Here is a 57,671-nt window from a genome sequence, read left to right as displayed (position 1 = left end):
TCTCCGATTAAATATTTTTTACTTGTGATTTATTCATTTTTACAATTATTACGGCTATTGCAAATACAATAAATTCAGTCAGAGGAAAAGACCACCAAATTCCCATAATATTAAAGTTATTGTTCAACAGCCACATAAGAGGAAACAATAAAACTCCTTGACGAAGTACCTGAATAACCATACTCGGTACAATTTTACCCATTGCCTGAACATAAGTGGCAATCATGGTAGATACTCCGCCAAAGCAATAGCTAAGCGCCATTATTCTTATTGCAGGTATTCCGACAGAACACATTTTTTCCGATGCGGAAAACAACAAAAGTATTTGTCGCGGAAACAATACCAGTAAAAGCGTACCTACAGCCATTATAATCACCGCTATCGCAGTTCCGCTGTGATATGTCCGATTAACCCGTTCGTATTTTTTTGCACCGTAATTATAACGCATAATCGGCAAACAACCTTGAATTAAACCGTTTACCGACATAAATATTAACTGCTGTACCTTAAAATACGCTCCGAAAAAAGCCACTGCCGTATCAGAATATGTGACTAAAAACAGATTGACAAAAGTTATCATTAATGAACTTAAAACATTCATGGCAAACGAAGGCAATCCATATCCAAATATATTTTTAAACATATGAAAATCAAAAACAAAACTCTTGATTTTCAGTTTTACCTTTTGCTTAGTAAATATAAGTACATATAATGAAATCAGCATTGACAAAACATAGCCTAAAACGGTTGCCAAAGCAGCTCCTTTAATTCCCATTTCAGGAAAAGGGCCTATTCCAAAAATAAGCAATGGGTCAAACACAAGATTAAACACCACTCCCGCAATCTGAAACCACATAGGAGAAATCATATTGCCTGTAGCCTGCAGCATTTTTTGAATTGCAATATGTACCATATTCGGCACTTGCATAAATGCACAAATCTGCATATATATACAGCCGTATTCAAAAATTTGACTGTCCTCCGTAAAGGCAGAATAGTACGGTATCATAGTCAAAAGTACAATTATATTAACAATTATACCAACCGATAACGACAAAATCAATCCCATTGTAACAACAGAATTTGCCTTGTCCTGCCTTTTTTGCCCCAAATAACCGGCAATCAAAACATTTATTCCTACTCCAATCCACACTGAAAGTGAGTTCATTAAATTTGTAATCGGAAAAGACAAAGATACTGCCGCAAGAGCTTGCTCATTAATGCAGGCAACAAACATACTGTCTATCATATTATATGAATATTGCAAAAACATAGAAATCATAGGCGGCAAGCACATCTTAATTATTAATCTGTTTATAGGTTGATATTCCATTTTGTTACAGGTTTCCATAAAATTCCCTCCGAAACAAAAAAGTCACACCCCGCAAAGGGTGTGACGAAAAAACTTTGTTGAAAAATTCACACAAATTTTCTACTTACATTATAGCACAGCACAAGTATTTGTCAAATAAAAGTTATACAGAGAACCATTAAAATATTCTCTATTGACTTTACTGATTGAGAATTTCTCTTGCAACAAACACACCGCTTGCGCTTGCGTGTGACAAGGAATGAGTTACACCACTGCCGTCGCCAATAATATAAAGTCCTTTATGAAGCGACTCAAGGTGTTCGTCAACTTCAACTTCCATATTGTAGAATTTAACCTCAACGCCATAGAGCAATGTATCATCATTCGCTGTACCCGGCGCAATATTATCAAGGGCATAAATCATTTCAATAATGCCGTCAAGTATTCTCTTCGGCAATACAAGACTAAGGTCACCCGGTGTAGCCGACAGTGTAGGAACAACCAGACCTTCCTCAATTCTTTTCGGGTTACTTCTGCGGCCACGGATTAAATCGCCAAAACGCTGAACAATTACTCCTCCGCCGAGCATATTACTAAGTCTTGCAATGCTTTCACCGTAACCGTTACTGTCTTTAAAGGGTTCTGAAAAATGCTTGCTTACGAGCAGCGCAAAGTTTGTATTCTCCGTTTGTTTTTCCTTGTCCTCATAACTGTGACCGTTTACTGTAATAATGCCGTTTGTGTTTTCTGTAACTACACTACCCTTAGGATTCATACAGAATGTACGCACATTATCCTCGAACTGCTCTGTACGATATACGATTTTACTTTCATAAAGTTCGTCTGTAAGATTTGCAAAAATTACAGCAGGCAGCTCAACACGAACACCAATGTCAACTCGGTTAGATTTTGTCGGAATTTTAAGGTCATTGCAAACTTTTTCCATCCATTTACTTCCACTTCGACCAACTGAAACAATACATTTTTCACACTCGTAACTTTCTTTTTCGGTGTTAATGATATATCCTTTATCATCACCCAAAATTTCAATATTGCTGACGGGAGTGTCAAAGTAAAAATCGACCTTATCCTTAAGAAAATTATATATGTTATTCAACACAATGTAGTTTTTATCAGTACCGAGATGGCGAACAGATGCGTCCAATAAATTAAGCTTGTTCTGCAAGCAAAGTTTTTTAAAGCCTGAACCTGCTGTTGAATACAATTTAGTACCGCTGCCGCCGTACTGCATATTTATATCATCAACATAGTGCATTAATTCAATAGCCTTTTTCTTGCCGATATATTCATATAAAGTACCGCCGAAATCATTGGTAATGTTATATTTACCGTCAGAAAAAGCACCTGCGCCGCCAAATCCGCTCATTATTGAACAAGTTTTGCAAGAAATACATTTTTTTACCTTGTCGCCGTCAATAGGGCATTTTCTTTTTTCAAGCAAATGACCCTCTTCAAAAACAGCAACCTTGAGGTCTGAATTGTTAGTAATTAATTCATAGGCAGAAAAAATACCGCCCGGGCCTGCACCGACAATAATTACATCATATTTTTTCATCATTTTTCATTTTTCTCCTTTATGTTAAAAAGTAAAGCGTAAAGGCAAATAAAAAAACCACCAAAAACAACTATAATATGCCCCTACTCGGGGATTATAGTTAAACAGTTTAAGGCAGTTTGTAGATACACCCGTCCGTATTACGAGTTTATATAATCTTTGAACCTGCAATATTATAGCAAATTATATTGCAACCGTCAATAGCTATTTTTATTTTTATGTAAATTAGAGGCATATTCATTATCAGTTTGGCATTTAAATTTAGCTAACGCTAAATTATCCGCCCAAAAATAAAAAAGTTTACTCAATTTTTCAAAAATTGCGGGTTTGGGCAGAGCCCATAAATACTTTCCGTTTACGCAATCTGACGATAGCCAAACAGCTTGCTGTTTGGCGGCTTGAACAAATAGGCGAAAGCCTTTGCGAGAGCAATAAGAAAAGAAATTCGTTATTTCATTAACAAAATACAGGTCTTTTCTTAACGGCTGTCGCCCGTTTTAACAAACTTAGTCTTAACACGCAAACAGCGTGGCTGTTTGCGCCCGATAAATTGTTATATCGGAAGATATTATGGGCGCTGCCCAAACCCGCAAGCCTTTAAAAAGGCTTGCCCTAAATTTTTTAATTATTTCGCTTAAATTGGTGCATTAAACCCCAAATTTACAATCTCAACTAACCAAAAAGGGACAGTCATCAGACTGTCCCAAAAATATTAGGTTATTATTCGCAACCGAGAATTTTTTTTGCGTTAAGAACTCTCTCGGGTGTTGGCGGATCAATGCCCTCAAGTTTATAGTCGATGCCAAGTTCTTTCCACTTATACACTCCAAGTGTGTGGTACGGCAACACTTCAACTCTCTTGACATTTTTAAGAGTTTTTATAAAATCGGCAAGACGATACAGATACTCGTCATAGTCGCTCCTCTGCGGAACAAGTACATGGCGAATCCATACGGGTTTACCCATATCCGAAAGCTCTCTTGCCATTTGCAGAATATTAACATTAGTATGCCCGGTAAGAATTTTGTGCTGTTCATCATCAATATGCTTAATATCGAGTAACAACAAATCCGTATATTGCATAAGCTCTTTCCACTTTGAGTAGTAAGGTTCTTCTGTAGTAAACGGGTTTCCGCTTGTATCAAGCGTTGTATTTATACCGAGCTTTTTTGCCTTTTTAAAAAAGTCAATAAGAAAATCAATCTGTAAAAGCGGCTCTCCTCCACTAACTGTAATACCGCCCTCACTTTTCCAGTAAGGGCGATATGCGATAGCTTTTTTAAGCAATTCTTCTGCTGTGTAAGGTGTACCCTTACTCATTTGCCAGGTGTCGGGATTGTGGCAGAATTGACAGCGCATTGCGCAACCGCTCAAAAATACTACATATCTTACACCCGGTCCGTCAACAGAACCAAAGCTCTCGAGTGAGTGGACATAGCCGACTAACTCTTTATTTTCCATTATTAAATTACATTGACTTGTGGCAAGTTCTTGCGATTACATCGAGCTGCTGCTCTCTTGTAAGGTCAATGAACTTAACAGCGTAACCTGATACACGGATTGTGAAGTTAGCGTACTCTTCCTTCTCAGGATGCTCCATAGCATCGATGAGCTTTTCTGTACCGAATACGTTTACATTGAGGTGGTGTGCACCCTGATCGAAGTAACCGTCAAGTACATTTACAAGGTTGTTTACACGCTCGTCATCATTGTGACCGAGTGCATCCGGGCTGATTGTCTGTGTATTTGAAATACCATCGAGTGCATACTCGTATGGAAGTTTAGCAACAGAGTTAAGTGAAGCAAGAAGACCGCTCTGCTCTGCACCGTAAGATGGGTTAGCACCAGGTGAAAGTGGCTCGCCTGCTTTTCTGCCGTCAGGAAGTGAACCTGTAGCCTTACCGTATACAACATTTGATGTAATTGTAAGGATAGAAGTTGTAGGCTCTGAATCTCTGTATGTGTGGCAGTATCTGATCTTGCTCATAAACTTACGGAGAAGGTTTACAGCGATTTCGTCTGCTCTCTCATCGTTGTTGCCGTATCTTGGGAACTCACCGTCGATCTCGAAGTCAGTAGCAATACCGTCTTCATCACGGATAACCTTAACCTTAGCATACTTAATAGCGCTAAGTGAGTCAACTACATGTGAGAAACCAGCGATACCTGTAGCAAATGTACGACGGCAGTTAGTATCAATAAGAGCCATCTCGGCAGCTTCATAGTAATACTTGTCGTGCATATAGTGAATCATATTAAGTGTACCTACATAGAGGTGAGCAAGCCAATCCATCATAGCGTCATACTTCTTGAGAACCTCATCATAGTCAAGGTATTCAGAAGTAATCGGTCTGTATTCAGGACCTACCTGTACCTTTGTCTTCTCATCAACACCGCCGTTGATAGCGTAAAGAAGACACTTAGCAAGGTTAGCACGAGCGCCGAAGAACTGGATTTCCTTACCGGTTTCTGTTGCAGATACGCAGCAGCAGATTGAGTAATCATCGCCCCATACCGGACGCATAACATCATCGTTCTCATACTGAATTGAGCTTGTCTGAACAGAGATCTTAGAAGCGTACTTCTTAAAGCCCTCAGGAAGTCTTGAAGAATAAAGAACTGTGAGGTTTGGCTCAGGTGAAGGGCCCATATTCTCAAGTGTGTGGAGGAAACGGAAGTCGTTCTTTGTAACCTGTGAACGGCCGTCGATACCGATACCTGCAACTTCAAGAGTAGCCCATACAGGGTCACCTGAGAAGAGCTGGTTGTAGCTTTCGATTCTTGCGAACTTAACCATACGGCACTTCATAACAAAGTGGTCAACAAGCTCCTGTGCCTGTGCCTCTGTAAGTGTACCGTTCTCAAGGTCACGCTCAATATAAATGTCGAGGAATGTAGAAACTCTGCCTACGCTCATTGCAGCACCGTTCTGAGTCTTGATAGCTGCGAGGTAACCAAAGTAGAGCCACTGAACAGCTTCTTTAGCGTTCTTAGCAGGCTGTGAAATATCAAAGCCGTAGATTGCAGCCATTTCTTTCATGCCGTTAAGAGCCTTGATCTGATCTGCGATTTCCTCTCTGAGCTGGAAGTCGCCTCTTCTCATACCCTGACGGTTTGTTTCGGCGAAGTCTTCCTTCTTGCACTCGATAAGGTAATCAATACCGTAAAGAGCGACTCTTCTGTAGTCGCCTACGATTCTGCCTCTGCCGTATGTATCCGGAAGACCTGTAAGAATCTTGTTGTGACGAGCTACCTTCATTTCAGGTGTGTAGATATCGAATACACCCTGGTTATGTGTCTTGTGATATTTTGTAAAGATTTCGTGAAGCTTAGGGCTTGGCTCATAACCGTACATCTGGCATGACTGTTCAGCCATCTTAATGCCGCCGTAAGGCATAAATGCACGCTTTAAAGGCTTGTCAGTCTGAAGACCGACTACCTGCTCAAGATCCTTAAGATCTTCGTCAATGTATGCTGCGCCGTAAGCTGTGAGTGAGGTAACAACCTCAGTCTCCATATCAAGTACGCCGCCCTTGCTTCTTTCTTCTTTCTGAAGTTCTTTAAGTTTGCCCCAAAGCTTTTCTGTAGCCTCAGTAGGACCTACGAGGAAAGACTCATCGCCGTCATATGGCTTGTAGTTTTTCTGGATAAAGTCTCTGACATTGATTTCAGATTCCCAAAGTCCGCCAACAAAATTACTCCATTCGGAACGCATAGAATAACCCCCTGTATTTCAAAAATAAAACCGACAAGGCTCAAACCGTGATTGATTTGAACCGTCGGCATTTCAAGCATTTTCAATAGACGAGATTAACTCTCATTGAATTGATTTTATTGCTTTTTTGCCGAAACGGCAATGTAAGCCTTGCGTTGCTGATTTATTGTTTCCGTCACAAAATCAGCATATATAAAATACCACATTTTTTTGCTAAAGTCAAGGATTTTCAAAAATTACTAATGCTTTTTATTTTTGCCTAAAAAAGCCGAATTTTCCCTATATTTTTTGCCTATAGCGCCGCCGATTTTCGGTATATTTTTTAATATGTGAAAAATTTAACAATTACTTGTTTTTTATTATTTGTTTTTACATAAATTTTGTTGATTTTTGTTCTGCTCTTTACAAGCGGAAAAAGCATTTCAGTACTTTAAAACGCAAAATCGGTAAAATAAATTCATTAAAATCACAAAGAAATTATTTTTTGATTTTTCTTAATTTTCTTATATAAGCAAAAGTTTCTTCTTCTCCCTTTTCACTCAGCATTGTAAGTAATTCTTCAAGCAGTTTCTCTGTGTTTTCGTGCATACGGTGTTTGCCCTTTACCCTGCCGAAGTAATCCAAAGAATCTCTGTCTTTGTAATTTGAACCGTTATATATTTTACTTGCGGCGACCCTGTCACAAAACATTTCGATTACATAATTAATCGGCATTTCCACATTTTCTATCTGCTTTGTCTTAGGATTGTAGTCATTCCAATACTCGTAGTGATGACGGTTTCTGCCCTTATGATGCATCCATGCCTTTGAGTAGCCGTAAAGCTCCCTTTCTTTTTCGTTAGGACTTCTGTTGCCCTGGTAGTACTTTGCACCAGGAATAAACTCCGTCGGTGAATATTTTGAAAGGTCGTGCCTTAACCCCTGCCAAAGTATTCCTGCCTTTGCGCAGTGAGCAATAACCTTATGCCTGTGTCTTGTAATCGTTCTGAAGTGTTTTATAAAATGTAACATATCCAATCACCAAACATATTCTAACATATTTCACGGGGATTTTGTTGAATATTTAAATATTTCTTGAACTTTTTTAAAAAAACATATATAATAATGTAATAAAATAAACTAAAAGACACAAACGAAAGGAATAATTTGATGAATTTTAAATCCATTAATCGTAAATCCTTTATTCTTACGCTTGCGGCAGTACTTGGCGTATCGGTAATAGTAACCGCTGTGGCAGGTAGAACTTCCGATAATTCAGTACCTGCCGACAATAAAAACATTAATACAACTCAACCTTCGTTGGCAAACAGCAAACAGCCGACCGTTATTGTAACGGGCGAAACCGCCGATATAAGCATTGAATGTAATGAAATAAAAATTATCACTCCGTCTGAGGCAACCGCCGAAGAACTCGTAAAATCAAAGTGGTCAAGCAGTGACAACAATATCGTTACCGTTGATGACGGTGGAAGAATTGACGGCTTAAGCGAGGGTACGGCTACAATTACCGCACAGATAGGCAACACCCGCCATACCTACAATATTACGGTTGCTGCTCAGTCGCAGAGCATTTATGACGGATATTCAACCTGCTATCTTGCAAATACCGATGTTCTCAATGAAAATCTTAATAATATTTACGAGAAAAATCCTTATTTTATTAAAGTCAATCGCTCGCAAAACTGCGTTACGGTTTACACTTATGACAAAAACGGCGAATATACTGTTCCTGTCCGTGCAATGATTTGTTCAACCGGTATTGACAAAGCTACCGTTCTCGGCGACGATTTCTACATTTACTACAAGCAGGAATGGAATCCGCTTTTCAATGATGTTTACGGTCATTATGTATCGGGATTTTACGGCGATTATCTTTTTCATTCCGTTCCGTATGAAGACGCAAGCGCCGACACACTCGAAACCGAGGAGTTCAACAAACTCGGAGATGAGGGTTCACTCGGCTGTGTAAGAATGGAAACCGCAGATGTAAAGTGGATATATGATAATTGTCCCGAAAACACACCCGTAACCGTTTACGATGACGACAATCCGGGTCCGCTCGGCAAACCGGAGGCAATTAAAATTACCGACCATACCTGTGGCTGGGACCCTACCGACGATGATCCGCAGAATCCGTATGCAGCAAAGACACCTGAAATTCACGGCGCAAGCGATTTGACTATAACCAAAGGCGAAACCGCCGACCTGCTTGAGGGTGTAACCGCTGTTGACACCTGTTCAAACGATATTACAGATAAAATATCCGTAACAGGCAATGTTCTTACCGATAAAGTCGGTACATATAAGCTGACTTACAGCGTTGAAGACACAATGCACCGCACAAAAAGAATTGATGTTACCGTCAAGGTAGTTTAAAATTATGGTTTAGCAGAGTGTTTTGACAAGTAATTATAAAAGTTATAAAAGTTTGGTCAACCTTTTCAAAGGTTGTGGGTGTGGGCAAAGCCCACAAATACTTTCCGCTTACGCAATCTGACGATAGCCGAACAGCTTGCTGTTTGGCGGCTTGAACGAATAGGCAAAAGTCAATGCGAGAGCAATAAAAGAAAACATACTTAATCTTCATAGGCAACGCAATGCGTTGCCTATATTTTTGGCATTTCCGTTTACAACGGCTACCGCCTGTTTTTTCAAATTCTGTTTTACGCACACTGACAGCAGGCTGTCAGTGCATAATAATTTGTTATATCGGAAGATTTTTATGGGCGCTGCCCAAACCCGCAATTTTTGAAAAAATTGAGTAAACTTTTTTGTTTTTGGGAGGATAATTTAGCGTTAGCTAAATTTCAATCCCCGACCGACACTCCGTTAAACCATAATTCACCCCAACTTTTCGAGAAAAAAATTTTGATTATCCCGAAAAACCCTTGAAATACAAGCACATTCGCAGGATTTCAGATTGATTTTACTACCAATTTACTACTTTTAACGGATTGCGCCTTGATATGCCGGAACATCTTGCGAGCATGAAACAACCCAATACAAACGCGACGCACTGGCGGCGCGGCACGTCGGCAATCACACAATTTCATATAGCACCGCACTGGCGGCGTTACCTTATCCCAACCGGGAAACAAGGAACGCCGCTATTTTTTTACCCTCATGTTACGCAGTAGGGGCAAAAAGAGTCTTGCTACACAAGGCTTTGCGGGTACGGTTTTCACAGGGTAAGGGATTGATACCTAAACCCTTAAAATCGCTGTTCTACCGCGTAACAAATATGCAGCAAAGGAGTTGATGAAGCTATGGCAGTTTTCCGCGTGGAGAGAAACACAGGATATACGGTTATGAGCAACCACCATTTACGCAACAAAGAACTTTCCCTAAAGGCAAAAGGGCTGTTATCGCAAATGCTGTCCTTGCCGGAGGATTGGGACTATACCCTTGCGGGACTGTCCTATATCAACCGGGAAAAAATCGACGCTATCCGCGAAGCTGTCCGGGAGCTTGAAAGAGCCGGATATATTCAGCGTTCAAGGGAGCGCGACGAGAAAGGACGCTTGCGGGGAACTGATTACATCATCTATGAGCAGCCGCCTAACTTGGATTTACCTACATTGGAAAATCCAACATTGGGAAATCCAACATTGGAAAATCCAACATTGGAAAATCCTACGCAGGAAAAACCTACGTTGGAAAATCCAATGCAATTAAATAAAGATATACAAAAGACTGACTTACCAAAAAAAGAAAAATCAAATACGGATTTATCAAGTAACCATTCCATTCCTATCCTTTCCCCTAACCCCTCTCCTTTGAGGGAAGAAACGGCAGAGCCGGAACGGAAAGGAACGGAAGCGGCAGACGCATACAGCGTGTATGAGGAAATCATCAAGGACAATATCGAGTATGAGCATTTTATCAAGCATACCAACATTGACAGGGAACGCTTGGACGAGATTGTGTCCCTTATCCTTGAAACTGTCTGCACCAAACGAAAGACAATTCGTATCGCCGGGGACGATTATCCGGCAGAGCTTGTCAAAGCAAAGTTTATGAAGCTGAACAGCAGCCACATTGAATTTGTCTTTGACTGCATGAAAGAGAACACCACGAAAATCCGTAACATCAAGCAATATCTGAAAGCGGTACTTTTCAACGCGCCCAACACCATTGACAGCTATTACACCGCCCTTGTCAACCACGATATGTACGGCGGCTATTAAAAAACAGGAGGATTTTAATATGACACAGAAAACAGGAGCTTTGATTTTTGATGAAACGGCAGACCGTTACGACATTCGCTTTGACCTTAACGACTACTACGGAGGATTGCATTGTGGGGATTGCCTTGAAGTGTTTGTACGCGGCAAATGGAAGCCGACCCGCATGGAGTACGGGGACAACTGGTATCTTGTCGGTGTGAGGGCTTCGGATTTGAACGGGCTGCGGGTGCGTATCTAAAGGCGGCATGAAAAATGTACGCCTTATTTTTATGCCCCGAAGCGGCACACCACCCTAACCAAACTATGAAAGGAGGGATTTCATGCAAGATGAAGTCAATGAAAAAGTCGTGTCTTTAGCAATCAAAACATCTAAGCTGACCGCCGAAGTGCTGCAAAAGGCTATGAAAGCCCTGCTTGCCAAAGGCAAAGGGCAGCTAACCAAAGCCCCGCATGGGAAAATCACCATGCGGCAGCTTATGAAGCAGGGAGAAAAGGTTTCCAACATTGAGATTACCGACCAAAATATCAAAGCCTTTGACCCTATCGCAAGGAAAAGCGGGCTTGATTACAACGTCAAGAAGATTGAGAACGGCAAGCCGCCGACCTATCTTGTGTCTTTTAAGGGCAAGGATATTGACGTTATGACCGAAGCGTTCCGGGAATTTACCGCAAAGAAATTAGGCAGGGATAAAAAGCCCTCTATCCGCAAGCTGCTTTCCACTCTGAAAGACAAGGCGGCAGCTCTGAACGCACAGAGGGACAAAGTGAAGAAAAAGGACAGGGAGGTATCGCTATGAAGCCGGAACTTAAAAAGCTGCTTATCCTAAATGCCCCCTATCTGCTCTTTGTCTATCTCTTTGACAAAATCGGACAAGCGGTACGCCTTGCGCCGGGGGCTGACCTTTCCGGCAAGGTGCTTTCCCTTGCAGACGGCTTTTCCGCTGCCTTTGCAACCCCGCTTCCGAGCCTTGCCCCTATGGATTTGCTTATCGGTATTGTGGGGGCTGTCCTTATCCGGCTTATGGTGTACTTCAAAGGCAAGAACGCGAAGAAATACCGAAAAGGTATCGAATACGGTTCAGCCCGTTGGGGCAACGCCGAAGATATAAAGCCCTATACCGACCCGGTATTTCAAAATAACGTGCTTCTGACACAGACGGAACGGCTTACCATGAACAGCCGCCCGAAGCAGCCGAAGTATGCAAGGAATAAAAATATCCTTGTTATCGGGGGAAGCGGCAGCGGCAAGACGAGATTTTTTGTGAAGCCCAACTTAATGCAAATGCACTCAAGCTACGTTGTAACTGACCCGAAAGGTACGGTTTTAGTCGAGTGTGGGAAGCTCTTACAGCGCGGCGGGTATCGGATAAAGGTGCTGAACACGATAAATTTTAAGAAATCCATGCGTTATAATCCCTTTGCCTATATCCGCAGCGAAAAAGACATTTTGAAACTGGTAAATACCTTGATTGCCAACACCAAAGGGGACGGGGAAAAAGCCGGGGAGGATTTTTGGGTAAAATCGGAACGGCTCTTTTACTGCGCCCTTATCGGCTACATTTGGTACGAAGCCCCGGAGGAAGAAAAGAACTTCACAACGCTGCTTGAAATGATAAATGCCAGTGAAGCACGCGAGGACGACCCGGAATTTCAGTCCCCCGTTGACCTCATGTTTGAACGGTTGGAGGAAAAAGACCCGGAACACTTTGCCGTCCGGCAGTACAAGAAATTCCTGTTATCTGCGGGAAAGACACGAAGCTCTATCCTCATTTCCTGCGGTGCGCGGCTTGCCCCTTTTGACATTAAAGAGCTGCGCGACCTTATGGAAACCGACGAAATGGAGCTTGACACCATAGGCGACCGCAAGACCGCCCTGTTTGTTATCATCAGCGACACCGACGATACTTTTAACTTTGTTGTGAGTATTCTTTACACGCAGCTTTTCAATCTCCTTTGCGACAAGGCAGATGATGAATACGGCGGCAGGCTGCCCGTCCATGTGCGCTGTCTGTTAGACGAATTTGCAAATATCGGGCAGATACCGAAGTTTGAAAAGCTCATAGCCACCATACGAAGCCGGGAAATCTCCGCGTCGATTATCTTACAGTCGCAAAGCCAGTTAAAGGCAATCTATAAGGACAACGCCGATACCATAGTCGGCAACTGCGACACCACCCTTTTCTTGGGCGGCAAGGAGAAAACCACCCTCAAAGAAATGTCGGAAATCTTGGGGAAAGAAACCATTGACAGCTTCAACACTTCCGAGAACCGGGGGCGCGAGGTATCGCATGGGCTGAACTATCAGAAGTTAGGCAAGCAGCTTATGACGGAAGATGAAATAGCGGTTATGGACGGCGGGAAATGTATTTTACAGCTACGAGGGGTGCGCCCGTTCTTTTCCGATAAGTACGACATTACAAAGCACCCCAACTATAAATATCTTTCCGACTATGACAAGAAAAATACTTTTGATATGGAAAAGCATTTAAGGCGCAGACCCGCCCTTGTGAAGCCGGACGAAGTATTTGACTACTACGAAATCAGCGAAAGCGATTTGCAGGAGGACACCGACCATGAATAGACGTATCAAAAAGAAAAAGGACAAGAAAATCACAGAAGCCATAAACGGGCTTGTTTCGATTGCTGAACGGCGGGAACAGCAGCGGCAAGCTGCTATCCGGCAGTTTGTGAAACGGTGTGAAGCCCTGTATGAGCAGCAGCGAAAAGAAAGGAGGAATTGACGCAGTAACAAAGAAAAAGACAACTTGCATGATACGCGCCCCTACAAAAATTCCTATCGCCACACTGACAACTGAATACCGCCGCGCGGCAGACATTTAGGCAGCGCGGGGACTTATGACCGCGGCAGTTTGAAAACTGACCGCCGTTTTTTATGCCCTTTTACGGGGCAAGCCGCATTTGCGGCAGAAAGGAGTTTTATGGAATTTTTCAACAGCGCAATCGGCGTATTACAGACTTTGGTTATCGCTCTTGGAGCAGGACTTGGCATTTGGGGCGTTATCAATCTCTTAGAGGGATATGGAAACGACAATCCGGGTGCAAAATCACAGGGCATTAAACAGCTCATGGCTAATTAGATGTAATAAAAGCGGAGAAAGGAAAAGCACAATCCAGACGGAACCGGCGGTGTAGTCAAGAAATATTGTGGAAACGCAAGATTTCTGCTATAATGGGTATAAAACACTTGACGATGGAAAGAAAGGCGGGAAGCCTATGCACATTAGTTATCAGCCACTATGGAACACACTGAAAGAGCGTGGCATGAGGAAAGAGGATTTGCGGCTTGCCGCCGGTCTTACCACAAATATGATTGCCAACATGGGCAAGGGAAAGAATATCAGCATGGAAACGCTGGTTCGCATTTGTGAAGCCTTGAATTGTGGTATTATGAATGTGATTAAATTAGAACAGGACAATATCTAAAGCGATATAATTTTATATTTGATTCGATTTGCACAAAAAATTAAATTTTAATGGTGTATATTTTCTATTGTACCCAATGTAAATAAGTGCTATCATAAAATAAAACAAGTACATTTGAAACATTTTATGATTTGAGAGTGTGCTTGCAGGTTAGTAGCATATTGCCAATAACTGAATACAAAAAATGTAGGTTCTGGTCATTTTAGAAAGGAGCATTGTTTATGAAAAAATTTAGTAAAAGATTGTTTACCTCGTTGGTAGCGTTTTGTATGCTTTTTGCTGTGAGTGCGGTTCCTGCTTTTGCAGCGGAAACAACAACGGAAATAACGGATACTCAACAGCCGGTAGTCATTGGAGAATATGACGGATACTTAACCGATGTTATGATTTCCGATGGTGTCACCAAAAGAGCAGTCGCTAATGTTCGTATTAACTCTTATGCAACTTATGATGAGGATGATGGGATTCAAGTTCATGTGAAGTTGTATGTACCGTGGTATGAATCTCCAAAACCGGAGTTCACTGGTATGACTGGTACAGTTAATGTGCTTATGAACAAAAAATCCACCAATACGGCATTTGCAGAATTAGCCGACGGTGAAGAAACAATCGAAACTGATGTGGATACTGGAAGAACAGGTAATAGCGGAGATAAGGGAACGGTTTCTGTTTCTGGTGTTGCTACCGCTAATAATGCCTTGGCAGGCGGTGGAGCTTTCGCTATTTCTTACCCTGTGACACTTCCCTAATTAAATGCAAAACAGTTGTGAATTAAGGTTGGTAATAGGTAAAATGAAACGGTTATTGGCAATATGCGTATGTTTTTTTATGTGTGTAGGCTTATGTTCGTGTGATTCTTCCCAAACTCGGTCGGTATCATCATATAACTGGTCTTTAGAATTTATTACTGATTTAGATGGTAATATGTTATTCTCAGGTTCAGTGCATGATGACATACCAGTATTGGATTTGACATTGAGTTTTGAAGAAAAAAGTTTTATCTTAACAGATAACACTCATAAACAAGAATGGACAGGTACATATTCGCTTGAAAAGATTGACAATTCTTCTTCGAAACTCGGATTAACTTTTGAAAATTTAGAGGAGCCTGTTACAGGCGTATATGGAACAAGAGTTTATTCTGATGATTCAGAAAGCGCAACAATTACATTACAAACTGATGAAAATATCCTGTCTTTTGTTGGAGAAGATTCATAAATAAAAACAGCCGCTGTAGGAACAAAATCCTACAACGGCTGTTTTTATTTCCACGGCCTGCGCCGGAAGTTCATACCAGACTGTTTTATCAGCGGGGATTTCTTGAACAGCTTTTTCAAAAGGCTTCGTTCCTCTTGTGAGAGCCGCTTGTATTTGAGCCGGAACGCCTTGCAGAATATCTCCGTGAATTGCTGAACCCTGTCCCCCGGAGATTGCATGGCCTTTTGTACTTCCCGTATAAGTTCATCGGCAGGCGTGGTATCCGGCGCACTTTCGCTGTCATTTTCGTGCGCCTTGCGTATATCATGGAGAATGACGTCCCATGTTTTGTGCGTCACATGGCAGAAAAAATCTTCTTCCTCTATCTGACAGGCTTCCAACACTTTGATTGCCCGGTCTGCCGCAGCTTCGGGGTGTTCTTCCAGTACCATAGCCCGTAAAGCAGCCAGTGAGCTGTTTGTGTCATGGAAGTGCATGGTTGCTATCCCGTCCACATAGATTTCTGCGTCTGCCAGCAATTCCTTAAATTTTTCATGGGAGATAATCTCACACAGCAGCCGGTTATTGAAGCGTTCACTTTTCAGCAGTTCCACGACTTCATCACTCAAATGTAATTCTTCTATCGGGGTGTTTTCATATCTCCGATTATTGGTAAGGCCGAGCAGATAGTCAACCGACACCTGATAGAAGTCTGCCAGCTTCAACAGGCTGCCGTGGTTAATTTCCTTGTATTCGTCGTTGTCGTTTTCATAACTGCCGAGGGCTGATTTTGAAATGCCGGTTTCCTGTGCCAGTTCTTCCAGATTCAAGCCCCGTTCCACCCGTAAATCTTTCAGGCGTTCCTGTACGGAAATGCGGGTTTTCATAAACACATCGCTCCTTCCTGCGGCTGGCTGCCGCTGTTATTCCTTATTATACCATATACCGTTCCGAAATCGTGGAATTTTTCGATTTTGGGGCGGTTTTCCTATTTTATGGACATACGGGAAAGGGTTCAAAAATGAGCTATGATTAAGTCAGTTCATCGATGGATTATTTCCAATCGAATGACCGGCCTGATGGGATATGCTCCCCGGCGATGTAGCGCAACGACCTGCGGCAAGGAAATGGAGGAACCTTGACCGCAGCGAGCGTACCAACGGGAACGAAACGCCGCTGTGAGATTCAGGGGCAGGAACGACAGCAGGACAACCCGGCAGAACTGATACCAAAACGCTACCCAAACACGACAAATCGGCGGGGTGTAGTCTGCCCCGTCCGTAATACTATGGGGCATTTCAAAGCGGCTCTATGGCCGTATTTTCCTTGAAAATCGCCCCGAAACATGACACCAAAAACCTTTATCCGCCTGTTCCCGTTGTTACGGCTGAAATGGGCGGATTTTCTATGATAGGAGGCACTATGCCGAGAATGAGCAAGAAACGGAAGTTGGAGCTTTCCTTCTTCCTCAATGACCGGGGGCGTGTGGCCTACAACGACCTGTGCCGGAAGTGCCAGCATAAGTGCAAGCAGAGTTTCCGGGCTGTCGTGATAGACTGCCCCCATTACCTGTCAAAACGAGCCAAGCGAAAGGAGAAAATCAGTTAAATGGAATTTGAATTTATGAGCGCAGACACGGTTCTGCCGCCTTGTATGCCGCTACCCGCCGCAATGCTTCGGCTGCCGATCAGCAGCACAGCAAAAGTCATGTATGCCCGTCTGCTGAACACCACCCTTACGGCAGGGATAGAGGATAGCAACGGCATTTTGTTTGTCCGTTTTCCTATCATGGAATTAGCGGCAGCCCTCTCCCGCAGCCCCGTCACTGTGAAGCGTTCCCTGAAAGAATTGGAGGACATCGGGCTTATCCTGCGGGTGCGCCGGGGTGTGGGAGAACCAAACCGCATTTACACGCTGCTTCCCAAAGGAGGGCTGCCATGATAAATGAGAAGCTGGAAAAGCTGAATCAGGAGATTGCCAAAGGCGAAGCCAGACTGCGGCGGGCGCAGCATGAAGAAAAAATACTGGAACACCAGGTGAAGCAGCTTACCCGGAAGGAACGGACGCACCGGCTCTGTACCAGAGGAGCTATGCTGGAAAGTTTCCTTTTAAGGCCGGAAGTGCTGACAGACGAGGATGTGATGGACATTCTGAAACAGGCATTTTCTCAAAGTGGCATGAAGGAAATAGTTGCAGAAAGCGTGAAAGGGCGGGTAGCCGGGGAATCCCTTACGGAGTAAGGGCGCAACTATACACCGGTCAAGCCGGTGCGTTGCGCCCTGCCGGGGGCTTCCTGCGGAAAGCGGATGATTTTCAGCACCGTTGCGGCTGCTTCCAATCATCACAGGGGACGCTACACTTCCCCTGCGCTGGCTGCGCCAGCTACCCCTTTGTGGACTTGCCGCCCGGGAACACCTTGCGCTGCAAGCTGTTCCCGTCCAGCAAGTTTACAATTTATCTATTCCAAAACAGGACTGCCCGTAGTATAATAAAGCTAATGACGAACACTATCTAAGGAGATGGTTTTATGTATGGATTGATTGCTTTGAATTTCATCATACCCTTTGTTATGGTTTTTGTAGGATATATCTTAAAGAAGCACCCGGTAAAAGATATGACATCCGGTAACGGATACAATACGCCTACATCTCGGAAGTCACAAGAGCATTGGGATTATGCACAAAGCATAGCACCTAATATTTTTATTGGTATTGGCAAAACATTAGGTTTGGTAGAAATCGTTTTGTGTATATCCTTACTTCTTCTTAATATTTCTACACAGACTACCGTATTTGCAGGAGTAGTTGTTGGAATTATTTTTCTGATTTTTGGATTTTATAAAACAGAAACTGGAATTACAAGTAAATTTGCGAACAAAAACTTTTAAGCTATTAGACAGCTTTCCATCATCGAGCCAACCTGACCCGAACCTTCAAAACTGAATACTAATCGCCTACCAGCGACACCACTAAGCAGGAAATCAGAAACGGTTTCCTGCTTTTCTTTTGCCCAAAATCAACCACAGGAAGGAGGAACGCTATGCCCTGTCCACACCATGATATAAAAATAATCCAGCGCAGCAACCACCAGTCAGCCGTTGCGTCTGCCGCCTACCAGAGTGGGGAACGGCTGTTTTCCGAGTACGACCAGAAGCAGAAATACTATTCCCATAAAAGCGAGATTGTCCATACAGAAATCATGCTGCCGCCCCACGCCCCACCAGCGTATGCAGACCGCAATACTTTGTGGAACGCCGCCGAAGCTATCGAGAAGCAATGGAACTCCCAGCTTGCCCGGAGAATCGTGCTTGCCATACCGAGGGAAATCCCCCCGGAACAGCACGCCGACCTTATCCGGGACTACTGCCGGGAGTTTTTTGTTTCTAAAGGCATGATTGCCGATTTTGCCATCCACGACAAAGGGAATGGGAATCCCCACGCCCACATCCTGCTGACCATGCGGGCAATGGACGAAAACGGGAAATGGCTTCCCAAGAGCCGGAAGGTTTATGACCTTGACGAGAACGGCGAGCGTATCCGGCTCCCGTCCGGGAGCTGGAAAAGCCACAAGGAGGATACCGTGGACTGGAACGACCAGAAGTACGGAGAGATCTGGCGGCAGGGCTGGGCGGCTACCGCTAACCGCTATCTGGAAGCCAACGGACGCCCGGAGCGCCTTGACCTTCGTTCCTATGAACGGCAGGGGCTTGATAAAATCCCCACCGTCCATATGGGGCCAGCAGTCAGCCAGATGGAGAAACGAGGGATACAGACCAACATCGGCAACTTGAACCGGGACATCAAAGCCGCCAATTCCCTTATGCAATCTATCCGGCAGATGGTACGCCACCTGAAAGGCTGGATTGCAGACCTGAAGGAGAAAAAAGCCGCCCTGCTGGAAGCCTTGCAGGAATCGAAGGAACCCACCCTGCCGGAGCTGCTGGGGAAATATCTGGATTTGCGCCGGGAGGAACGTACAGGCTGGACAAGCAAAGGCCAGCTTACAGGCAGCGTTGCCGATTTCAACAAGGTTATGGAAGCTATCCGCTATCTGCGGGAAAAGGAGCTGTCCACTGTGCAGAGTTTGGACGCTTATCTGGATACCGTCAGCGGGCAGGCCGTTTCCATCCGGGCAGAGATGAAGCCGAAAGAACAGCGTATGAAAGAAATCAACACCCTGCTTTCCCATATCGCCAACTTTGAAGCCCATAAGCCGGTTCATGTGGAGTATGCTGCCATCCGGTTTAAGAAGCCACGGGAACAGTTTGCCGCCGCCCATCGGGACGAGCTGGACGCCTATAATGCCGCTATCCGTTATTTCAAGGTGCATTTGAAGGAGAAGAAGTACAGCATTAAAAAGCTGAATGAGGAACAGACACAGCTTGCCGGAGAAGTTGCCGGATATAAGGAACGGTTGTCCGCATTACAGGAGGATGTGAAGATTCTCCGGGATGTGCGTCACTGGCTCAATCAGGTTCTTCCGTCTGAACAGTACCGCCAGACCGCCGAGCCGGGAAAGAAACCGTCCATCCAGCAGGCAGTCAAAGGCCGGACGCAGCGTATCCGGGAAGAACAGGCCGAGAAACGGAAGCAGCCCCGCACAGAGAAAAAACAGGATATGGAACTTTAATAGGCGCTTGCTATTTTCTTTTTCGAGAATGACAGGCGCTTTTCTTATTTTCAGGAGGATTTATTTGAATGTATTTAAAGCTGTCAAGCAGTCTGTTACCACCCGGCAGGCTGCGGAGCATTTTGGAATCCGGGTGGGACGAAACGGGATGTGTGTCTGCCCCTTCCATGCTGATAAAAACCCCAGCATGAAGGTTGACCGGCGCTTTCACTGTTTCGGCTGTCAGGCAGACGGGGATGTGATTGACTTTGTTTCCCGTCTGGAAGCTGTCAGTCCGAAGGAAGCCGCCCTCATGCTGGCGCAGGAGTTCTCCATCCCCTATGAGGACAGGGAACCACCCGGCAGGAGAAAACCCAAACCCCGGCAGGAAACCCCGGAACAGCGGTTTTGCCGCATGGAGCGTTACTGCTTCCGGGTGCTGTCCGATTATTACCATCTTCTGCGCCGCTGGAAACGGGACTATGCCCCTAAGATGCCGGAAGAAGCATGGCACCCGCTTTTTGTGGAAGCCTTGCAGAAGCAATCCCATGTGGAATATCTGCTGGATGTGCTGCTCTCCCCGGATATGGAGGAACGGGCAGTCCTTATCGTTGACTATGGAAAGGAAGTGAGCAATCTTGAAAGACGAATGGCAGAGCTTGCCGCCCAAGATACGGCAGGCCGCAGAACAGACCATACAAGAAGCAGCCCCGCCCCGGAGCATTGAGGAAGTAAAGGCCATGCTGGAAAGCACCGAGAAAGGCAGCGTCCGCAACAGTATCCGCAACTGCCTGACCGTCTTTCAGAATGACCCGCTGCTTTCCGGGGCAATCGCAAAAAATCTGCTGACCGAGCGAGTGGACATTGTAAAGCCCATCGGCTACCACCGCATCGGCACCGCCATCACGGACACGGATATGAACTATCTGCTCCTGTATCTGGAAGAAACCTATGGGCTTACCAGTGAGAAAAAGATTACCGCCGCCATCGGGATTGTTGCCAATGAAAACGGCTACCACCCCGTCCGGGACTACCTGAACGGCCTTTCATGGGATGGGCAGGAGCGTATCCGCTATTGCCTGCGCCACTTTCTGGGAGCCGACACCGACCAGTACACCTATGAAGCCCTGCGGCTGTTCCTGCTGGGAGCCATCCACCGGGCATTTTGCCCCGGCTGTAAATTTGAAGTCATGCTCTGTCTGGTGGGCGGTCAGGGAGCCGGGAAATCCACCTTTTTCCGGCTGCTGGCAGTAAAAGACGAGTGGTTTTCCGATGATTTGCGGAAGCTGGATGATGATAACGTGTACCGCAAGCTGCAAGGCCACTGGATTATCGAGATGTCGGAGATGATTGCCACCGCCAATGCCAAGAGCATTGAGGAAATCAAGTCATTTTTAAGCCGACAGAAGGAGGTCTATAAAATCCCATACGAAACCCACCCGGAGGACAGGCTGCGGCAATGTGTGTTCGGCGGCACTTCCAATGCCCTTGACTTCCTGCCCCTTGACCGTTCCGGCAACCGGCGCTTCCTGCCGGTCATGGTGTACCCGGAACAGGCCGAGGTTCACATTTTGGAGGACGAAGCCGCTTCCAGAGCCTATCTTGCACAGGTCTGGGCAGAAGCCATGACGGTTTACCGCAGCGGGGATTTTAAGCTGTCTTTCAGCCCGGAAATGGTGCGCTATCTCAAAGAACACCAGCGGGATTTCATGCCGGAGGACACCAAGGCCGGGATGATACAGGCATACCTTGACCGCTATACCGGCGGCATGGTGTGTTCCAAGCAGCTTTTCAAGGAAGCCCTGAACCACCCCTTTGACGAGCCGAAGCAATGGGAAATCCGGGAAGTCAACGACATCATGAACCATTGCGTGACGGGCTGGAATTACTTTTCCAACCCCCGTGTGTTCCCGGAATACGGCAGGCAAAAGGGCTGGGAGCGTGAAACGAAAGCAACGGACATCAGCAACGGAGCTGAAAAAATCCCGGAAGGATTTGAGGAAGTCACGGAACAGATGGAGCTTCCCTTCTGAAAAATGCAGCCGGTTGCCGACCCTGTTGCACTCCCGTTGCCGAGCCGGTTGCCGGGAAACCCCCCGTAACTGCGGGCTTTTCCCCTTATCAGCAACCAAAACAACAGAAAAATAAAAGAAAATAAAAATAAGAGCCAAACTGCCAGACAGAGATAGTTTTCAGGTTTTTTGAAGCCCGTTGCCGGACTTCGTTGCCGACCTTCTCCTTGTCTGGCTTATTCTATTATGGAGGATAACTGCCTATGGCAAAAACGAAAACAGAGATTCATGTTACCACAGTTTTTGACGGCGAACTGGACGCCACAGACGTCTTTGTGAGCCTGATTGCCCAAAAATATGGGCAGAATACCAGCAAAGAAAATCTTGCGAAAACACAAGATTTAGAGTATAATAAGGATGAGGTTCAGAAGAACCGTGTTCCGTCTGGATTGTGCGGGTAAACGGTTATGATGAACGGATATGAATATACAGACATGGACGCAATACTGGCAGGCAGCTTCCGGGCAGCCATCTATTGCAGGCTTTCCAAAGACGATGACCTTGACGGGGAGAGCGCCAGTATTGCCAACCAGCGGGATATGCTGGAAAAATACTGCGAAAAGCAGGGATGGGAGGTTGTGGCAGTCTATCAGGACGATGGCTACACGGGGCTGAACATGGAGCGCCCCGACCTGAAACGGATGCTCAAAGCCATCGAGCGCAGGCAGATAAACCTTGTCATAACGAAAGATTTATCGAGGTTGGGCAGAAATTATTTGCAGACCGGCACACTCATTGAGGACTTCTTTCCCCGCCACGGCGTCCGCTATATCGCCATGAATGACGGTATCGACACCATGCGGGAGAATAACGACATTGCGCCGTTCAAGAACATCCTCAACGAGATGTACAGCAAGGATATTTCCAAGAAGGTACATTCCTCTTACCTTCTGAAAGCCCAGCAAGGCCAGTTTACCGGCTGTATCGCCCCTTTCGGGTATCAGAAAGACCCGGAGGACAAAAACCATCTGCTGGTGGACGAGGAAACCGCCCCCATTGTCCGGCAAATCTTCCGCTGGGCGCTGGAAGGACACGGCCCGAACTTTATCCGGCGCAGGCTGGAAGAACAGAAGGTGCCTTGCCCTACATGGTGGAACCGGGAACGGGGCTTCCGCAATGTCCGCACTAAATGGGAAAAGAAAGACCCGGTAAACGGGCGGTATATGTGGGATTTTTCGGTAATCAAGGACATCCTGATGAATCCCGTCTATACCGGGGCTATCGCTTCCCAGAAGAAGGACTACCGCTTCAAAATCGGCACCATCGGGGAAAAAAAGCCGCAGGACTGGATTGTGGTGGAGGAACGGCATGAGCCGATTGTTGACCGCAAGAGCTTTGACATCGTGCAGGACAAGCTGAAATCCCGGCAGCGTTCCCGCCAGACCGGGGAAATCAGCCTGTTTGCGGGGCTTCTCAAATGTGGCGAGTGTGGGAAATCACTGACTATCCGCTACACCAACGACAAGCACCCGAAGCAGATTTATTCCTGTAAGACCTATAATGCCTATGGGAAACAGCACTGTACCCAGCACCGTGTGGAGTACGAAACCCTTTACCGCCTTGTGCTGAACAAAATCCGGGAATGTGCGAAGGCCGCCCTGATGGACGGGGAAGCTGTTGCCGGACGGCTTACCAACACCTGTGAAGCCGAGCAGAAAGGCCAGCGGGAAGCGTTGGAGCGTTCCCTGACGAAGCACGAGGAACGGATTGAGGTACTGGAAAAAATGGTGCTGCGGCTCTATGAGGACATGGTTGCCGGACGTATCAGCGAAGCAAACTTCAATCTCATGCTGGATAAGACGCAGAAGGAACAGGCTGAACTAAAGGAACGGGTTGAACAGGGGCGCAGGAAGCTGGCTGATGAAATCCGCCTTGCCGTGGACGCCAAGCAATGGGTGGACGCCATTCAGGAATACGCCGACATCACGGAGCTGGACGCTGCCACCCTCAACCGTCTGATTAAAGAAATCGTTGTCCATGAACACATCGACAGCGATAAGACACGACACATTTCTATTGAAATTCATTTTAATCTCAAACCCATCCCGGAGGTGGAACAGGTCACGGCCTGACCTGTTCCCGCCGGGGCGGTTCTAAAAAAATTCCATAAATTTCTTGACACGCCGCCGCCCGCCATCGAGCAGAGTTTTACACCTATTTTGGTATGAAACAGCTCATGGCGGGCGGCGGCGTTGCCCTTATCGGCACTATCCTTGTACCTTTGCTTTCCGGCTTGTTCGGTTAAGCGCGGGTAACTGCCTATGCAGAGCATACTTGACGCGATTAACGAATGGATAAAGGAAATCCTTATCGGAGCGATAAACGGTAATCTGTCAACTATGTTCGGGGACGTAAACGAAAAGGTCGGAACTATCGCAAACGAGGTAGGACAGACCCCGCAGGGTTGGAACGCAAACATTTTCAATATGATACAGACCCTTTCTGAAAATGTAATCGTCCCGATTGCGGGGCTTGTCATTACCTATGTCCTATGCTACGAGCTTATCAGCATGGTAACGGAAAAGAACAATATGCACGACATAGAAACATTCATGTTCTTTAAGTGGATATTCAAAGCCTTTGTTGCGGTGTTTATCGTAACCAACACATTCAACATCACAATGGCGGTTTTTGATATGGCGCAGCATATCGTTTCCGGTGCAGCGGGGGTTATCGGCGGCGATACGAATATCGACGTTGCCGAAGCCCTTGCCGCCATGCAGGAGGGGCTTGAAGATATGGAAATCCCCGAACTGCTCTTACTTGTGCTTGAAACAAGCCTTGTGAGCCTTTGCATGAAAATCATGTCCGTACTGATAACCGTTATCCTCTACGGCAGAATGATAGAGATTTACCTTTACTGTTCGGTATCGCCTATTCCATTTGCAACTATGACCAACAGAGAATGGGGACAGATTGGGAACAACTACCTAAAAGGGCTGTTCGCTCTTGGTTTTCAAGGCTTCCTCATTATGATATGTGTCGGTATTTACGCCGTACTGGTAAACGACATGATAATCGCAGACAATCTGCACAGCGCGGTATTTTCCCTTGCCGCCTATACAGTTATCCTCTGTTTTTCCCTGTTCAAATCCGGCGCACTGGCAAAATCTATTTTTAATGCACATTAACACAGCACACGCGGGCAAGCCCCGCAGAAAGGAGGTTTTTCTTGGCGTATGTACCTGTACCTAAAGACTTATCCAAAGTCAAAACAAAAGTCGCTTTCAATCTGACAAAGCGGCAAATCCTTTGTTTTTCAGTGGCACTTCTTATGGGACTGCCGCTTTTCTTTTTGCTCAAAGACAGCGCAGGGACGAGCCTTGCGGCAATGGCAATGATTGTCGTTATGCTTCCCTGCTTCTTGGTTGCCATGTATGAAAAGCATGGACAGCCCCTTGAAGTGGTTGTAAAGAACATCATTCAGACAAAATTTACCCGTCCCAAAGTGCGACCGTATCAGACGGAAAACCTATATGCACTCTTGGAGAAACAGCGGGCATTAGAAAAGGAGGTATCAGCGATTGTCAAAAGGACAGACAAAAAAGACGCGGGAAGCCGCAGGAAACAGGCGTAAGCTGACCCGCGCGGAAAAGAAACAGATTGCCGAAGCTATCCGAAAGGCAAAAGGCGACGGCAAAGCCCGCACCGCACAGCAGACCATTCCCTACCTTGCCATGTACCCGGACGGTATCTGCAAGGTTACGGAAAAAAGATATTCAAAGTGCGTCATGTTCGAGGACATCAATTATCAGCTTGCACAGGCTGACGATAAGACCGCCATTTTTGAAAACTGGTGCGATTTCCTCAACTACTTTGACGCGAGCGTAAGCGTGCAGCTTTCTTTCATCAATCAAGGGACGCAGCGGGAACAGGCAGAAAAAGCAATCTCTATCCCCGCGCAGGAGGACGCTTTTAATTCTATCCGCACCGAGTATTCGGATATGCTGAAAAATCAGCTTAGTAAAGGCAACAACGGGCTTGTGAAGCACAAATACATTACCTTTACCGTTGAAGCCGATAACAAGGCGGCTGCAAAGTCAAGGCTTTCCCGTATCGAAACCGACGTGCTTAACAATTTCAAGGTGCTTGGCGTAACTGCCCGCCCCTTATCCGGCTATGAACGCTTAAAGGTGCTGCATGGGGTATTTCACCCGGAGGGCGAGCCGTTCTCCTTTTCCTTTGACTGGCTTACCCCGTCGGGGCTGTCTACAAAGGATTTTATCGCCCCGTCCTCTTTCCGTTTTGGCGAGGGCAGATATTTCCGCATGGGGAAGAAAATCGGCGCGGCGAGCTTCCTTGAAATCCTTGCGCCGGAACTCAACGACCGTATGCTTGCCGACATACTGGACTTGGAAACGGGCGTAATCGTCAACTTGCATATCCGCAGTATCGACCAGTCGGAAGCAATCAAGACCATTAAGCGCAAAATCACAGACCTTGACAAGATGAAGATTGAGGAACAGAAAAAAGCGGTTAGAAGCGGCTATGACATGGATATAATCCCGTCCGACCTTGCCACCTTTGGCAGCGAAGCAAAGAACTTGTTGCAGGACTTACAGAGCCGCAACGAGCGAATGTTTCTCCTTACGTTCCTTGTGGTAAACATGGCAGACACGAAGCGGAAACTGGAAAATGACATTTTCGCGGCGGCGGGTATCGCACAGAAATACAACTGCCGCCTTACACGCCTTGACTATCAGCAGGAAGCGGGGCTTTTATCCAGTGTGCCGATTGGGGAAAACCTTATCCCGATACAGCGGGGGCTTACCACATCAAGCACCGCTATTTTCATTCCCTTTATCACGCAGGAGTTATTTCAGACGGGGCAAGCCCTGTACTATGGCTTGAACGCCCTTTCTAACAACATGATACTCTGCGACAGAAAGCAGCTCAAAAACCCAAACGGGCTTATCTTGGGAACGCCGGGAAGCGGTAAGAGTTTCGCCGCCAAAAGGGAAATGGCAAATGCTTTCCTCATTACTGACGACGACATTATCATCTGCGACCCGGAAGCCGAGTATTTTTCCCTTGTGCAGCGTCTAAACGGGCAAGTGATACGGCTTTCCCCTACGGGCAGGGGCATTGACGGCAAGCCCCAGTATGTAAACCCTATGGATATAAACCTTAATTACAGCGAGGACGACAACCCTCTTGCGTTGAAAAGTGATTTTATCCTTTCCCTCTGCGAGCTTGTCATTGGCGGCAAGGAGGGCTTGCAGCCTGTCGATAAGACCGTCATTGACAGGGCTGTAAGAAATGTGTACCGCCCGTTCCTTGCAGACCCCGACCCGGCAAAAATGCCTATCTTGGGCGACCTTTACGACGAGCTGCTAAGACAGCCGGAGCCGGAAGCTGCCCGTATCGCGGCGGCATTGGAGCTGTATGTTTCCGGCAGCCTTAACGTATTCAACCACAGAACCAACGTGGAACTTTCTAACCGCCTTGTCTGCTTTGATATAAAGCAGCTTGGGAAGCAGCTCAAAAAGTTAGGTATGCTCATTGTGCAAGACCAGACATGGAACAGGGTAACGATAAACCGGGCAGAAAAGAAATCCACCCGCTACTATATGGACGAGTTTCATTTGCTCTTAAAAGAGGAACAGACCGCCGCTTACAGCGTGGAGATTTGGAAGCGTTTCCGTAAATGGGGCGGTATCCCAACAGCCATTACACAGAACGTCAAAGACCTTTTGGCAAGCCGCGAGGTGGAAAATATCTTTGAAAACAGTGATTTTGTCCTTATGCTCAATCAAGCGCAGGGCGACCGTACTATCCTTGCAAAGCAGCTTAATATTTCCCCGCAGCAGATGAAATACGTTACCCACACCGAAGCGGGCGAGGGGCTTATCTTTTATGGAAATGTGGTGCTGCCTTTTGTAGACCGCTTCCCGAAAGATACCGAGCTTTACCGGGTAATGACAACGAAGCCGGAGGAAGTTTCCGAAAGCGGAAAGTGAGGTGCAGACCATGAAGCAATATAAATCCCGCGATAAAATCACACAGAAAATGACCCGCGACGGGCTTATTGAGGTAAACGAAACACAGCAGACCGCCGAGCGTATCAGTAAACGGGAACAGGACGCGGATTTTCAAAAGTCCCCGGAGCAGCAAGCGGCGCAGGACGGGACGCAGCTTCAAGGTGTAGCGTCCCAAACTTCCCCGTTACCCCACGCACCGGGAGCTTCCCCCGCAAGGGACACCGCCACAGCAGAGCGCGTTATGGAGCATATCGAAGCAGCACAGACCCGCAGAGCCAGTAAAAAAGCGGTACATAAAGCACAGGAGGAAGTTACCGTACAAACAACATCTTCCCGCTTGCAGTTTACCGAGGAAGAACTTGCCGTCCCGGAACTGGAATGCTATATTGAGAAATCAAACAAAGCCGCTGACCGACTGGACGCAGCAAAGGCAGCTATCCCGAAGCAAAAGAAACTGGTTAAGGAGCGCACCTTTGACGAAGCCGCAGGAAAGGCAAAGACCCGACTTCACTTTGAAGAACAGGAAAAACCGATACCCGGCGGCAAAAAAGGAAACCCGCTGTCCCGCCCCGCACAGGAAGCAGGGATTTTCGTCCACAACAAGATACATTCCGTTGAAAAGGACAATTCCGGCGTTGAGGGGGCGCATAAATCGGAGGAACTTGCCGAGCGCGGCGCGAAATACGGGGCGCGGAAGTTAAAACAGGGCTACCGCAGCCATAAGCTGAAACCTTACCGGGAAGCGGCAAAGGCAGAAAAGGCAGCATTTAAGGCAAACGTCAACTTCCAGTATCACAAAACCCTGCACGACAACCCGCAGCTTACTTCTAACCCGCTTTCCCGTTTCATGCAGAAACAGCAGATAAAACGCCAGTATGCAAAGGCGGCAAAGAAAGGAGGGGCAAAAGCCGCAGCGGAAGCCACAAGAAAGACGGCGAAGAAAACCGCCGAGGAAACGAGGAAAGCCGCCGCATTTGCGGCAAGACACCCGGCGGGCATTTTGATTGCAGTTGCCGCGCTGCTTCTCTTTATTATGATTTCCGCAGGGCTGTCCTCTTGCGGGGCTATGTTTTCGGGCTTGACAAACGGGGTGCTTGGCACTTCCTACACATCCGAGGACAGCGACCTTGTGGCAGTTGAAAACAACTATGCCGCATTGGAAAACGGGCTGCAAAGTGAGATTGACAATATCGAAAGCACCCACCCCGGCTATGATGAATACCGCTACGACCTTGACAGTATCGGGCATAACCCCCACGAACTTGCGTCTTACTTGACCGCCCTCTTGCAGAGCTACACCCCGCAGAGCGCACAGGCAGAGCTTGAACGTATCTTTTCCATGCAGTACACCTTGACGCTGACCGAGGAAGTGGAAATACGCTACCGCACCGAAACAAGCACCGACCCGGAAACCGGGGAAACCACCACCGAGGAAGTCCCTTATGAGTATCACATCTTAAATGTGAAACTGACAAACAAGCCGATTTCAGAGCTTGCGGAGGAACTTCTTACGCCACAGCAGCTTGAAATGTACCGGGTGTATTTGGAAACAAGCGGCAACAAACCGCTGATTTTTGGCGGCGGTTCTCCCGACGGAAGCCCGTCCGAGGATTTAAGCGGTGTGGAGTTTGTAAACGGTACGCGCCCCGGAAATCAAGAGCTTATGGAGCTTGCAAAGCAGCAAGTCGGAAATGTGGGCGGCTACCCTTACTGGTCTTGGTACGGCTTTAACAGCCGCGTGGAATGGTGCGCCTGTTTTGTATCATGGTGCTACAATCAAGCCGGAAAAAGCGAACCGCGCTTTGCGGGCTGCGAATGGCAGGGTGTCCCTTGGTTTCAGTCAAGGGGACAATGGGGCGCACGCGGCTATGAGAATATCGCACCGGGCGACGCTATCTTTTTCGATTGGGATTTAGACGGCGTTGCCGACCATGTGGGGCTTGTGCTTGGCAGGGACGGCAGCCGCGTCTATACCGTTGAGGGCAATTCCGGCGACGCCTGCAAGATAAAGAGCTATGACCTTAACTATCAATGTATCAAAGGCTACGGGCTGATGAACTGGTAAAGCAACCCCAAAAAGAAAGGAGAAATGACCTATGGCAAACAATAAAATTGACCGTATCAATAAGGAAATCGCAAAGACCCGCGAGAAAATCACAGAGTATCAGAACAAGTTAAAAGGACTGGAAGTGCAGAAAACCGAAGCGGAAAACCTTGAAATCGTGCAGCTTGTACGAGCTATGCGTCTGACCCCGCAGGAACTGAACGCTATGCTGTCCGGCGGCGGTATTCCCGGCATGACTGCCGCACCCGCAGAAGAAAACGAACAGGAGGAAAATGCAGATGAAGAATAAACTGAAAAAGACCATGACTGCCCTTTGTGCCGCCCTTATCCTTATGGGCGGTTTTTCTGTCCCTGCCTATGCACAGGGCGCAGCCACAGAGCCGCCCGCCGGGGACGCGACCAACGACAGTAATGTAGTTGTGGAGGAAAAAGAGGAAACGCCGCCCCTTACCCCAAAGGGAAACGCTACACTGGTTGACGATTACGGCGGCAATAAGCAACTTATCACTGTTACCACCAAAGGCGGCAACTACTTCTATATCCTCATTGACCGCGCCGCCGAGGGCGAACAGACCGTACATTTCCTAAATCAAGTGGACGAAGCCGACCTTATGGCACTGACCGAAAACGGCGAAGCTGCCAAAAAGCCGGAAATCTGTAACTGTACGGAAAAATGCGAAGTCGGAAAGGTAAACACGTCCTGCCCGGTATGTGTTACCAGTATGACAGGCTGCACAGGCAAAGAACCTACCCCAACACCAACGGAGCAGCCGGAAGAACTGAAAGAAAAAGGCGGCAATCCCGGTGTGGTGCTTGCCTTAGTCCTCTTTGCCCTGCTTGGTGGCGGCGCAGCGTTCTACTACTTTAAGTTTCTAAAGCCGAAGCAGAATGTAAAGGGCGATACCGACCTTGAAGATTTTGAATTTGAGGACTACGACGAGGACGAGCCGGAAGCAGATACCGGGGAAACTCCCGAAGATGAAGAAACGGAGGAAGAAACCCTATGACCCTGTTTACCAACAATCCCTTTGAAAAGATGATGATACAGAAACCGAACGGGCGGCGTGATAATGCGCCGCCTGTTCCTTATCCCCCTGCTTGTGCTTCCTGCCCTTACAAGGGACAGTCCCCTTGTGTGGGGTACTGTCTGAAACAGGTACAGGAGAAAAAGAAAACCGAGCCGGAACGCTGAAAGGAGGAACTTATATTTGATTTTAGTTATCGCAGAAAAGCCCAGTGTGGCACAGACAATCGCTGCCGTACTGGGGGCAAAGGAAAAGAAAGACGGATTTCTCACAGGAAGCGGCTATATCGTTTCTTGGTGCGTGGGACATTTGGTAGGGCTTGCGGAAGCTGCCACCTACGGGGAACAATATAAAAAGTGGAGCTATGACAGCTTACCGATTTTGCCGCAGGAATGGAAGTACACCGTTGCTTCTGACAAGGAAAAGCAATTCAAAACCCTAAAAGAGCTTATGCACCGGGCAGACGTTTCCGAAGTCGTCAATGCCTGCGACGCGGGGCGCGAGGGCGAACTCATTTTCCGCTTTGTCTATGAAATGGCGGGCTGCAAGAAACCTATGCGCCGCCTTTGGATTTCTTCTATGGAGGACAGCGCAATCAAAGAGGGCTTTTCCCGTCTGAAGAACGGCGAGGAATACGACGCGCTCTTTGCTTCCGCATTGTGCAGGGCAAAGGCTGACTGGTTAATCGGTATCAATGCCACCCGCCTTTTCTCTGTCCTTTACAATCATACCTTGAACGTGGGACGCGTACAGACCCCGACCTTAAAAATGCTTGTTGACCGGGACGCAGCGATTACCACATTTAAGAAAGAAAAATACTACCATGTGCGCCTTGTCTTATCCGGCGCGGAAGCTGCAAGCGAAAAACTATCTGACCGTTCCGAAGCTGACAAGCTGAAAGCTGCTTGCGAAGTGTCAAAAGCAGTCTGTGCTTCCCTTGTGAAAGAGAAAAAGACCGCAGCCCCGCCGAAGCTCTTTGACCTTACTTCTTTACAGAGGGAAGCAAACCGCCTGTTCGGTTATACCGCAAAGCAGACCCTTGACCTTGCACAATCTCTGTATGAAAAAAGACTTCTTACTTATCCGAGAACAGACAGCGCATTTCTGACCGACGACATGAGCGACACAGCGGCGGGCATTATCAAGCTGCTTTGTGGGAAATTTTCTTTTATGGCGGGAAAAGACTTCACGCCGGAGCTTGGAAAGGTGCTGAACAGTAAAAAGGTATCAGACCACCATGCCATTATCCCGACTATGGAGCTTGCAAAGACCGACCTTGCCACGCTGCCGGAAAGCGAAAGGAATATCCTTACCCTTGCCGGGGCGCGTCTGCTCATGGCGACCGCTGCACCGCATACCTTTGAAGCGGTTACAGCAGTTTTTGAATGTGCCGGACAGTCTTTTATCGCAAGGGGAAAAACGGTGCTGTCCGACGGGTGGAAAGAGATTGACCGAAGATACAGGGCAGCCTTAAAGAACAAGCCCGAAACGGACGACGCAGACAGTGACACAGAAAAGACCCTGCCGCCATTTACCGAGGGACAGACCTTTGAAAATCCGACGGCAAAGGTAACGGAGCATGACACAACACCGCCAAAACCTCACAACGAAGCGTCGCTGCTCTCTGCTATGGAGCGCGCCGGAAGTGAGGACACCGACCCGGACGCAGAACGCAAAGGGCTTGGAACTCCCGCCACCCGCGCCGCCGTCATTGAAAAACTGGTAAAGGGCGGCTTTGTGGAGCGAAAAGGCAAGCAGCTACTTCCCACAAAGGACGGTATCAACCTTGTGTGTGTCCTGCCGGACACCTTGACAAGCCCGCAGCTTACCGCAGAATGGGAAAACAATCTGACGCAGATTGCCAAAGGCAAGGCAGACCCCGCCGCATTTATGGAGGGTATCGAGGATATGGCGCGGGAACTGGTAAAGACCTATCCGTTTCTTTCTGATGATAAAGCGCAGATGTTCAAGCCGGAACGGGAAGCGTTGGGAAGCTGCCCCCGCTGCGGTTCTCCTGTCTATGAGGGAAAGAAAAACTACTATTGCAGCAATAAGGAATGTAGCTTTACCATGTGGAAAAATGACCGTTTCTTTGAAGAACGAAAAGTAACCTTTACCCCCAAAATTGCCGCTGCACTCTTACAATCCGGCAAAGTAAATGTGAAAAAGCTCTATTCCCCAAAGACGGGCAAAACCTACGACGGAACTATCGTATTGGCTGATACAGGCGGGAAATATGTCAACTACCGCATTGAACTGTCGAAGAAGAAATAACTGAATAGCAAGCATAGGAAAAGAGTACCCTTTTCCGTAAAATCCCTGCTTTCTCTACCGAGAACGGCGGGGATTTTTGCTTGTTGGGAAGTTTCCCAAACCCTCTGTTTTATGGAGGGTTTTACCCTCTGAAACCGAAGAGAGGAGGTTACACATGGCAAGTTTACGGGACACCGTAAAGGACTATCAAGAAGAATTAAGGGACGGTATCGCTTGGGTGGCGTTTTGGAAAACGGGACGTTCTTGGAACGCCGAATATTTCCACCTTGAAATGAGCGACTACATTTACCCGGAGGACAGAAGCCGCATGGAAGAAATCAAACAGGCTGACCCTGCCGCCGTTGTGGTAAACGGCTATTATTCCGGCTATCTTGGCGAGGATATGAACCTTGACGAGCTGACCGCCGGGGTGCGCCGCCACTACGAAAACGGATATAGCAATATCGGGGAATTTATCGAAGCCCACGACGACAGGCTGCCGCCGGAGCTTATCGAGGAAGCAAGAGCCGCCGCCCACGCTGCGGGGCTTCCTTTCTCTGAAAAAGCCTACCGGGACGGCGAAGAACCCGACCCCTATATTTTTGACGGGAGCATGAGCATGGAGGACTACGAACTTATGCACCGTATGATTGAAAACGAAAGGAGCGAACGCATGGTAGAAACGATTTTAAGCGGGTATCTTTCTAATCTTGGAAAGTACACCGAGGGCAGACCTGCGGGCGAATGGGTATCATTCCCCACGACTGCCGAGCATTTGAAAGAAGTCTTTGACCGTATCGGGATAGACGGCAAAAACTACGGGGAGCTGCATATCACAGAATACCAGTCCTCTATTGCAGGACTGGCAGGAAAATTGACCGAGCTTGAAAGCCTTGACGAACTGAACTATTTGAGCGAACTTTTGAAAATGCAGTTTGACGACGACCGGGAAAAATTTGTTGCAGCTATGGAATACGGCGACCATACAAGGGACTTGCAGGATATTATCAACCTTGCACAAAACCTTGATTGTTACTGGCTTTACCCGTCCGTACAGAGTGAGGAAGATTACGGGCATTATCTGATTGAAGAACTGGACGAGTTGGAGCTGCCCGAAGAAGCAAAAAAATATTTCATGTATGAGGAATACGGGCGGGACGCTGCTATCAATGACGGGGGCAGCTTTACCGAGCAGGGCTATATCTACAATAACCGCAACACCTTTACACAGTGGTACGACGGGCGCGACGTGCCGGAGGAATACCGGGTAACGCCGCAGCCGCCAGTACAGGAAAAGGAACAGGCAGACCTTGACGCTTCCGCAGCCATACAAACCGCCGCCACAGAGCAGCCCCCGGTTCTCCCGATTATCCTATCTTCTGAAAAGCCCGCCGATAAAATGAAAGAGATTACCGACCGACTGGAACAGGGAATTTTAGGACTGTATGAAAGCGACCGTTACGCCGATTATCTGCGTACCATGTCAAAATTCCATGATTACAGCCTTAACAATACAATCCTTATCGCCATGCAGGGCGGCAATCTTGTGAAAGGCTATAAACAATGGGAAAAGGAATTTGACCGCCATGTAAAGCCCGGAGAAAAAGCTATCAAGATACTTGCACCGTCCCCGTTTACCGTCAAGAAGCAGGTGGAAAAAATCGACCCGGACACCCAAAAGCCTGTTTTCGATAAGGACGGAAAACCTGTTACCGAAGAAAAAGAAATCAAGATACCCGCTTTTCGTGTAGTATCTGTCTTTGATATTTCACAGACCGAGGGAAAAGAACTTCCTGCCCTTACCTATGAGCTTACGGGCAACGTGGAACAATACAAGGATTTTTTCGCTGCCCTTGAAAAGACTTCCCCGTTTGCTATGGGATTTGAAGCACTAAGCGGCGGCGTAAAAGGACGCTGCAATTATGAGGAAAAGCGTATCTTCATCAACGAGGGCATGGACGAATTGCAGAATATCAAGACCGCAATCCATGAAATCGCCCACGCCACGCTGCATGATACCGCCCTTGCCATGCCGGAACGCCCCGACCGCCGCACCCGCGAGGTACAGGCGGAAAGCGTCGCCTATGCGGTCTGCCAACATTACGGGCTTGATACGTCGGACTATTCTTTTGGGTATATCGCCGGGTGGAGCAGCGGAAAAGAACTTGCAGAACTGAAAGGCTCTCTTGAAACAATCCGCAGCACCGCCGCAAATCTGATTGATACCATAGACGGACATTTTGCAGAAATCCAAAAGGCACAGGATAAGGAACAGACCACCGAACAGGCACAGCCCGCACAGGAAGCCGCCAAACAGCCCGAAACAAAAGCAGCCGCGCCGGAGCTTCCCGAAGAAACAGCCCCGGTACAGGAAAAAGAAGCACAGCCGGAACAGGCTGCACCCGCCGCCCCTTATTATACTATCAATGAAGCTGCCGCCAAACGTGCAAAGGATATGAACAGTTTTTCCGATTATAAGCAAGGCAGCGCGACGGCTGAATACAGGCACTATGTAGATGAAGCCGTACAACTTGCAGAAAGGCAGAAACAGCGGGTAGACCCGATGTACCATGAGAAAATCGACAGCCTGCTTGACACCTATGCCCGGAAACTGGCGGCGAACATGAATAAAGGCTATGAGATTGACGCGCGTGTTCCCTCTATCCTGATTGCGGGCGGCTCTAACTTCCCCACAAGGAAGAAAGAAAAGCAGAACGCAGCCCGCGACAGCAATTACCGGGAATGGCAGGACATACAAGGGCTTCTTGATAAAATCCGCAGTACCGGCATGGGCGGTATCAGCGCAGACGACCCGCAGGCAGTACAGAAGTTAGAAAAGAAACTGGAAAGCCTTGAAAAATCACAGGAAACCATGAAAGCCGTAAACGCCTACTACCGCAAGCATAAGACCCTTGACGGCTGCCCGCATTTACCGCCGGAGGAACTGGAAAAATTGAAAGCAGACATGGCGAGCAGTTGGCATTTGGAGGACAAGCCCTTTGCGACTTGGGCGTTATCCAACAACAGCGCAGAAATCCGGCGCGTGAAAGACCGTATCAAATCCCTTTCACAGCAAAAAGAAATCGGTTTTGTAGGTTGGGAATTTGACGGCGGCAAGGTGGAAGCAAACACCGAAGCGAACCGACTGCAAATCTTCTTTGAGGATAAGCCGGACGAAGCCACGCGGGAAGCCTTAAAAAGTAATGGCTTCCGTTGGTCGCCAAAAGCCGGGGCATGGCAGCGGCAGCTTACCAGTAACGCCTACTATGCGGCTGATTATGTGAAAGCGATTGCTCCCCTTACCGGGGAAAAGCCTACCGAGTTACAGCGGGCGCATATCCGGCAGCAAAAGGTAGCTGCACAGGAACAACCCGCACAGGAGCAGCCGGAGCAGGAAGCCCCACAGGACAAAGACACCTTTTCCATTTATCAGATAAAAGGCGGGGACGAAACAAGGGACTTGCGTTTTGAGCCTTACGACCGTCTGATTGCCGCCGGACACCGGGTAGACCCGAAAAACTATGCCCTTGTCTATTCCGCACCTCTTACGCCGGGGACTTCCCTTGAAGATATTTACACCCGCTTTAATATCGACCACCCGAAAGATTTTAAGGGACACAGCCTTTCTGTTTCCGACGTAGTGGTACTTCATCAGAACGGGCAGGACACCGCCCACTATGTAGACAGCTTCGGTTATAAGAAAGTGCCGGAATTTTTGCAGCCGGAAAACTATCTGAAAACTGCCGAGCAGACCACCGAGCAAAACTACAACATGATTGACGGGCAGATAAACAACACCCCGACCGTCGCAGAATTGGAAGCAAAGGTAAAGACAGGAGAAACCATTTCCCTTGTTGACCTTGCGGAAACTGTCAAGGCTGACAAGGAACGTGGCAAGGCAGCAAAAACGGAAAAGAAGCCCTCTATCCGGGCGCAGCTTAAAGCAGCGAAAGAACAGACACCGAAGAAACAGGCAAAACAGAAAACACAGGATTTGGAAAGGAGCTGACGCATGAATAAGTTTGAAAACGTGGATATTTTCGCTTCTCTTGACGCTATCATGCGGCAGAATACAGGATTTTTCCAAAGTGATTTTGACATTGACAAGGAGATTATCGCAAAAGCAGCGGCAAGCCCTAACAGAGAGGATAAGACGCTGCTATGGTTTTGCCGCCCGTCCGGGACGCATTGTTTTAAGGAGCGCGACGTGTTCCTAAAGGATACCGCCGCCCACAATACATGGTGTTTTTACAAAGAGCAGACCTGCGACCGCGTTCTTGCCTATGCCGTCGAGCTGACGGGCAGGGAGCGCGGGAAAATCAAAGGCAATCTTTATGAGCTTGACTATGCAAGGCAGTATGAGCGCGTTAAGGACAATGCGCTTGCCGCCGACACAGTCAAGTTGATTTATGAGCATGGGACAAGGGAGATACCCGCCGGACAGCATTTTAACGGAAATCCCGATACTTCTTTAGGGAAGTTTGAACACTTTGAAGCAGTACCCAACGACCCGGACGCGCTACAATTCCTTTTACGGGAAGAAAAGCAAAAACGGGATAAACTGACACCGGGCGACTTCAAGGAACATACCGCCGCCCTGCGTGCTGGGCTGATTGAAGCCGAAGCGCGGCGCATTGTGCAGGAAATGAAGCGCAGGGACACGCCCAATAGCCCTAATAGGACACATTTCATGGTGGAGCTGTCCCCGACATTTATGCAGCTTGCGTCCTCTAAGGACACCGACCGTCTGTTTTCCATGTTGCCCTATAAGACACTTTCCTTTTCCAAAATCGAGGGCAGACATGGAACATACGCCTTGATTGATAAAAATGAAAACCGGGGCACAGATATTCGCAGGGTGCGCCCCTCAATCCGGGCGCAGCTTGCCGCTGACAAAAGAAAAGCCGCCCCGAAAAAGGCGGCTGTAAAATCAAAAAATCACGAATTGGAGGTATGAGCATGATTAGACTGACAGTTGAAGAAACAAACCTGTTGAGCATTTACAATGAGGACGGCAAACGTGGGCTTACAGAAAACATCAACGCTGCGCTGCCGTTCATGGACGAGGATATGCGGGAACTGGCGAAACGCACCCTTGCGAAAATCGCACCTCTGACAGAAAATGAGTATGCGGAGCTTGCTATTTTCGCCGCTGATGAGGTATGACCGGGATAAAGCGGCTTACACCACCCCAAAGCCGGAAAGTCAACAGCCTTATAAAAAAGGAGTGCTGCAACTGCGATAACGGACACTGTATTTTACTGGACGACGGGGAGGAATGTGTCTGCCCGCAGCTTATTTCCTATTCGCTTCTTTGCAAATGGTTTCAGACCGCCGTATTGCCCCTTGATAAGCTGCTGTATGCAGAGCTTTTCAAGACCGAGGATAAAAAGCGTTGTACCGAGTGCGGAACTTCTTTTGCGTCCACCTCTAACAGCGTCAAATACTGCCCGGACTGCCGGAAGCGTATTACCCGCAGACAGGCAGCGGAGCGCATGAGAAAACGGCGCGCCCTTGTTACGTAGTAGGGGCAAAAAAAGCCTTGATTTACGGGGCTTTCAGTGCTTGAAAATGACGCGGCAAGGGTTTTATACCTTATCCCCTAAAAATGACGTTCTATTGCGTAACAGATACCAAAAACGCACCTACATAAAACAGGGCACGGACAGTCTTTTGTTGGCTGTCTGCGCCCTGTTCTTTTACTTTATTCGTGCAGTTCTTCTATATCCTTTATTCGGTTTTCCAATAGGATATACAGCTCTCCATTCTCTCCCCTTATAACCAGAGTATCATTTTCATCGGAATAAGTTCCATATTCCACACATTCTATATATCCGATAAGTGTATTTCCGTCCTCAAAAGTAATTTGGATTTTACTGTCTGCGTTAATATAAGTTTCTACGCCATAACTGCCATTTTCTAATGTTATTCTGTAACATGGTGTAATACCAACCATTTTCATAATTATTCCCGTTCCTTTCCTTTCTTCCGTTCCGGCTCTTTGCCTTGCCGCAAAATATTGTCTATGTTCTGTTTGATAACGTCGTATTCCTTGACCTGTTTTTTCAGCTTGCCATAATCAGCGTAAAGGGCTTCTTTTTGCGCTTGTAGTTTCCCGTATTCTTCCTGCATGGCGGCAAGATTGGGGAGTTTAGTAACGCCCGCCGCTTTCAGTGTCTTTACTGCCGCTTCATGGAGTATCAGACTGCTTTCCTGCTTTGCCCGGTATGCGTCCTTATCCTTTGCCCTGCGGTATGCTTCATAGACAGGTTTTGTCTTTTGGTAGGTAGTAACGTGCTTCATCAGCACCGCCATATCTGCAAGACGCTTTTCCACGCTCTTTAATGCGTCTGCTGTCTTTTCATTTTCCGCATTTACTTCCTCAATCCGGCTGACTAAATCTGCGTACTGCTCAATCTTATGTTCTGTCAAGAAATTCATAGTCTTTGCAGCCAGTTTCAGATTATGGATTTTCGCCCACTGTTCATAGCCCCGGCTCTCTTGTGCCTTGATACTGTTTTCAATGTCAATAAGCAGCGATACGCCGCGCTGCTCTTTGGGAGCTTTCGCTGCCTTTGTGCGTTTGCCCTCTATCCGTTCTCTTATGGCTTCCTCTGTATAATCTGTACCGAGAGTTTTCAGACGGGTAAAGCGTTCCTGTCCGGGAGCGCGGCAGGAGATATATTTTCCCGGCTTTATCTCATAACCCGCTGCCTGTAACCGCTGCAACAATTCTTCAAAACTTGCTACTTGGGGGATAAGCGTATCAACGGCAATTTTCAGCTTGCCTTTCCAACTTGTACCGACCTTTTCCGCTTGATATTCTGCATAGCTTTTTCCCTTGCTGCCTTTGCCCGGAACGACAACAGACAGCCCGTTTTCCCGGCACAGCTTATCGCTCATGTTCCGTATGCCGTAGTAACTGCGCTTATTGGAATTGTACTTATGGTAGTCAACAAAATTGACCGCACAAAAAATGATATGGTTATGGATATGCCCTTTGTCTATGTGGGTAGTTAAGACGTATTCATGCTGTCCCTTTGTTACCGCGTCGGCAAGCTGCTTTCCGATTTCGTGGGCTTTCTCATAATCTACTTCTCCCGGCTCAAAGGACTGTATCAAATGGTGGGCGAGATTGTTTCCCTTATCTATGGCTTGTGCAAGCGTAAATCCAAACTCAATATCTGCCGTTTCATAGCTGCACCCAAAGGAGGACACAAGCATTTTCCCGTCTGTTTTATCCGGGTTTTGGATATAGTCAATGGCTTTGCTCAACGTGCTTTTAATAGGCTTAATCTTTGTAACCGCCATATCTCCGCAAGCACCCCCTTTATTTCCTCTATGTCCTCTTGGTAAACGCTGCCTGTCGCATTGACACGCTTTGCAATCTGATTGATGTTGACCCCGATTTTCTGTATCTCTGCTGTCATGCCTTTTATATCGCTATGGTCTGTCTGAATGATATACCCGTCAATGGCAATCTTGCGAAGATACGCCGCCATGTTCCGGGTAGGGACAAGCTTCATTTTCTGTTCAATCAATGCCCTTTCTTCCTCTGTTACATAGAATTTGATTTGTATTTTTCTTTTGCGTCCGTTCATGCAATCGCTCCTTTCCATTCCGAGGGTTTGGGACACTTCCCAACAAGCAATTTTCAACCGACGCACCGCAGGACGGGAGGGCGAAAATACGGAAAAGGGTACTCTTTTCCTATGCTTGCTACGAAACTTTATCCCTTACTACCTACAACACCGGGAACGGCAAATTTGACGAACTTTCCCAAAAGAAAAACGCCGCAATCTGCGACGTTTCAATCACTCTATATAAACAAAAACGAGAGAACTTTATTCCCCCGTTTCGTCGTTGTTGGCTTCCTCTATTCCTTTTGCAGTAGCAGACAGGATTTTCAAATCTTTTTCGCTCATACCGTCAAGCATAGTATCGAGCTGACGGCGGCGCGTGGATTTCTCCTGTTCCCGTTCCGGGAAAAAGAACTGGTCTACTGATACATCAAGCAGGGTTACAAGCTCATATAAAATCTGTAAACTTGGGTGCTGCCCGCTGTTCTCAATGGACGCGATATATCGGGGCGCAATATTCAGCGTATCGGCTAACTGATTGCGTGATATTCCCTTTGCTTTTCTTGCTGCTTTAATGGCTTGCCCGAAAGCCTTAAAATCAAATTTTTCTTTGTTCTGCTTCATAGTCATTTCACCCAACTACATTGTATATTTCATCTTCCTTTCGAGATATGATTACACACAGCACATTATTGACTGAAATAGAGCATATCATATACTTGATATTATTCGGCTATCCGAGTATAATTATACTGGTAAAATTTGAGGAAAGGGCGTTTTGATTATGGAATATATGTCTTGTCCCGAAGCGGCAAAGAAATGGGGAATTTCTGAAAGACGAGTACAGATACTTTGTAGCGAAAATCGCATACCGGGCGTTTCAAAACTGGGGTATATGTGGCTGATACCAAAAAACGCGGAAAAACCTTTTGATATGAGAAAGAAACAACATAAAATGCAGATACAATAAACAAACAAATAAACCTTACAACAACTGTAAGTGGTGTGGTTGCTTCTTATGCAGTAAAATTATATTCGTAAGATAAGCGTAAGCAAAAAATGTGAGGTGTGAGATATGAATGATACAAAAAAACTATTAGAAGTACGCGACTTGCACAAAGCATATTCCAAAGAGGGGGTTCCAACAAAAGCACTAAACGGAATTACCTTTGATGTTCTGAATGGCGAATATTTGGGAATTATGGGAGCCAGCGGTTCTGGAAAAACAACATTGTTGAATTGTATTGCTACGGTCATTAAACCAACCTCTGGACAAATTTTACTTTCAGGTGCCAATATAAGCTCTTTTGATGGCACGAAGTTGGCTGAATATCGTGGCAACAAGATTGGTTATCTATTTCAAGATTTTGCTTTACTTGATAATCTAACTGGTAAAGAAAATATTATATTGCCTTTATCAATTCATAATATTGACATTGTTACAGCGGAAAAAAAGCTAAAAGATATAGCAGATTTTCTTGGAATTACAGACGTTCTTTCTAAATTTCCGTCACAAATGTCGGGCGGTCAAAAACAACGCGTAGCTGCTGCACGTAGTTTGATTTCTGACCCCGATATTATTTTGGCTGATGAACCTACAGGTGCATTAGATACAAAATCAGCACGTTTACTCATGGAGAAGTTACAGGAAATCAATCTTAGGCGTGGACGCACAATCCTAATGGTCACGCATGACCCTAACGCCGCGAGTTTCTGTTCTCGTATTTTGTTCATTCAAGACGGTGTTATTTTCCATGAGTTACGTCGTAAAATTCCAAATGAAACACAGGAAGATTTTTATGCACGTATTTTACAAGTGATGGCTCAAATGGGGGGAGGAAGTGCAAATGTTCTTTAATCTCACATGGCGAAACGCCAAACGGAGCCGTAGCGAAAACCTAATTTATTTTCTGACAATGATAACAGCCGTAGCAATGTTTTATATAGTGCTTTCTCTTGGACAACAGGACGTAATACGTTTTTTAAGTGAAATTGAGAGCGACGCAGTAGAACGGTTGCTTACTAATCTTTTACCGACGGTTTATCTTTGTGCTTTATTATTTGTGTTCTTTCTCGTAGTATTTGCAAACAAATATCAACTTGAATGTCGTAGTCGAGAACTGGGGCTTTATTTGATGTTTGGAATGACAAAGATTAAATTATTTATTCAAATAATGACAGAGGGGCTAATCACGTCGTTTTTAGCTCTTTTAGGAGGGCTTGTATGCGGTGGCTTTTTATCCGAAGCTATAAGTCTTACAACCGCGCGTTTAGTAGGGCATGGTATCATTACACACCAATTAAGTTTTTCTGTAAGTGCCGCTATTTTCACATCGTTAGGCTTCTTGATTATTCAGTTTGTAGCATTGTTTGTTCTATGCGGAAAGCTGTTCCGTAAAGAGCTACATCAACTTGTTTATGGAGAGATGGCGAAAAAGCAACGCACAGGGAATCCATATGTAAGTTTCGTATCGTTTGCTATAGGCACCGTAATTTTGCTTGTCGCGTACTGGATTGTTGTAGAGCATTTTATGGCTGCGAGTGGGGCAATGCTGCTTATTGCCGTTTTACTTGGAATTATCGGAACAATTCTATTTATTCGAGGACTTGCAAGAATTTTGAGTATATGGGCAGCTTCTATAAAACACAAAGCCACAAGAGGACTTTATGTATTTACTTTACGGCAGTTGCATGAAAATGTCGTTAATAAATATATTTCAATCAGCGTAGCGTCCATTCTGATGATGCTTACTATTATGTTAATTACCGACGGCTCAGTGCGCATAATGTCATATGGAAGTGAATTGACACGAGGTACTTCTGTTTATGACTTTACTGTAATGGGCAACGACCAAGTTGTTGAGAAGTATCTTTCCAACGAACAAATTCGTCCTTATGTATCAAATCTGAACCGTATGGAAATAGGAAATATAAAATCCACTGCTTCGGATGGGATAAGTTCTCCTGTTGATTGGTCGAAATTTAGGAAACAAATCGTGCAGCATTTACCTCAAGATGTAGTAGACCCTGCCACACAAGAAGATGGTATGTATAGTTTTGGCTCCGACCAACCTGCTGCCTTAAACCTTTTAGGTCTTATTGATACTGGTAGTTCTTCTCCTTATTTGCTTCCTGTATCTTCCTATAATCGGTTATTGGATGCCGCGGGAGAAAAACAGATTAGCCTTGGGAACAATGAAGTTGTCTATTATCTCAACCCAGATTTTTTAGGTAATGCTCAAGATGAAACGGTTACACTGTTAAATCAAATTGCAGCAGACGCACAGGCGAATAATGAAGCGTTGCTTTCTATCAACGAAAGACCATTTTATCTTGTTCCCTCTGTACCGATGAAAGGGTTGACCGCAGATGAAAATATCAAGATTATAACTGCATTGATTGTTTCAGATGAGATATATTCAGAATTTGTAAATTCAGACACTTGTATGGTTTATTGGAACTTTTGTATTCCTAATGAACTTGTTGAAACAAAAGGTTTAATGTTACCGATTATGGAAGCTCGTGATTTGTTAAAACCATCTGGTCTATATTACGAAAGCTATCTTAATAATTTTGGGCGACAATTATTTTATGTTATTTCCGGAAGTTATACAACACTATACATGGGATTTATGTTTTTGATTATTGCGTGTGCATTACTTGCCCTGCAATTCTTGACGCAAATGCAAACTACAAAATCAAGGTATCTAACACTCTCTATTTTAGGAGCACGACGTGAACAAATTAAGCGTTCTATCAACCAACAAGTATTATGGTATTTCCTGCTTCCTCTTATATTAGCGTGTATCAGCGGAGCAGTAGGGATATATGCCATGCAGCTATATTTATATTCAGGAGCGGCACACCTTGAACAGTCCTATCCTCTTTTAATTGCTATGGCTGTTATTGTTGTTCTTGTTATGGTAATTTACGGTGTGGCTGTTGCTCGAACAGCTAATCGTGAAATAGGAAAGCTCAATTACAAGCCCAATTCTTAACAGGCTTATAAATATTATGGGAAAGGAGGCGGACATATTGGCAAAGATAGTTGTGGTTGAAGATGATGTTTATATGCGAGAAGAACTGTTGAACTTATTAGAAAAATCGGGATATGATACGATTGGATTATCGGATTTTGAAAACGCAGTATCAGAAATAGCAGCATATTTTCCCGACTTAATTTTGCTTGACATCAATCTTCCCTTTCGTTCGGGTTTTGAAATATGTAAAGAGTTGAAAGCTAAACAGATTGGTACGGTACTCGTATTGACTGCAAGAGATAAATTGCAGGACGAACTGCACGCATTAGACTTGGGGGCTGATGACTATTTAACAAAACCTTGTAATATGTCACGTTTACTTGCCCGAATTAAAAATCTTCTTCGACGTAAAGAAGAACAGGTACAGCAAGGGTTACTTGATGGAGGTGTTTTTTTACTTGACCCGAATACCTTTACAATTTATGTAGGGAATAGCTCTTACCTTATGCCACCGAACGAAGGAAAAATATTACTTGCTCTCTTGAAAAATAGCCCTAAGATTGTTTCTAAAAAAGAATTATGCATTAGACTATGGGGAACAGAAGAATTTATAGACGAAAATGCATTACAAGTAAATTTTACTCGGCTGCGAAAAACGCTTCGTGAATTTGGTCTTGAAGAACGTATAGAAACAGTGCGCGGTCAAGGCTACCGCTTGAAAGAGCAGGTGCGCTTATGAATAAGTTGAAAATACTTTTAATCTATATTTCCTCTAACCGGGTATGGATTATTACACTTGCCTGTTTGGACTTGTTCTTTATATTTCTTGCTTGGTTGGCTAACCCTGATTATTTTATAAATTATGCTGCATTGATAATTTTTGTGTCATTTGCCGCACTTGCTATTCCTCTTGCTATATCAATCAGAAAACGTAACAAGGCAGACGCTATTTTTCGGCGTTTTCTATTAGAGCCGGACGATACCAACGAATACTTACTGTGTGAAGCTGTTCCCGCTGTAATACGCCCTCTTATCTGTGAATTGGGAAAACATTTGAGGACGCAGCAAGAATATATCAACGAACAGAAAATTACAGTTACAGACTATGAACACTATGTTGAAAATTGGGTGCATGAAATCAAAAAACCACTATCCCTTATGACCTTGCTACTGGATAATCGAAAAGATGAAATGTCCCCTTTGGTTCATACTCGTATGCTTTATGTACGCGACCATACCCGACAGGATATAGAACAAATTCTATACTTTTCAAGGCTTGGGGCTACACATAAGGATTACTCTTTTGAGTCGCTTTCAATTCTTGGAACTTGCCGTGAAGCAGTTGAAGATAATTTAACGCTTCTTGAAGAAGCCGGATTTTCTATTGAATATACCGAAAACGATTATCAAGTGATTTCTGACAAAAAAGGTCTGATGTTCATTTTAGGACAGATAATCAGTAATAGTGTGAAATATGTGGGAAACAACCTTGCCCCACGGCTCATATTTTCCATAGCTGATAGTATGAATAGTGAACAGATTTCTTTATCTATCAAAGACAACGGCACAAGCATACCATTGTCTGACTTACCCTTTGTTTTCGACAAGGGGTTTACCGGAGATACGGGCAGTTACCTTAGTCGTTCTACAGGTATGGGCTTATACCTTGTTCAGAAAATGGCAACTGACTTATTTATCACGGTGGAGCTTAAAAACAATTCATACGGTGGAACAACCGTAACCTTGACGTTTCCAAAAGTGTAACGTCTATTTGGGAGGTAGTGAAATGCAGTTACAGAATGAAATAGTAAAAAAGCACACGCCAATAAAAAGCTTGCTCATTGATTGGTTAATTATATTTGGAACGTATCTTTTTATCCGCATATTCTTTGCCCTCTTTGGGCTTCATCAGAATATTGTCCTCTTGGGCTGTTGCCTTGCGATATTGCCCTATCTTTTTGGGGCGTTATATTTACAGAAATCCCACAAGCAATGTCAATTATGGCTTGCTGCATTGGCTATTTTAATACCGTCGGTTGTTGAAAAAGCAGCAATATATTTATTTGGTGCGTACTTATACAATTTAAGACCGATAAATGTTGTAGGAGTTATGGAAGCGATTAAGAGTAACGCACCATATACAAACTTCATTAAAAATCAATCAGCACAGAATTTAATAAATCTATCATATTTTAATTGGACATATATTCTATGCAGTATAGCTATTTCTGTTTTGGTTATCCTGCTTTTACATAAGACAAAACAAAAAAGTAATAAAGGATAATGAGAAATTTTTGAAATTGACATAGTATAGAACATCTGCCGGACGACGGCAAAGAAAAAAAGCCGTCGCAACGCAGACAGGTTTTCACGCGCCTATTCTATTTCGGCGGCTTTGATTTTCAGAGCCGCCGTTTCTTTTTATCTATCTAAATTCTAACGATAACTCTCCTACTAGATAAAGACATGGCGGTATCAAGGAGGTATCGTCATGTCCTTTTTCCTATGCCCTAATAGACTGTTATCAAAAAAAGCCATTACCCGCCAACGGGTTATTCTGGCTACATAGATGAACTCACAAATCATACATATACTTTTGATAATTCCTTTGCGCCTGTCTGCAATTTGCAGACGGGCGCATTTTGTATTTTATCAAAAAACTTTTTCAAAAAATTTCTAAAACCAACGTCCATTTTGAAGTGCGTTGGTTTGAGGGTTTACGAAAGGGGACATTTCAAACTCCACCGCTTTCGCGGCAGCGAAAGGAGGTGAGAACATGAACGAGCCTATTCGTACCCAATGGCAAATCCGTTGTGCTTTTAACGGCTTTTGCAAACTGGCGTTGAAGCGAGAAGCTATGAATGCCCACAGGGACACAAAGCAGCGACAATTACGCGAGGTTACTTTTTCTGACCTGTCGCCACTGGAAGAAAAACAGCTCTACGTCTGCGACGAGTATTTTGCAGATGATGAAGCAGAACAGTCTTTCGTTGTCGGCGGCAAAGAAATTACTGCGAAGCTGCTTGCCGAAGCCCTGCACAGTTTGCCGGAAGAAAAGCGGGAAACCGTACTGCTGTATTATTTCTTTGACATGAGCGAACGCGAGATTGCAAAGTTTTGTAATCTGTCAAGGACAACGGTACAGTCCCGCCGGACAAGCTCAATGAAGCTGTTAAAACGCTATTTGGAGGAAAAAGCCTATGACTGCACAGATTAGTAAATCAGAACAGGACGAACGCGGCTTGTTGCCTTACCCGGTAATCATAGCCGCTACTAAGGGCGACCCGGAAGCTATGAACATTGTCGTACAGCATTACGAAAGCTACATAGCGTCCCTGTCTATGCGAAAGCTGCGTGATGAGCGCGGAAATATCTATTGGGGCATAGATGAGGATATACGCGACCGCTTGCGTTCGCGTCTTATGCGGGCTGTCCTTTCATTCAAGGTTTGAGATAACCACAAGCAGCGTCCCCCTTTCCGCTGCCTGTTGACTTGACCTTGCTTGCTCTTTGACAAAGAAAGCGACGCAAGATAACGGCGACGCAGTATAGGGCAAATCGGATACGTCCTTTTTGCGTTGAGCCATACGGCAGGTGCGCCATGACGCTTTTCTTCTATTGGAGAAAGTCGAGCGACCACCACGCCGGGGAACAAGTGTAGCGGCTTGTGGGCGACGACACGCACTAAGGGTAGACAAGCCTTTATAGCCATAGTCCGAGCGTTAAAAGCGTCGCAGGCATTGGGTAGAGCTGCCTTAACGGGCAGGGGTGGAACTCCCGCGAGGTTGTGCTAACAGCCGTCCGATTAAAGCCCCTTTTACTATTCACTTTTCCTAATATTGAAAGGGGGACGATACTATGAGTAACGCCGACGTGCCTATTTGGGAAAAATACACGCTTACGATAGATGAAGCAGCTAAATACTTCCGTATCGGAGAAAACAAGCTGCGTAAATTAGCCGAGGAAAATCCTGCCGCCGGGTGGGTTATTATGAACGGCAACCGTATTCAAATCAAGCGCAAACAGTTTGAAAAAATGATTGATACCATAGACACAATCTGATAGTGAAATTGAGCCTTGAATGTGCTATAATGGGATAAGCATATCAAGGCTCTTTCCGTCTTGGAAAGGAGCATTGAAAAATGTCAAAGAAAAGACGTGACAGCAAAAATCGAGTTTTGCGGTCGGGAGAGAGCCAGAGAAAAGACGGAAGATATGCTTACAAATATATAGATACCTTTGGTAATCCGCAGTTTGTGTATGCGTGGAAGTTAGTACCTACGGACAAGACCCCTGCCGGAAAGCGTGAGGATATATCCCTACGAGAAAAGGTAAAAGAGATACAGAAAGACCTTGACGACGGGATAGACACCATAGGCAAGAAAATGACGGTCTGCCAACTTTATGCAAAGCAGATACGCCACCGGGGAAATGTAAGGTACAATACGAAAAACGGACGCAAGCGGCTGATGAAGCTACTGGAAGAAGATAAACTTGGGGGCTGCCCGATTGACAGCGTGAAGCTGTCCGACGCGAAAGAATGGGCAATCCGCATGAAAGAAAAAGGAATTTCCTATAAGACTATCAGTAATGACAAGCGTTCCTTGAAAGCTGCCTTTTACACAGCGATACAGGACGATTGCATAAGGAAAAATCCTTTTGACTTCCAGTTAAACACTGTCATTGAAGATGATACAGAACCAAAGGTTCCGCTAACACCAGCGCAGGAAGAAAGTTTTTTGTCCTTTGCTCAAAATGACAAAGTTTATCAGAAGTATTATGACGAGCTTATTATTTTGCTTGGGACAGGGCTTCGTATCTCTGAACTTTGCGGGCTGACCGATACTGACATTAACTTTGAGAATAGGATAATCAATGTAGACCACCAACTTTTAAGAAGTGCGGAAACAGGATATTACATTGAAACACCAAAAACGAAAAGCGGTATTCGTCAAATTCCAATGAGCGAAAAAGTATATGAAGCATTTAACCGAGTGCTGAAACGGCGCAGGGGTGCAAAAGCTGTTACTATTGACGGTTACAGCAACTTCCTTTTCCTCAACCGGGACGGCTACCCGAAAACAGCTACCAATTATGACGGTATGTTTAGGGGGCTTGCAAAGAAGTACAACAAGTACCATGAGGAAGCTCTACCGAAAGTAATGACACCGCACACCTTACGTCATACGTTCTGTACCAACATGGCAAATGCCGGAATGAACCCGAAAGCATTACAGTACATTATGGGACATTCCAACATTACTATGACGCTGAACTATTACGCACACGCTACTTTCGACAGCGCAAAAGCTGAAATGCTGCGGATAGCAGCTTAGTAGTAAATCAAGGTTTTACTACTTCTTTACTACTTTTGAAAGCAAAAACCTAAGCGGATATAAAAATATATGTGAGTTTCTTCCGATACGAAAAATGCCGGAAAAGCCTGTAAATACGGGCTATACCGGCATATAAGAACTTCTAAAAAGATAATCAAAATTCATATCTAATTTTAATAAAAAATCTGATAACAAGATAAAAATTACGGCTGTTGCTTAAATCGCAACAGCCGTTTAATTTATCCAAAAACTTTTAAAATCTCGTCCTTATGAGCCATAATTGCATCATACCCCTCTTGAATAGTATCGTCAACACTGTCGATAGAAAAAAGGGCGGTATTTTCATTCTTTATCTGCACGGCGAGGTCGGCAAGCTTCATTGATTCTCTGGTACTGTCAATTGAATACACATCGAGAGCACGCCATATAACCTTGATAAGTCCGTCAAGGCCTGCGTCCGGTTTATACTGCAAAATATCAAATCCGATTGCAAGCACCTTGCCTACGCCCATATCCTTTAACACTCTTACAGGCAGGTTATCCTTTGAACCGCCGTCAACAAAGTCATATTCTTTATACGGGCAGGTTGTGTAAATTGCAGGAAACGACATACTCGCTCTTACCGCAACATCGAGCGGAACATCTGTAAGATAGTGTATATGCTCTCTCTCAAGGTGTTCGTCATAGGTTGTAAAAATACATTCGTCTGTTGTCATTGTGTCAACGGTACAGACAGAAAGATTAATCGGCAAAGACTTAAAATCATTTTCAAGTCCCTTTGAGGCAAGCACTTCTTTTACAACATCAGAAATTATTTCACCGTTTTTTATGCCGTTTTTCTGAATTTTTTTATAAACGATAAACTGCGCAAGTGCCTTGAATATAAGTCCGTTGTCAATTTCGGCAAGAATTTTCCAATATTTTTTTGCTACCTCGTGCATTTCTTTCGGTTCAAGCCCCATAGCAACCAACATTGCCATAATCGAACCCGAGCTTGTTCCCGAAACATATTCGGGTCTTATACCAATTTCATATAAAGCGGTTACCGCACCGATGTGCGCAATACCCTGCAATCCGCCGCCTGAAAAAACAAATCCAATCGCATCTTTTCTGTCTTTCATAATTTTTCGCAATCCTTATCTTTATTAATAAAATTTGTACACATTACAATAAGATTCGGTTTCCACAAAGTAATCGTACCAATTGTAAAACTCGTCAAAGCTGTAATCCTTTGAAATCAAGTCATAATTCTTGAATTTTGTATTCTCTGTAATATACTTAATTACCTTGTCTTTGTCGGCAAGTCTTGAAATATAAACTGTAATTTCCTTTTCATTTGCAAGCTTTTCATCTGTTTTAAGCGCCTGCATACTGTCGGTCTTTTTCTTTTCACTGCCGTTATTCATATAACCGTCCATAAACTCGGTAATCTTTCCGTTGGTAATTACTCCCCTCTTCTCTGCAAAATCTTCAAGTTCATCTGCAAGAGCAGGAGAAAAATCAGCCGTCTGAACAATCATAGTTTCATCGTAATTTGCAAGCTTGTCAATGCTCTTGTTCCACTCCAGCATTGCAGTGCCGACAAATACGCATTTAGAAGTCTGCGGAGTGTAAAGCTCCGTCTTTACACCGTACATATAGTACGGCTTTACAGTGATATATCCGATTGCACAGGTAACCGCAAGGCAAATCGGTACGGCTGTTGTGAGCCATTTTTTGCCCGTAACTCTTGTAAATTTAATAAGTGCAAGCACAAATATAGTTACAAGCATCGGCAAAGACGCCATAATGTAGCGGTCGCTGTTAAACGGAGAAACAAGCGAAATTGCAACAAAATAAACAAGTGACGGAACAAAAGCCATAAATGCGGTACGAGAAAGTTTTTCCTTTCTGACAAAGCGCAGGTAAATCCAAAAACCGATAAGAGCAACACTGCAGAGAGCAAGCAGCCATATTTGATTTAAGAACACATCTTTGGCAAGCACCTGAATGTATGTGCCGATTTTATACGCAAAATAAGTAACAACGGTAATCGGGTCAATTGAAATGCTAAGCGAACCGAAACCACGGTTGCCGCCGAGCACATTCGTAATGATGTACGGATAAATACAAAGTGCCGCCGCACTGCCGAGAACAGCAGTAATTATGTACTTTATTAAATCCTTTATGTTTCTTTCCTTAATTTGAAACACAAGCATAATAAGACCTGTAAGTCCCTCAAACAAGATGAAGTAATACTGCGTAAGCGTGCCAAGCAATGTTATAAGCCCTAAAATCAAGAAATCAGTTAATTTTGCGGTATTTTTTCTCTCATAGATTTTCAGGTTCATATAAATCATTGAAAGCACAAAAAATGTAAGCGTTGCGTACATTCTCAAATAAATAGTCATTGTAGTACAGGCAATACTGAACGCAAAAGCGCCTGTCGCTATGAGGGCATAGAGATTATTTTTTGTAATTCTCTTTACGATTTTAAACAGCATAATCAAAATGCCTGCCATTGCAAGAACATTTATCGAAAACGCAAAATATCTTGAAAATTGATTTGGAAACAGCGAGCATACAGTATGCACAAGTCCGTAGTAAAAAGGCGGATGAGAAGCGTCAATTATTTGATTTTCATAAACCTGTTCATAATTAAAGCGGTCACCGTCCGATACGGAAAGATAGTCGATAAAATCGGCACCGCTGTTCCATTCACCGTCAGTTTTGAGTGTATTAGCCGAATTTGCGAGATTATATGTCAAAAGCTCATCCTCGTGATAGCCCTGTTTGTTCATCATAAAAACAGTGCTTAGCGCAAGGCTTAAAACTATGACAACAGCAAGAAAAATTCTTGATTTTTTGTCTGAAATATTCATATATTACCTCATATTTTTATCCGTTCTGAATTTTAAAAAATATTATACCAAAATTTTACCATATAGTAAACATACAAAACATTGGTTTTTATATGTAATTTTTCAAATATTTACTGTGCTTTAGCTAAACAAGAGCAAAAACAATGTACCATTATTTATTTTAACGAACGAATGTGACTTTTGCGTTACAAAGAAAAAATTATTTTGTATAAAAATGAAGCCGACACAGATGTTTTTATTTTATAGGTTAAATCCCGTTTTTCAAAAAATACTTAATAAATTCTCTTATATAAAAAACTCTTTCATTGCCGCAATCATCTTATCCATTTCTTCATCTGTACCTATAGAAATTCTTAAGTAGTTATCAATTCTCGGAACATTAAAATATCTGATAAAAATTTTCTTGGTTTTCAGATATTCAAATATTTCTTTTGCGGAATATTCTTTATGCGTGGCAAAAAGAAAGTTTGTTGCGCTCTTTTTTACATCAAAGCCAAGCGTAATGAGTTCATCCCTTACCCTCTCTCTTGTAGCGATAACCTTATTAACACATTCCTTAAAGTATTCCTCGTCATTCACAGACGCAGTACCGACCTCAAGTGCAATGCTGTCCATAACATATGAATTGTATGAATTTTTAACGGTTTCAAGCGTAGCAATCAACTCTTCACTGCCGATTGCAAAGCCGATACGCATACCTGCGAGTGAGCGTGATTTTGAAAAAGTTTGGGTAACAAGGAGATTTTCGTACTTCTTTGTAAGCTCAACGGCAGACTCTCCGCCAAAGTCAACATAAGCCTCGTCAATAATAACAACGCTGTCGGGATTATGCTCAACAATGTCGATTACAAAGTCAAGCGGTTTGCAAATGCTCGTCGGCGCATTCGGGTTAGGAATAATAATACCGCCGTTCTCCGTATAGTAATCTTCGGCGTGAATTTCAAAATTTTCGTCAACAGGGATTGTCTTGTACGGAATTTTTATAAGCGAACACCATACAGGATAAAAAGAATAGGTAATATCAGGATATAAAATCGGCTTATCAGAATTAAAGAAAGCCATAAAAGACAATGCTATTACATCATCCGAGCCGTTGCCGACAAATACATTATTTCTGTTTACATTATATCTTTGAGCAATGGCATCTTTTAAAATTATCGAATCCGAATTAGGATATTTTTTTAGCCCATCACTGTTCTGTGCGTATTTTTCAAAAACTTTTTTAACCTGCGGTGACGGCGGATAGGGATTTTCGTTTGCGTTAAGTTTAATCATATCCTTATCGTTTGACTGTTCACCTGCTACATACGGTTTTATTTTTATAAGATTTTCTCTCCATTTTCCCTGCATTTTGATTTCTCCTTTTACCTTTTATAAATATTTTTTAACAATCGGGCAATAGCCTTTGAAATCAACGGATTATCCGCCCCGAAAAAAAGTTTGTCAGCCTAAAAAGGCTTAACCTGAATTTTTAAATTATTTTGCTTAACCCGTGCGCTAAGCCATAATTTATCCCAACTTTTGATAAAGAACCACAAAATTTTTCTTAAATTCCAAAACAGGTCACGAAAAATCGTGACCTGTAATTAACTGTGTACATTGTAAACAGCGAAAAAGCGTTAAGCCTTTGCCTTGGCGTCACTCTTAAAGAGTGCTATAAGAGTTTTATTATCCGCTGTGCCTGACTGTTTAAGTCCGCTCGCTTTTTGGAAATCTTTTACAGCCTTTTGAGTAACTTCGCCGTAATAACCCGTCACATTATCCTTATCTGTAATGTAACCGAGGTCAAACAAACGCTGCTGCATAGCCTTTACATTATCGTTTTCATCGTCAAGTTTAAGTGAAAGACCGCTTACCTTTATTTTGTATTGGCTTTCAACCGAACCGTTTGCATTTGCGGCAGTTGTTGCAGCCTGCGTGGTTGTCTGTGTATTTGATGCCGATTTTGTAGCTGTTGTTGCACCCTCAACGGCTGACGGAACAACCGATTCGGAGGTTGCGTCCGTATTTTTCTTAAGTCTGTCGGGATACATAAAGTTCATAATCTTATTCAATGTAAAAAGTGAAGTTGTACCCATTCTGCTGATTTCTTCCTGTGAAATCATAAGAGTTTGTTTATTCTTAACAGCTTTTAATCCCTTAAGGTCAGAGTCATTCTTAATAAACTGCAAAGTTGCGTCATCGTCATACAATATATAATCCGGATTTGCAATCTTTAAAATTTTTGTGTCAATCTCGCTTTCGGATACATTTACAGCGGCATTTACCGCACCTGTGTATCCCAAAAGCATATCGCCGTATGTTCCGCTGTGGAGAGTATGGAGCTTATCTCCCTCAAGGTACAAATAGCAAATTGTTTTGGAAACATTGCTGTTGACTTCGGCTTTGTAAGTTTTCATGGTGTCAATTAAATCCTTATAAGAATCTTCACCTGTTTTTGCTCCGTCAACAGAACCGCCAAGAATCTTTCCGAGAGTAAGATACACGGTTTCAAGCTCTGTTGTGGTTTCGGGTGAAGCAACATTTAGCACCATAATACCTGCGTCGGTAAGCTCTTTCTTTGCATTTTCGTCAAGTGTGTCATCTGCAAAAACAATATCGGTTGCATACGATTTGATTTTTTCAACATCAGGATTTGCAGCCGAACCCACACTCGGTGCCACCGATAAAAAGTTTTGAGTAACCTCGTCACTTCTGCCTACCATTTTTTTGGCATAACCTAAATAAGAAATAATGTCTGCCGTTTCGTCAGAAAGTACAACAATATCTTTTGGCTCGGTTTCTATAGTAATATCCGCAACAGATACAGGATAGTTTTTATTGTCGCCGCTACAGCCCGCAAGTCCCGCACAAGCTGAAACAGCAAGTGCCGACGCAAGGAATACTGAAACAATTTTCTTCATTATTTACCTCCGTTTATTTAGCAAATAGAGATTCAATATAATGCTTTGCACATCTCGGTGAACGACCGCCTCTTGAAAGTGCAAAACGCTCTGCGCCTGCCTCAAGCTCTTCTTCTGTAAGATTAACTCCGTTTTCTTTGGCAAGAGCAAAAACAATGTCAAGAAATTCTTTCTTTGACGGAGCAGAATAACATACCGACAAACCGAAACGGTCTGAAAGCGAGAGTGTTTCCTGCATATTATCACGGGTGTTGATATCATCATCCGTACGGTCGGCAAAGCTTTCCTTAACAAGATGACGACGGTTAGATGTCGCATAAATAAGCGCATTGTCAGGACGAGCCGCAATACCGCCCTCAAGCACCGCTTTCAATGTCGTGTAACTCTGATCCTGCTTTTGGAAAGAAAGGTCATCAATAAATATAATAAACTTCATAGGCAGAGTTGCAATCTTATCAACCAGAATCGGGAAGTCGATAAGTCTTTCCTTTGGAATTTCAACAATTCTCAAGCCGTCTTTGCGGAATTCATTTGCAATGGCTTTAACGGTAGAACTTTTACCTGTACCCATATCGCCGTAAAGCAGGCAGTTATTGCAAGCCTTACCCTCAATAAAGGATTTTGTATTGCCGACAACGATGTCACGCTGTCTTTCGTAGCCTGTAAATGAATCCATATCGATTTTATCGGGGTGCAAAACAGGCTGAATATCGCCGTCACGCCAAATAAACGCCTTATAACGGGCAAAAATACCGCAGCCGTTTTCTTTATAATACTTAGCTACCTTTTCAAGCGAACCGTCAAACATCTTAAAGCTCTCTGCACACTCGCCGCACTCCCATTTTGGAAGATGCTCGGCAACATAGCCCATATCGGCAACGGTTGCCAAATCATTTGATGCGCAATAGCACTGAATAAGCTCTTGAGAAGTAAGTGAAGCAGCATTTAAAATAGCCTGACAGTCACGCTTTACGGCTTTTAAAAGATTGTCGGGAAGTGTGTTGTACTTACCGGCAGCCGCAGCTCTTGTAAAGCAGTTTTCATCAAACAATGCAGCCTCGGTAAATGCATAGGCAAGGCGATTGCTACAGCCTCTTTCACTGATAAGAGAGAAAAACTCGCCGTATGCGTTTAAAAACTCCTCGGGCTTTTTGTCCATAGAATTTAATAATTTGTAATATGCCTTTGGTACGCTTCTGTTTAAAATTCCTCTGAAAATCGAGAGGGACGAAAGCGAAAATAAAATTTCTTTTGCTTTATTCATAATCATCATTCCATTCCTCTTAATTGTACGACTTTTTTCGTTTTAAGTCAATATTTCCTCAAAAAATATGACTTTGTTTTAATTATCAAAAGTGAAAAACAAACAAAAAATGTATTGCATATTGTTACCTTTTTGCTTTATTTGCAATAATTTAAAAAAATTCAAAAAAAGTGTTGACAAATACAATTTAATGCTGTATAATACCAAATGTTCTCTTGTGAGGACACAATTAAACAGTTGGTGTTGATGACGCTGAGGGTCCACCTGTTCCCATACCGAACACAGAAGTTAAGCTCAGTGGTGCCGAAAATA

General features: G+C 44.9%; 55 protein-coding genes, 1 rRNA gene, 2 pseudogenes and 1 riboswitch. Of the genes and pseudogenes, 43 read left to right on the top strand and 15 right to left on the bottom strand.

Features of this window, described 5'->3' with window-relative positions; genetic code table 11:
* Window positions 1-7: 7 nt before the first annotated feature.
* The 5 genes from I2E21_RS06010 to I2E21_RS05990 all read right to left on the bottom strand — a co-directional run bounded on the left by I2E21_RS06010 (window position 8) and on the right by I2E21_RS05990 (window position 7,614).
* Window positions 8-1,351 carry an MATE family efflux transporter gene (locus I2E21_RS06010; protein ID WP_195410711.1) on the bottom strand — a complete coding sequence of 448 codons (1,344 nt, stop codon included), beginning with the start codon at window positions 1,349-1,351 and terminating at the stop codon, window positions 8-10.
* Between the two features lie 160 nt (window positions 1,352-1,511).
* Window positions 1,512-2,888: an NAD(P)/FAD-dependent oxidoreductase gene (locus tag I2E21_RS06005; protein ID WP_117705567.1), complete on the bottom strand. Its 1,377-nt coding sequence runs from the start codon at window positions 2,886-2,888 to the stop codon at window positions 1,512-1,514.
* Between the two features lie 77 nt (window positions 2,889-2,965).
* A riboswitch (purine riboswitch) is annotated at window positions 2,966-3,064 on the bottom strand.
* Between the two features lie 544 nt (window positions 3,065-3,608).
* Window positions 3,609-4,349 (bottom strand): pyruvate formate-lyase-activating protein, encoded by a 741-nt coding sequence (pflA, locus tag I2E21_RS06000; RefSeq protein ID WP_022235313.1) that lies wholly within the window; start codon window positions 4,347-4,349, stop codon window positions 3,609-3,611.
* A 7-nt stretch (window positions 4,350-4,356) separates the two neighbouring features.
* Window positions 4,357-6,603, bottom strand: coding sequence for a formate C-acetyltransferase (gene pflB / locus I2E21_RS05995; protein WP_195410710.1), 2,247 nt, complete (start codon window positions 6,601-6,603; stop codon window positions 4,357-4,359).
* A 477-nt stretch (window positions 6,604-7,080) separates the two neighbouring features.
* Window positions 7,081-7,614, bottom strand: coding sequence for a DUF5662 family protein (locus I2E21_RS05990; protein ID WP_195410709.1), 534 nt, complete (start codon window positions 7,612-7,614; stop codon window positions 7,081-7,083).
* Between the two features lie 138 nt (window positions 7,615-7,752).
* On the opposite strand from I2E21_RS05990, the gene I2E21_RS05985 reads away from it, so the two are divergent.
* From I2E21_RS05985 to I2E21_RS05940, 10 genes and pseudogenes are all read left to right on the top strand, one after another.
* A complete protein-coding gene (locus I2E21_RS05985) occupies window positions 7,753-8,979 on the top strand; it encodes a L,D-transpeptidase family protein (protein ID WP_195410708.1) in 1,227 nt (408 codons plus the stop codon).
* Window positions 8,980-9,869: 890 nt separating this feature from the next.
* Window positions 9,870-10,790: a DUF6017 domain-containing protein gene (locus I2E21_RS05980; RefSeq protein ID WP_195410707.1), complete on the top strand. Its 921-nt coding sequence runs from the start codon at window positions 9,870-9,872 to the stop codon at window positions 10,788-10,790.
* 19 nt (window positions 10,791-10,809) lie between these two features.
* Entirely contained in the window at window positions 10,810-11,028 is a 219-nt protein-coding gene (locus I2E21_RS05975; protein WP_002610290.1) for a DUF5348 domain-containing protein, read from the top strand.
* Window positions 11,029-11,110: 82 nt separating this feature from the next.
* Window positions 11,111-11,587, top strand: a complete 477-nt coding sequence (locus tag I2E21_RS05970) for a PcfB family protein (protein WP_055224705.1) — start codon at window positions 11,111-11,113, stop codon at window positions 11,585-11,587.
* A complete protein-coding gene (locus I2E21_RS05965; RefSeq protein ID WP_003529196.1) occupies window positions 11,584-13,371 on the top strand; it encodes a VirD4-like conjugal transfer protein, CD1115 family in 1,788 nt (595 codons plus the stop codon). The genes I2E21_RS05970 and I2E21_RS05965 overlap by 4 nt, the downstream gene beginning before the upstream one ends.
* The gene (locus I2E21_RS05960; RefSeq protein ID WP_165479718.1) at window positions 13,364-13,531 is read left to right on the top strand and encodes a hypothetical protein; all 168 of its coding nucleotides are present in this window, start codon (window positions 13,364-13,366) and stop codon (window positions 13,529-13,531) included. Before I2E21_RS05965 ends, I2E21_RS05960 begins: the two co-directional genes overlap by 8 nt.
* Window positions 13,532-13,729: 198 nt before the next feature.
* Window positions 13,730-13,882: pseudogene (locus tag I2E21_RS05955) on the top strand (Maff2 family mobile element protein); the annotation flags it as partial.
* 142 nt (window positions 13,883-14,024) lie between these two features.
* On the top strand, window positions 14,025-14,234 hold the full coding sequence (locus I2E21_RS05950; protein ID WP_015514784.1) for a helix-turn-helix transcriptional regulator: 210 nt from the start codon (window positions 14,025-14,027) through the stop codon (window positions 14,232-14,234).
* A gap of 221 nt (window positions 14,235-14,455) precedes the next feature.
* On the top strand, window positions 14,456-14,983 hold the full coding sequence (locus tag I2E21_RS05945; RefSeq protein ID WP_117841577.1) for a hypothetical protein: 528 nt from the start codon (window positions 14,456-14,458) through the stop codon (window positions 14,981-14,983).
* 226 nt (window positions 14,984-15,209) lie between these two features.
* The gene (locus I2E21_RS05940; RefSeq protein WP_243240599.1) at window positions 15,210-15,452 is read left to right on the top strand and encodes a hypothetical protein; all 243 of its coding nucleotides are present in this window, start codon (window positions 15,210-15,212) and stop codon (window positions 15,450-15,452) included.
* A 44-nt stretch (window positions 15,453-15,496) separates the two neighbouring features.
* Here the strand turns inward: I2E21_RS05940 and I2E21_RS05935 are convergent, their stop codons facing one another.
* Entirely contained in the window at window positions 15,497-16,318 is an 822-nt protein-coding gene (locus tag I2E21_RS05935; RefSeq protein ID WP_006859270.1) for a helix-turn-helix transcriptional regulator, read from the bottom strand.
* 535 nt (window positions 16,319-16,853) lie between these two features.
* On the opposite strand from I2E21_RS05935, the gene I2E21_RS05930 reads away from it, so the two are divergent.
* The 22 genes and pseudogenes from I2E21_RS05930 (at window position 16,854) to I2E21_RS05825 (ending at window position 38,960) form a co-directional block, all read left to right on the top strand.
* Complete coding sequence (locus I2E21_RS05930; RefSeq protein ID WP_033118356.1) at window positions 16,854-17,039, top strand: hypothetical protein; 186 nt, start codon at window positions 16,854-16,856, stop codon at window positions 17,037-17,039.
* Window positions 17,040-17,372 (top strand): hypothetical protein, encoded by a 333-nt coding sequence (locus tag I2E21_RS05925; RefSeq protein ID WP_006859272.1) that lies wholly within the window; start codon window positions 17,040-17,042, stop codon window positions 17,370-17,372.
* A complete protein-coding gene (locus I2E21_RS05920) occupies window positions 17,369-17,671 on the top strand; it encodes a DUF3847 domain-containing protein (protein WP_006859273.1) in 303 nt (100 codons plus the stop codon). The genes I2E21_RS05925 and I2E21_RS05920 overlap by 4 nt, the downstream gene beginning before the upstream one ends.
* 287 nt (window positions 17,672-17,958) lie before the next feature.
* Window positions 17,959-18,318 carry an SdpI family protein gene (locus I2E21_RS05915; protein ID WP_006859274.1) on the top strand — a complete coding sequence of 120 codons (360 nt, stop codon included), beginning with the start codon at window positions 17,959-17,961 and terminating at the stop codon, window positions 18,316-18,318.
* Between the two features lie 152 nt (window positions 18,319-18,470).
* A complete protein-coding gene (mobQ, locus tag I2E21_RS05910) occupies window positions 18,471-20,060 on the top strand; it encodes a MobQ family relaxase (protein ID WP_006859284.1) in 1,590 nt (529 codons plus the stop codon).
* Window positions 20,061-20,124: 64 nt separating this feature from the next.
* Entirely contained in the window at window positions 20,125-20,766 is a 642-nt protein-coding gene (locus tag I2E21_RS05905; RefSeq protein ID WP_014081132.1) for a CHC2 zinc finger domain-containing protein, read from the top strand.
* Between the two features lie 13 nt (window positions 20,767-20,779).
* Window positions 20,780-22,072 carry a virulence-associated E family protein gene (locus I2E21_RS05900; protein WP_007884071.1) on the top strand — a complete coding sequence of 431 codons (1,293 nt, stop codon included), beginning with the start codon at window positions 20,780-20,782 and terminating at the stop codon, window positions 22,070-22,072.
* Window positions 22,073-22,314: 242 nt separating this feature from the next.
* Window positions 22,315-22,512 carry a hypothetical protein gene (locus I2E21_RS05895; RefSeq protein ID WP_006858666.1) on the top strand — a complete coding sequence of 66 codons (198 nt, stop codon included), beginning with the start codon at window positions 22,315-22,317 and terminating at the stop codon, window positions 22,510-22,512.
* Window positions 22,513-22,518: 6 nt separating this feature from the next.
* A complete protein-coding gene (locus tag I2E21_RS05890) occupies window positions 22,519-24,183 on the top strand; it encodes a recombinase family protein (protein ID WP_007884068.1) in 1,665 nt (554 codons plus the stop codon).
* An 89-nt stretch (window positions 24,184-24,272) separates the two neighbouring features.
* Window positions 24,273-24,356: pseudogene (locus I2E21_RS05885) on the top strand (Maff2 family protein); the annotation flags it as partial.
* A 16-nt stretch (window positions 24,357-24,372) separates the two neighbouring features.
* Entirely contained in the window at window positions 24,373-25,242 is an 870-nt protein-coding gene (locus tag I2E21_RS05880; protein ID WP_195410706.1) for a VirB6/TrbL-like conjugal transfer protein, CD1112 family, read from the top strand.
* Window positions 25,243-25,283: 41 nt separating this feature from the next.
* On the top strand, window positions 25,284-25,688 hold the full coding sequence (locus I2E21_RS05875) for a PrgI family protein (protein WP_021388550.1): 405 nt from the start codon (window positions 25,284-25,286) through the stop codon (window positions 25,686-25,688).
* On the top strand, window positions 25,636-28,071 hold the full coding sequence (locus I2E21_RS05870) for a VirB4-like conjugal transfer ATPase, CD1110 family (protein WP_195410705.1): 2,436 nt from the start codon (window positions 25,636-25,638) through the stop codon (window positions 28,069-28,071). Before I2E21_RS05875 ends, I2E21_RS05870 begins: the two co-directional genes overlap by 53 nt.
* Before the next feature lie 49 nt (window positions 28,072-28,120).
* Entirely contained in the window at window positions 28,121-30,157 is a 2,037-nt protein-coding gene (locus I2E21_RS05865; RefSeq protein WP_117605126.1) for a CHAP domain-containing protein, read from the top strand.
* A gap of 31 nt (window positions 30,158-30,188) precedes the next feature.
* Entirely contained in the window at window positions 30,189-30,446 is a 258-nt protein-coding gene (locus tag I2E21_RS05860; RefSeq protein ID WP_055153476.1) for a DUF4315 family protein, read from the top strand.
* Complete coding sequence (locus I2E21_RS05855; RefSeq protein WP_002610332.1) at window positions 30,436-31,164, top strand: DUF4366 domain-containing protein; 729 nt, start codon at window positions 30,436-30,438, stop codon at window positions 31,162-31,164. The genes I2E21_RS05860 and I2E21_RS05855 overlap by 11 nt, the downstream gene beginning before the upstream one ends.
* Window positions 31,161-31,349: a hypothetical protein gene (locus tag I2E21_RS05850; RefSeq protein WP_002610333.1), complete on the top strand. Its 189-nt coding sequence runs from the start codon at window positions 31,161-31,163 to the stop codon at window positions 31,347-31,349. The genes I2E21_RS05855 and I2E21_RS05850 overlap by 4 nt, the downstream gene beginning before the upstream one ends.
* 16 nt (window positions 31,350-31,365) lie before the next feature.
* A complete protein-coding gene (locus I2E21_RS05845) occupies window positions 31,366-33,456 on the top strand; it encodes a DNA topoisomerase 3 (protein WP_002610336.1) in 2,091 nt (696 codons plus the stop codon).
* A 154-nt stretch (window positions 33,457-33,610) separates the two neighbouring features.
* A complete protein-coding gene (locus I2E21_RS05840; protein ID WP_002610337.1) occupies window positions 33,611-37,444 on the top strand; it encodes an antirestriction protein ArdA in 3,834 nt (1,277 codons plus the stop codon).
* A 3-nt stretch (window positions 37,445-37,447) separates the two neighbouring features.
* Entirely contained in the window at window positions 37,448-38,392 is a 945-nt protein-coding gene (locus tag I2E21_RS05835) for a hypothetical protein (RefSeq protein ID WP_055153478.1), read from the top strand.
* A 2-nt stretch (window positions 38,393-38,394) separates the two neighbouring features.
* Complete coding sequence (locus tag I2E21_RS05830) at window positions 38,395-38,601, top strand: transposon-transfer assisting family protein (protein ID WP_002610341.1); 207 nt, start codon at window positions 38,395-38,397, stop codon at window positions 38,599-38,601.
* Complete coding sequence (locus I2E21_RS05825; RefSeq protein WP_002610343.1) at window positions 38,598-38,960, top strand: cysteine-rich VLP domain-containing protein; 363 nt, start codon at window positions 38,598-38,600, stop codon at window positions 38,958-38,960. The genes I2E21_RS05830 and I2E21_RS05825 overlap by 4 nt, the downstream gene beginning before the upstream one ends.
* 179 nt (window positions 38,961-39,139) lie before the next feature.
* Here I2E21_RS05825 and I2E21_RS05820 read toward each other — a convergent pair whose 3' ends face one another.
* The 4 genes from I2E21_RS05820 to I2E21_RS05805 all read right to left on the bottom strand — a co-directional run bounded on the left by I2E21_RS05820 (window position 39,140) and on the right by I2E21_RS05805 (window position 41,639).
* Window positions 39,140-39,397, bottom strand: a complete 258-nt coding sequence (locus I2E21_RS05820; protein WP_002610344.1) for a hypothetical protein — start codon at window positions 39,395-39,397, stop codon at window positions 39,140-39,142.
* Between the two features lie 2 nt (window positions 39,398-39,399).
* Entirely contained in the window at window positions 39,400-40,746 is a 1,347-nt protein-coding gene (locus I2E21_RS05815) for a relaxase/mobilization nuclease domain-containing protein (protein WP_195410704.1), read from the bottom strand.
* A complete protein-coding gene (gene mobC / locus I2E21_RS05810; protein WP_002610348.1) occupies window positions 40,707-41,036 on the bottom strand; it encodes a plasmid mobilization relaxosome protein MobC in 330 nt (109 codons plus the stop codon). The genes I2E21_RS05815 and mobC overlap by 40 nt, the downstream gene beginning before the upstream one ends.
* A 243-nt stretch (window positions 41,037-41,279) precedes the next feature.
* Window positions 41,280-41,639 (bottom strand): helix-turn-helix transcriptional regulator, encoded by a 360-nt coding sequence (locus I2E21_RS05805; RefSeq protein WP_286439335.1) that lies wholly within the window; start codon window positions 41,637-41,639, stop codon window positions 41,280-41,282.
* 160 nt (window positions 41,640-41,799) lie between these two features.
* On the opposite strand from I2E21_RS05805, the gene I2E21_RS05800 reads away from it, so the two are divergent.
* The 10 genes from I2E21_RS05800 to I2E21_RS05755 all read left to right on the top strand — a co-directional run bounded on the left by I2E21_RS05800 (window position 41,800) and on the right by I2E21_RS05755 (window position 50,331).
* Window positions 41,800-41,985 (top strand): helix-turn-helix domain-containing protein, encoded by a 186-nt coding sequence (locus I2E21_RS05800; protein WP_003533355.1) that lies wholly within the window; start codon window positions 41,800-41,802, stop codon window positions 41,983-41,985.
* A gap of 105 nt (window positions 41,986-42,090) precedes the next feature.
* Entirely contained in the window at window positions 42,091-42,873 is a 783-nt protein-coding gene (locus I2E21_RS05795; RefSeq protein ID WP_002610352.1) for an ABC transporter ATP-binding protein, read from the top strand.
* Complete coding sequence (locus I2E21_RS05790; protein WP_195410703.1) at window positions 42,863-45,013, top strand: FtsX-like permease family protein; 2,151 nt, start codon at window positions 42,863-42,865, stop codon at window positions 45,011-45,013. The genes I2E21_RS05795 and I2E21_RS05790 overlap by 11 nt, the downstream gene beginning before the upstream one ends.
* Before the next feature lie 16 nt (window positions 45,014-45,029).
* Entirely contained in the window at window positions 45,030-45,734 is a 705-nt protein-coding gene (locus I2E21_RS05785) for a response regulator transcription factor (protein WP_195410702.1), read from the top strand.
* Window positions 45,731-46,759, top strand: coding sequence for a sensor histidine kinase (locus I2E21_RS05780; RefSeq protein WP_002610358.1), 1,029 nt, complete (start codon window positions 45,731-45,733; stop codon window positions 46,757-46,759). Before I2E21_RS05785 ends, I2E21_RS05780 begins: the two co-directional genes overlap by 4 nt.
* Before the next feature lie 22 nt (window positions 46,760-46,781).
* On the top strand, window positions 46,782-47,279 hold the full coding sequence (locus tag I2E21_RS05775; RefSeq protein WP_002610362.1) for a hypothetical protein: 498 nt from the start codon (window positions 46,782-46,784) through the stop codon (window positions 47,277-47,279).
* Window positions 47,280-47,771: 492 nt separating this feature from the next.
* Window positions 47,772-48,212 carry a sigma-70 family RNA polymerase sigma factor gene (locus I2E21_RS05770; protein ID WP_002610364.1) on the top strand — a complete coding sequence of 147 codons (441 nt, stop codon included), beginning with the start codon at window positions 47,772-47,774 and terminating at the stop codon, window positions 48,210-48,212.
* Window positions 48,196-48,447: a helix-turn-helix domain-containing protein gene (locus tag I2E21_RS05765; RefSeq protein WP_002610366.1), complete on the top strand. Its 252-nt coding sequence runs from the start codon at window positions 48,196-48,198 to the stop codon at window positions 48,445-48,447. The genes I2E21_RS05770 and I2E21_RS05765 overlap by 17 nt, the downstream gene beginning before the upstream one ends.
* Window positions 48,448-48,853: 406 nt before the next feature.
* Window positions 48,854-49,057: an excisionase gene (locus I2E21_RS05760; RefSeq protein WP_002610370.1), complete on the top strand. Its 204-nt coding sequence runs from the start codon at window positions 48,854-48,856 to the stop codon at window positions 49,055-49,057.
* 80 nt (window positions 49,058-49,137) lie between these two features.
* Window positions 49,138-50,331: a site-specific integrase gene (locus I2E21_RS05755; protein ID WP_002610375.1), complete on the top strand. Its 1,194-nt coding sequence runs from the start codon at window positions 49,138-49,140 to the stop codon at window positions 50,329-50,331.
* A gap of 239 nt (window positions 50,332-50,570) precedes the next feature.
* Here I2E21_RS05755 and I2E21_RS05750 read toward each other — a convergent pair whose 3' ends face one another.
* The 5 genes from I2E21_RS05750 to I2E21_RS05730 form a co-directional block, all read right to left on the bottom strand.
* The gene (locus I2E21_RS05750; RefSeq protein ID WP_195410701.1) at window positions 50,571-51,452 is read right to left on the bottom strand and encodes a patatin-like phospholipase family protein; all 882 of its coding nucleotides are present in this window, start codon (window positions 51,450-51,452) and stop codon (window positions 50,571-50,573) included.
* A 24-nt stretch (window positions 51,453-51,476) separates the two neighbouring features.
* Entirely contained in the window at window positions 51,477-53,192 is a 1,716-nt protein-coding gene (locus I2E21_RS05745; RefSeq protein WP_195410700.1) for a hypothetical protein, read from the bottom strand.
* A 285-nt stretch (window positions 53,193-53,477) separates the two neighbouring features.
* Complete coding sequence (gene hisC / locus I2E21_RS05740; RefSeq protein ID WP_195410699.1) at window positions 53,478-54,542, bottom strand: histidinol-phosphate transaminase; 1,065 nt, start codon at window positions 54,540-54,542, stop codon at window positions 53,478-53,480.
* A gap of 269 nt (window positions 54,543-54,811) precedes the next feature.
* Window positions 54,812-56,095, bottom strand: a complete 1,284-nt coding sequence (locus I2E21_RS05735; RefSeq protein WP_195410698.1) for a peptidoglycan-binding protein — start codon at window positions 56,093-56,095, stop codon at window positions 54,812-54,814.
* Window positions 56,096-56,108: 13 nt separating this feature from the next.
* Window positions 56,109-57,368, bottom strand: a complete 1,260-nt coding sequence (locus I2E21_RS05730) for an ATP-binding protein (RefSeq protein ID WP_022234321.1) — start codon at window positions 57,366-57,368, stop codon at window positions 56,109-56,111.
* 227 nt (window positions 57,369-57,595) lie between these two features.
* Here I2E21_RS05730 and rrf point away from each other — a divergent pair.
* Window positions 57,596-57,671, top strand: a 5S ribosomal RNA gene (gene rrf / locus I2E21_RS05725); the annotation flags it as partial.

The organism is Ruminococcus sp. BSD2780120874_150323_B10 (assembly GCF_015553695.1).
GTDB lineage: Bacteria > Bacillota > Clostridia > Oscillospirales > Acutalibacteraceae > Ruminococcoides > Ruminococcoides intestinale_A.
This window is presented reverse-complemented; position numbering and strand designations above follow the sequence as displayed.

Coding starts and splice junctions, on each gene's coding strand:
- I2E21_RS05790 (WP_195410703.1), top strand. CDS start 42,863: ATGTTCTTTAATCTCACATGGCGAAACGCCAAACGGAGCCGTAGCGAA.
- I2E21_RS05860 (WP_055153476.1), top strand. CDS start 30,189: ATGGCAAACAATAAAATTGACCGTATCAATAAGGAAATCGCAAAGACC.
- I2E21_RS06010 (WP_195410711.1), bottom strand. CDS start 1,351: ATGGAAACCTGTAACAAAATGGAATATCAACCTATAAACAGATTAATA.
- I2E21_RS05750 (WP_195410701.1), bottom strand. CDS start 51,452: ATGAAAGACAGAAAAGATGCGATTGGATTTGTTTTTTCAGGCGGCGGA.
- I2E21_RS05925 (WP_006859272.1), top strand. CDS start 17,040: ATGGAATTTGAATTTATGAGCGCAGACACGGTTCTGCCGCCTTGTATG.
- I2E21_RS05840 (WP_002610337.1), top strand. CDS start 33,611: ATGGCAAGTTTACGGGACACCGTAAAGGACTATCAAGAAGAATTAAGG.
- hisC (WP_195410699.1), bottom strand. CDS start 54,542: ATGCAGGGAAAATGGAGAGAAAATCTTATAAAAATAAAACCGTATGTA.
- I2E21_RS05985 (WP_195410708.1), top strand. CDS start 7,753: ATGAATTTTAAATCCATTAATCGTAAATCCTTTATTCTTACGCTTGCG.
- I2E21_RS05865 (WP_117605126.1), top strand. CDS start 28,121: ATGACCCGCGACGGGCTTATTGAGGTAAACGAAACACAGCAGACCGCC.
- I2E21_RS05920 (WP_006859273.1), top strand. CDS start 17,369: ATGATAAATGAGAAGCTGGAAAAGCTGAATCAGGAGATTGCCAAAGGC.
- I2E21_RS05950 (WP_015514784.1), top strand. CDS start 14,025: ATGCACATTAGTTATCAGCCACTATGGAACACACTGAAAGAGCGTGGC.
- I2E21_RS05900 (WP_007884071.1), top strand. CDS start 20,780: ATGCTGGAAAGCACCGAGAAAGGCAGCGTCCGCAACAGTATCCGCAAC.
- I2E21_RS05965 (WP_003529196.1), top strand. CDS start 11,584: ATGAAGCCGGAACTTAAAAAGCTGCTTATCCTAAATGCCCCCTATCTG.
- I2E21_RS05930 (WP_033118356.1), top strand. CDS start 16,854: ATGCCGAGAATGAGCAAGAAACGGAAGTTGGAGCTTTCCTTCTTCCTC.
- I2E21_RS05795 (WP_002610352.1), top strand. CDS start 42,091: ATGAATGATACAAAAAAACTATTAGAAGTACGCGACTTGCACAAAGCA.
- I2E21_RS05895 (WP_006858666.1), top strand. CDS start 22,315: ATGGCAAAAACGAAAACAGAGATTCATGTTACCACAGTTTTTGACGGC.
- mobQ (WP_006859284.1), top strand. CDS start 18,471: ATGCCCTGTCCACACCATGATATAAAAATAATCCAGCGCAGCAACCAC.
- I2E21_RS05775 (WP_002610362.1), top strand. CDS start 46,782: ATGCAGTTACAGAATGAAATAGTAAAAAAGCACACGCCAATAAAAAGC.
- I2E21_RS06005 (WP_117705567.1), bottom strand. CDS start 2,888: ATGAAAAAATATGATGTAATTATTGTCGGTGCAGGCCCGGGCGGTATT.
- I2E21_RS05855 (WP_002610332.1), top strand. CDS start 30,436: ATGAAGAATAAACTGAAAAAGACCATGACTGCCCTTTGTGCCGCCCTT.
- I2E21_RS05745 (WP_195410700.1), bottom strand. CDS start 53,192: ATGAATATTTCAGACAAAAAATCAAGAATTTTTCTTGCTGTTGTCATA.
- I2E21_RS05825 (WP_002610343.1), top strand. CDS start 38,598: ATGACCGGGATAAAGCGGCTTACACCACCCCAAAGCCGGAAAGTCAAC.
- I2E21_RS05735 (WP_195410698.1), bottom strand. CDS start 56,095: ATGAAGAAAATTGTTTCAGTATTCCTTGCGTCGGCACTTGCTGTTTCA.
- I2E21_RS05960 (WP_165479718.1), top strand. CDS start 13,364: ATGAATAGACGTATCAAAAAGAAAAAGGACAAGAAAATCACAGAAGCC.
- I2E21_RS05815 (WP_195410704.1), bottom strand. CDS start 40,746: ATGGCGGTTACAAAGATTAAGCCTATTAAAAGCACGTTGAGCAAAGCC.
- I2E21_RS05830 (WP_002610341.1), top strand. CDS start 38,395: ATGATTAGACTGACAGTTGAAGAAACAAACCTGTTGAGCATTTACAAT.
- I2E21_RS05850 (WP_002610333.1), top strand. CDS start 31,161: ATGACCCTGTTTACCAACAATCCCTTTGAAAAGATGATGATACAGAAA.
- mobC (WP_002610348.1), bottom strand. CDS start 41,036: ATGAACGGACGCAAAAGAAAAATACAAATCAAATTCTATGTAACAGAG.
- I2E21_RS05770 (WP_002610364.1), top strand. CDS start 47,772: ATGAACGAGCCTATTCGTACCCAATGGCAAATCCGTTGTGCTTTTAAC.
- I2E21_RS05890 (WP_007884068.1), top strand. CDS start 22,519: ATGATGAACGGATATGAATATACAGACATGGACGCAATACTGGCAGGC.
- I2E21_RS05765 (WP_002610366.1), top strand. CDS start 48,196: ATGACTGCACAGATTAGTAAATCAGAACAGGACGAACGCGGCTTGTTG.
- I2E21_RS05970 (WP_055224705.1), top strand. CDS start 11,111: ATGCAAGATGAAGTCAATGAAAAAGTCGTGTCTTTAGCAATCAAAACA.
- I2E21_RS05935 (WP_006859270.1), bottom strand. CDS start 16,318: ATGAAAACCCGCATTTCCGTACAGGAACGCCTGAAAGATTTACGGGTG.
- pflB (WP_195410710.1), bottom strand. CDS start 6,603: ATGCGTTCCGAATGGAGTAATTTTGTTGGCGGACTTTGGGAATCTGAA.
- I2E21_RS05800 (WP_003533355.1), top strand. CDS start 41,800: ATGGAATATATGTCTTGTCCCGAAGCGGCAAAGAAATGGGGAATTTCT.
- I2E21_RS05835 (WP_055153478.1), top strand. CDS start 37,448: ATGAATAAGTTTGAAAACGTGGATATTTTCGCTTCTCTTGACGCTATC.
- I2E21_RS05785 (WP_195410702.1), top strand. CDS start 45,030: ATGGGAAAGGAGGCGGACATATTGGCAAAGATAGTTGTGGTTGAAGAT.
- I2E21_RS05805 (WP_286439335.1), bottom strand. CDS start 41,639: ATGAAGCAGAACAAAGAAAAATTTGATTTTAAGGCTTTCGGGCAAGCC.
- I2E21_RS05975 (WP_002610290.1), top strand. CDS start 10,810: ATGACACAGAAAACAGGAGCTTTGATTTTTGATGAAACGGCAGACCGT.
- I2E21_RS05980 (WP_195410707.1), top strand. CDS start 9,870: ATGGCAGTTTTCCGCGTGGAGAGAAACACAGGATATACGGTTATGAGC.
- I2E21_RS05780 (WP_002610358.1), top strand. CDS start 45,731: ATGAATAAGTTGAAAATACTTTTAATCTATATTTCCTCTAACCGGGTA.
- I2E21_RS05820 (WP_002610344.1), bottom strand. CDS start 39,397: ATGAAAATGGTTGGTATTACACCATGTTACAGAATAACATTAGAAAAT.
- I2E21_RS05755 (WP_002610375.1), top strand. CDS start 49,138: ATGTCAAAGAAAAGACGTGACAGCAAAAATCGAGTTTTGCGGTCGGGA.
- I2E21_RS05990 (WP_195410709.1), bottom strand. CDS start 7,614: ATGTTACATTTTATAAAACACTTCAGAACGATTACAAGACACAGGCAT.
- I2E21_RS05945 (WP_117841577.1), top strand. CDS start 14,456: ATGAAAAAATTTAGTAAAAGATTGTTTACCTCGTTGGTAGCGTTTTGT.
- I2E21_RS05915 (WP_006859274.1), top strand. CDS start 17,959: ATGTATGGATTGATTGCTTTGAATTTCATCATACCCTTTGTTATGGTT.
- I2E21_RS05880 (WP_195410706.1), top strand. CDS start 24,373: ATGCAGAGCATACTTGACGCGATTAACGAATGGATAAAGGAAATCCTT.
- I2E21_RS05730 (WP_022234321.1), bottom strand. CDS start 57,368: ATGATGATTATGAATAAAGCAAAAGAAATTTTATTTTCGCTTTCGTCC.
- I2E21_RS05760 (WP_002610370.1), top strand. CDS start 48,854: ATGAGTAACGCCGACGTGCCTATTTGGGAAAAATACACGCTTACGATA.
- pflA (WP_022235313.1), bottom strand. CDS start 4,349: ATGGAAAATAAAGAGTTAGTCGGCTATGTCCACTCACTCGAGAGCTTT.